At 32.8% G+C, this 57,671-nt stretch carries 45 protein-coding genes (1 of these 45 running past the window's edge); 14 read left to right on the top strand and 31 right to left on the bottom strand.

Annotated elements, in window-relative coordinates; translation table 11 throughout:
• Window positions 1-834: 834 nt before the first annotated feature.
• Entirely contained in the window at window positions 835-1,506 is a 672-nt protein-coding gene (locus DXU93_RS12860; RefSeq protein ID WP_116881708.1) for a response regulator transcription factor, read from the bottom strand.
• A gap of 237 nt (window positions 1,507-1,743) precedes the next feature.
• Here DXU93_RS12860 and DXU93_RS12865 point away from each other — a divergent pair, with 237 nt between their 5' ends.
• Window positions 1,744-3,666 carry a ComEC/Rec2 family competence protein gene (locus tag DXU93_RS12865; RefSeq protein ID WP_123776136.1) on the top strand — a complete coding sequence of 641 codons (1,923 nt, stop codon included), beginning with the start codon at window positions 1,744-1,746 and terminating at the stop codon, window positions 3,664-3,666.
• On the opposite strand, the gene DXU93_RS12870 is transcribed toward DXU93_RS12865, so the two are convergent.
• The 7 genes from DXU93_RS12870 to DXU93_RS12900 form a co-directional block, all read right to left on the bottom strand.
• Window positions 3,650-4,555, bottom strand: a complete 906-nt coding sequence (locus tag DXU93_RS12870; protein ID WP_116881710.1) for a hypothetical protein — start codon at window positions 4,553-4,555, stop codon at window positions 3,650-3,652. The genes DXU93_RS12865 and DXU93_RS12870 overlap by 17 nt on opposite strands.
• A 76-nt stretch (window positions 4,556-4,631) precedes the next feature.
• Complete coding sequence (gene dnaN, locus DXU93_RS12875) at window positions 4,632-5,756, bottom strand: DNA polymerase III subunit beta (protein ID WP_116881711.1); 1,125 nt, start codon at window positions 5,754-5,756, stop codon at window positions 4,632-4,634.
• Window positions 5,757-5,848: 92 nt separating this feature from the next.
• A complete protein-coding gene (locus tag DXU93_RS12880; protein ID WP_116881712.1) occupies window positions 5,849-6,853 on the bottom strand; it encodes a hypothetical protein in 1,005 nt (334 codons plus the stop codon).
• Window positions 6,854-6,858: 5 nt separating this feature from the next.
• On the bottom strand, window positions 6,859-8,634 hold the full coding sequence (locus DXU93_RS12885) for a GldG family protein (protein WP_116881713.1): 1,776 nt from the start codon (window positions 8,632-8,634) through the stop codon (window positions 6,859-6,861).
• Between the two features lie 2 nt (window positions 8,635-8,636).
• Window positions 8,637-9,368 carry an ABC transporter permease subunit gene (locus tag DXU93_RS12890; RefSeq protein WP_116881714.1) on the bottom strand — a complete coding sequence of 244 codons (732 nt, stop codon included), beginning with the start codon at window positions 9,366-9,368 and terminating at the stop codon, window positions 8,637-8,639.
• Window positions 9,369-9,468: 100 nt separating this feature from the next.
• Window positions 9,469-9,777, bottom strand: a complete 309-nt coding sequence (locus DXU93_RS12895) for a putative quinol monooxygenase (RefSeq protein WP_240623461.1) — start codon at window positions 9,775-9,777, stop codon at window positions 9,469-9,471.
• A gap of 9 nt (window positions 9,778-9,786) precedes the next feature.
• Window positions 9,787-10,647 (bottom strand): SAM hydrolase/SAM-dependent halogenase family protein, encoded by an 861-nt coding sequence (locus DXU93_RS12900; RefSeq protein WP_116881716.1) that lies wholly within the window; start codon window positions 10,645-10,647, stop codon window positions 9,787-9,789.
• A 381-nt stretch (window positions 10,648-11,028) separates the two neighbouring features.
• Here DXU93_RS12900 and DXU93_RS12905 point away from each other — a divergent pair, with 381 nt between their 5' ends.
• The 5 genes from DXU93_RS12905 to hemF all read left to right on the top strand — a co-directional run bounded on the left by DXU93_RS12905 (window position 11,029) and on the right by hemF (window position 17,419).
• Window positions 11,029-11,991 (top strand): PhoH family protein, encoded by a 963-nt coding sequence (locus DXU93_RS12905; protein ID WP_116881717.1) that lies wholly within the window; start codon window positions 11,029-11,031, stop codon window positions 11,989-11,991.
• Window positions 11,966-12,910: a phosphoribosylaminoimidazolesuccinocarboxamide synthase gene (locus DXU93_RS12910; RefSeq protein ID WP_116881718.1), complete on the top strand. Its 945-nt coding sequence runs from the start codon at window positions 11,966-11,968 to the stop codon at window positions 12,908-12,910. The genes DXU93_RS12905 and DXU93_RS12910 overlap by 26 nt, the downstream gene beginning before the upstream one ends.
• A gap of 168 nt (window positions 12,911-13,078) precedes the next feature.
• Complete coding sequence (gene guaA / locus DXU93_RS12915; RefSeq protein ID WP_116881719.1) at window positions 13,079-14,611, top strand: glutamine-hydrolyzing GMP synthase; 1,533 nt, start codon at window positions 13,079-13,081, stop codon at window positions 14,609-14,611.
• Entirely contained in the window at window positions 14,611-16,545 is a 1,935-nt protein-coding gene (locus tag DXU93_RS12920) for an amino acid ABC transporter substrate-binding protein (RefSeq protein ID WP_165851411.1), read from the top strand. The genes guaA and DXU93_RS12920 overlap by 1 nt, the downstream gene beginning before the upstream one ends.
• Window positions 16,520-17,419: an oxygen-dependent coproporphyrinogen oxidase gene (hemF, locus tag DXU93_RS12925; protein ID WP_116881721.1), complete on the top strand. Its 900-nt coding sequence runs from the start codon at window positions 16,520-16,522 to the stop codon at window positions 17,417-17,419. Before DXU93_RS12920 ends, hemF begins: the two co-directional genes overlap by 26 nt.
• Before the next feature lie 366 nt (window positions 17,420-17,785).
• Here hemF and DXU93_RS12930 read toward each other — a convergent pair whose 3' ends face one another.
• The 6 genes from DXU93_RS12930 to DXU93_RS12955 all read right to left on the bottom strand — a co-directional run bounded on the left by DXU93_RS12930 (window position 17,786) and on the right by DXU93_RS12955 (window position 26,003).
• Entirely contained in the window at window positions 17,786-18,463 is a 678-nt protein-coding gene (locus tag DXU93_RS12930) for a hypothetical protein (protein ID WP_116881722.1), read from the bottom strand.
• Window positions 18,464-18,666: 203 nt separating this feature from the next.
• Window positions 18,667-21,078, bottom strand: coding sequence for a GumC family protein (locus DXU93_RS12935; RefSeq protein WP_116881723.1), 2,412 nt, complete (start codon window positions 21,076-21,078; stop codon window positions 18,667-18,669).
• A 5-nt stretch (window positions 21,079-21,083) separates the two neighbouring features.
• Window positions 21,084-21,866, bottom strand: a complete 783-nt coding sequence (locus DXU93_RS12940; RefSeq protein ID WP_116881724.1) for a polysaccharide biosynthesis/export family protein — start codon at window positions 21,864-21,866, stop codon at window positions 21,084-21,086.
• A gap of 145 nt (window positions 21,867-22,011) precedes the next feature.
• Complete coding sequence (locus DXU93_RS12945) at window positions 22,012-22,638, bottom strand: LolA family protein (protein ID WP_116881725.1); 627 nt, start codon at window positions 22,636-22,638, stop codon at window positions 22,012-22,014.
• A gap of 54 nt (window positions 22,639-22,692) precedes the next feature.
• The gene (locus tag DXU93_RS12950) at window positions 22,693-25,290 is read right to left on the bottom strand and encodes an FtsK/SpoIIIE family DNA translocase (RefSeq protein ID WP_116881726.1); all 2,598 of its coding nucleotides are present in this window, start codon (window positions 25,288-25,290) and stop codon (window positions 22,693-22,695) included.
• Window positions 25,291-25,376: 86 nt separating this feature from the next.
• Window positions 25,377-26,003 (bottom strand): hypothetical protein, encoded by a 627-nt coding sequence (locus DXU93_RS12955; protein WP_116881727.1) that lies wholly within the window; start codon window positions 26,001-26,003, stop codon window positions 25,377-25,379.
• A 251-nt stretch (window positions 26,004-26,254) separates the two neighbouring features.
• Here DXU93_RS12955 and DXU93_RS12960 point away from each other — a divergent pair, with 251 nt between their 5' ends.
• The 4 genes from DXU93_RS12960 to lon all read left to right on the top strand — a co-directional run bounded on the left by DXU93_RS12960 (window position 26,255) and on the right by lon (window position 33,326).
• Window positions 26,255-27,214, top strand: coding sequence for an arginase (locus DXU93_RS12960; protein WP_116881728.1), 960 nt, complete (start codon window positions 26,255-26,257; stop codon window positions 27,212-27,214).
• Between the two features lie 72 nt (window positions 27,215-27,286).
• Window positions 27,287-29,191, top strand: a complete 1,905-nt coding sequence (gene argS / locus DXU93_RS12965) for an arginine--tRNA ligase (protein ID WP_165851412.1) — start codon at window positions 27,287-27,289, stop codon at window positions 29,189-29,191.
• Between the two features lie 12 nt (window positions 29,192-29,203).
• The gene (locus DXU93_RS12970; protein WP_116881730.1) at window positions 29,204-30,349 is read left to right on the top strand and encodes a putative sugar nucleotidyl transferase; all 1,146 of its coding nucleotides are present in this window, start codon (window positions 29,204-29,206) and stop codon (window positions 30,347-30,349) included.
• 529 nt (window positions 30,350-30,878) lie between these two features.
• Window positions 30,879-33,326, top strand: a complete 2,448-nt coding sequence (gene lon / locus DXU93_RS12975; RefSeq protein WP_116881865.1) for an endopeptidase La — start codon at window positions 30,879-30,881, stop codon at window positions 33,324-33,326.
• 83 nt (window positions 33,327-33,409) lie between these two features.
• Here lon and DXU93_RS12980 read toward each other — a convergent pair whose 3' ends face one another.
• Window positions 33,410-35,764: a TonB-dependent receptor gene (locus tag DXU93_RS12980; protein WP_165851413.1), complete on the bottom strand. Its 2,355-nt coding sequence runs from the start codon at window positions 35,762-35,764 to the stop codon at window positions 33,410-33,412.
• Window positions 35,765-35,916: 152 nt separating this feature from the next.
• A complete protein-coding gene (gene mazG, locus DXU93_RS12985; protein ID WP_205679272.1) occupies window positions 35,917-36,684 on the bottom strand; it encodes a nucleoside triphosphate pyrophosphohydrolase in 768 nt (255 codons plus the stop codon).
• 200 nt (window positions 36,685-36,884) lie between these two features.
• Here mazG and DXU93_RS12990 point away from each other — a divergent pair, with 200 nt between their 5' ends.
• From DXU93_RS12990 to DXU93_RS13000, 3 genes are read left to right on the top strand one after another with little or no spacing between them, the layout of a single operon-like run.
• Window positions 36,885-37,970, top strand: a complete 1,086-nt coding sequence (locus tag DXU93_RS12990) for an acyloxyacyl hydrolase (RefSeq protein ID WP_116881732.1) — start codon at window positions 36,885-36,887, stop codon at window positions 37,968-37,970.
• On the top strand, window positions 37,967-38,710 hold the full coding sequence (locus tag DXU93_RS12995) for a GIN domain-containing protein (protein WP_116881733.1): 744 nt from the start codon (window positions 37,967-37,969) through the stop codon (window positions 38,708-38,710). Before DXU93_RS12990 ends, DXU93_RS12995 begins: the two co-directional genes overlap by 4 nt.
• A 43-nt stretch (window positions 38,711-38,753) precedes the next feature.
• Entirely contained in the window at window positions 38,754-38,945 is a 192-nt protein-coding gene (locus DXU93_RS13000; RefSeq protein ID WP_116881734.1) for a membrane or secreted protein, read from the top strand.
• Window positions 38,946-39,021: 76 nt separating this feature from the next.
• Here DXU93_RS13000 and DXU93_RS13005 read toward each other — a convergent pair whose 3' ends face one another.
• The 11 genes from DXU93_RS13005 to DXU93_RS13055 all read right to left on the bottom strand — a co-directional run bounded on the left by DXU93_RS13005 (window position 39,022) and on the right by DXU93_RS13055 (window position 51,579).
• Window positions 39,022-40,545 carry a thioredoxin-like domain-containing protein gene (locus tag DXU93_RS13005; RefSeq protein WP_116881735.1) on the bottom strand — a complete coding sequence of 508 codons (1,524 nt, stop codon included), beginning with the start codon at window positions 40,543-40,545 and terminating at the stop codon, window positions 39,022-39,024.
• 100 nt (window positions 40,546-40,645) lie between these two features.
• A complete protein-coding gene (locus DXU93_RS13010; RefSeq protein ID WP_116881736.1) occupies window positions 40,646-41,821 on the bottom strand; it encodes an FtsX-like permease family protein in 1,176 nt (391 codons plus the stop codon).
• A 3-nt stretch (window positions 41,822-41,824) separates the two neighbouring features.
• On the bottom strand, window positions 41,825-42,466 hold the full coding sequence (locus tag DXU93_RS13015; RefSeq protein ID WP_116881737.1) for an ATP-binding cassette domain-containing protein: 642 nt from the start codon (window positions 42,464-42,466) through the stop codon (window positions 41,825-41,827).
• A 124-nt stretch (window positions 42,467-42,590) separates the two neighbouring features.
• Window positions 42,591-43,340, bottom strand: a complete 750-nt coding sequence (locus DXU93_RS13020) for a putative signal transducing protein (protein ID WP_116881738.1) — start codon at window positions 43,338-43,340, stop codon at window positions 42,591-42,593.
• Window positions 43,327-44,841, bottom strand: coding sequence for a hypothetical protein (locus tag DXU93_RS13025; protein WP_116881739.1), 1,515 nt, complete (start codon window positions 44,839-44,841; stop codon window positions 43,327-43,329). Before DXU93_RS13025 ends, DXU93_RS13020 begins: the two co-directional genes overlap by 14 nt.
• Window positions 44,842-44,916: 75 nt before the next feature.
• The gene (locus DXU93_RS13030; RefSeq protein WP_116881740.1) at window positions 44,917-46,086 is read right to left on the bottom strand and encodes a serine hydrolase domain-containing protein; all 1,170 of its coding nucleotides are present in this window, start codon (window positions 46,084-46,086) and stop codon (window positions 44,917-44,919) included.
• Window positions 46,087-46,220: 134 nt separating this feature from the next.
• Window positions 46,221-47,429, bottom strand: a complete 1,209-nt coding sequence (locus tag DXU93_RS13035) for a class I SAM-dependent rRNA methyltransferase (protein WP_116881741.1) — start codon at window positions 47,427-47,429, stop codon at window positions 46,221-46,223.
• Between the two features lie 372 nt (window positions 47,430-47,801).
• Window positions 47,802-48,272 (bottom strand): hypothetical protein, encoded by a 471-nt coding sequence (locus tag DXU93_RS13040; protein ID WP_116881742.1) that lies wholly within the window; start codon window positions 48,270-48,272, stop codon window positions 47,802-47,804.
• Between the two features lie 128 nt (window positions 48,273-48,400).
• Entirely contained in the window at window positions 48,401-49,999 is a 1,599-nt protein-coding gene (locus tag DXU93_RS13045; RefSeq protein WP_116881743.1) for a hypothetical protein, read from the bottom strand.
• A gap of 84 nt (window positions 50,000-50,083) precedes the next feature.
• Window positions 50,084-50,791, bottom strand: a complete 708-nt coding sequence (locus tag DXU93_RS13050) for a hypothetical protein (RefSeq protein WP_123776137.1) — start codon at window positions 50,789-50,791, stop codon at window positions 50,084-50,086.
• Between the two features lie 410 nt (window positions 50,792-51,201).
• On the bottom strand, window positions 51,202-51,579 hold the full coding sequence (locus tag DXU93_RS13055; protein WP_116881745.1) for a hypothetical protein: 378 nt from the start codon (window positions 51,577-51,579) through the stop codon (window positions 51,202-51,204).
• A 260-nt stretch (window positions 51,580-51,839) separates the two neighbouring features.
• Here DXU93_RS13055 and DXU93_RS13060 point away from each other — a divergent pair, with 260 nt between their 5' ends.
• On the top strand, window positions 51,840-52,631 hold the full coding sequence (locus DXU93_RS13060) for an alpha/beta fold hydrolase (protein ID WP_116881746.1): 792 nt from the start codon (window positions 51,840-51,842) through the stop codon (window positions 52,629-52,631).
• Window position 52,632: 1 nt separating this feature from the next.
• Here DXU93_RS13060 and DXU93_RS13065 read toward each other — a convergent pair whose 3' ends face one another.
• The 4 genes from DXU93_RS13065 to DXU93_RS13080 form a co-directional block, all read right to left on the bottom strand.
• Window positions 52,633-53,028, bottom strand: a complete 396-nt coding sequence (locus DXU93_RS13065) for a hypothetical protein (RefSeq protein WP_116881747.1) — start codon at window positions 53,026-53,028, stop codon at window positions 52,633-52,635.
• Window positions 53,029-53,438: 410 nt separating this feature from the next.
• Window positions 53,439-55,850, bottom strand: a complete 2,412-nt coding sequence (locus DXU93_RS13070; protein ID WP_116881748.1) for an alpha/beta hydrolase family protein — start codon at window positions 55,848-55,850, stop codon at window positions 53,439-53,441.
• 445 nt (window positions 55,851-56,295) lie between these two features.
• Window positions 56,296-56,964 (bottom strand): hypothetical protein, encoded by a 669-nt coding sequence (locus tag DXU93_RS13075; RefSeq protein ID WP_123776138.1) that lies wholly within the window; start codon window positions 56,962-56,964, stop codon window positions 56,296-56,298.
• Window positions 56,965-57,044: 80 nt separating this feature from the next.
• A protein-coding gene (locus tag DXU93_RS13080) for a GTPase (protein ID WP_116881750.1) crosses the window boundary here: on the bottom strand, window positions 57,045-57,671 show its 3' portion. Its footprint extends 471 nt past the window's final position; only the last 627 of its 1,098 coding nucleotides appear in the window; its start codon lies off the right edge, out of view — the gene reads right to left on this strand; its stop codon occupies window positions 57,045-57,047.

Raw genomic sequence — 57,671 nt, forward strand, 5'->3', positions numbered from 1 at the left:
AAGTTAAGACTGCTTGCGCTGATGGTACTGCCCTTTTAAGGGTGGGAGAGTAAGTCGACGCCACTTTTTAAAAACCTCATACATTCATTTGTGTGAGGTTTTTTGTTTTATATACTTTTTTTATTTGTGCTGATGATACTGTCCGTCAGCCGACGGATGGGCTTGTATTCCAATAGTGATCGGAACGACTTCACTTTTAACTCATACATTTATTTGTGTGAGGTTTTTGTTTTATATCACTTTTTTATTTGTGCTGATGGTACTTTATGTCAGCCGACGGATGGGGTGGGAACGCGATAGAAATCGGAACGACTTCACTTTTAACTCATACATTCATTTGTGTGAGGTTTCTCAGTTTTGTTTATATATACTTATTGCTATAATTATTTTCTATACCATAAACTTCTTATTTGTGCTTTATTGATACTAGAATTACAATGTTCTTAAAATTAACCCTGGGGTATTCCACCCTGGCGCAGACCTATAGCTTTATGCTGCTATTTTATAATTAGAATATGTGTTTGAGATAGCGACCTTGTGAAGCTCACTCAAGAAATAATTTCTATATAAAAGAGCAAGTAAACTAAAGGATGTAGACGGATTAGGTGGCCAAAAACTAATTGTATTTTTACACGTAAATGATAATAAAATCAATTTGTAAATGTAAAGTTTTAATATGATTAAATTGAGAGACAAATATTCATTCATCCATCTCTCAATCAATTTAGGTTATATAAGGTGTTTTTTTATCTACTTTATTTGCATGTCAAAAGTAGAGTAAATTCACATAACATTATATAGCCATTTTAGGGTATATTTTGATACGAAAATGAATTAGACTGAATATCGTTTAACAATTTCGATTAATTCAGAAACTTTATTTATCTCTAATTTCTTATATATATTTTTTATATGTGAGTTGACAGTATGTTGAGAAATGAATATTTCAGCACTAATTTCTTTCCTTGACAGTCCGTCAGAAAGTAGTTTAGCTATTTTCTTTTCTTGTTTGGTTAGGTGTTTATAGCTTTTTGTATCCGTCTTGTATATTTGATTTTCTAAACTATCTTTGGCTACTGTAATGGCATATTTATCCTTTCCCTTTTTATTTTTGAATAAAGTTCGAGTAGATCCATTAACGATACGCCATTCTTTGTTTTGAAAAGAAAGCTTGTAAGTTAAGTTTAAATATTTTTCCTTTTGATTTTTAAAAAAAGATACTGATTCTAATAATGTTGCATAAGTAGAGGTATGCATTGTTTTTAAATAATAGATATGATCGAGACTTGACAATTTATTGTTTTTAAATCCATAAAATTCCTTCATGAGATTGTTGATATAAATTGGTCGATATAATTGTACATCATGGATTGTAATATAGTATTTAGATGAATTAAGACAATCGAAGAAATTTTCTGTGTTAATATTATCAATGTTGAGTATTCCTTTTTGATCTAAATCACTTATTATTCGTTCTATTTCCTTTTGTAATTCTAAAAATATCATTTGCAAATATTGTAGTTACTTATAAAGATACTTAATAATATCTTTTTGTGTAATAATTGCATTTAAAATATATGGTTAATCGTTACTTCATTTTATTCAATAGAATTTTTATCGTTATTAACTTGTTGGTTAATAGCTGATAATTTATTATTTTTAGTTTGACTTAATTACTTAATAAACTATAATTTGATTAAAAGTTCAATATTTTCCTCCTTAATTTCTCTAATTTGTGGGATATTGGCGGCATCATATTTTGATGTTCATTGGATTTTTATTTTTACTAGTTGGGCAACAGCTTTAGTTGCTTTTATTTTTCTATCACAATTTGGTAGACAAGTTTATTTCTTTAGAAGATGGATTAATCTGAATATTGTAGTTTTACTTTTCTTGTCAGGATTTTTAGGTTATCAATTAAATTCACCTTTTACTTATAAATATAATTTTAACGATATTGCCATTGAAAATGATTATTTCATTGGTGAGATTACAGAGTACCAGGAAGGAAAAAAAGCTTTTGATAAAGTAATTATTAATGTTCAACAGATCGTCAAACCACATTCTAACTTATATGCCCAAGGTGAATTGCTATGTTACATCAACTCTGATTCTATTTCGATTTCAGAAGGACATGTGATATTATTTCAACCCGTTATAACACCAATTAAAAATAAAGGTAATCCTGGAGAGTTTGATGCTGAAAAATATTGGAATGTAAAAGGTATTAATTCAATGGCATTCTTAGATGGAACAACAATTCAGATTTTAGACTATAATTATACATTTTCAAATTTTTGGTCTGCCTCTCGTCAATATTTTGTGAATGTTATCCAAACATATGTTTCAAAGGAAAATCAAGGTTTGGTAATAGCGTTAACTCTAGGTGATAAATCTAAATTATCTATTGAAAAACGAAATCAGTTTGCCAATGCTGGAGCAATGCATGTTCTAGCTGTTTCCGGGATGCATGTTGGTATTTTATTGGCTTTTCTACAATGGATTTTTTTCTTGATTAAGCCTTTAAGAAAACGAAGTCTATATTTATATTTTGCTTTGATTTTTATTTGGGCTTTTGCCTTTTTGACCGGAATGTCAGCGTCAGTTTCAAGGGCTGTTACAATGTTTAGTATTCTAGCAATTGGACAATTGATGGGGTATAAGTTTTTTAATTTGCATGCTATTTTTGCTTCAGCATTTTTTCTTTTGATTTTTAACCCTCATTTTCTCTTTGATATTGGTTTTCAACTATCATATCTAGCGGTTTTAGGAATTGCCTTCTTTTATAAACCAATATATAAAGTATTCAACTTTCGATATAAGGTTTTCAATTATTTTTGGCAAGGTACTGTTATTGGAATAGCAGCACAAATAGGAACTTTACCACTTACACTTTATTATTTTAATCAATTTCCGAATTATTTTTTCTTAACCAATATAGGATTACTTGTATTGGCTTCAGTTTCTTTAATTAGTGTTGTTGTATTTCTTTTATTACATTGGGTTCCTGTTGTAGTAGATTGGTTAGCATTTGTAGTTGATTTTATTTTCGATGTATTGTCTGGATTTATCAAATTCATTAATACTTTACCTGGTGAAGTAAGTATTGGTTTTACTCCTCATTACTTTCATGTATTATTACTTTACTTATTTACGGTTTTAACTTTTTACTTCTGGAATAAATCAAAGGAATTATACTTTAGATTTAGTTTAATTGGATTATTTATCATCGCCCTATTCTTGATTTTTGATCGTGAAATGAATAAGTCAAAAAGGGAGTTAGTTGTTTTTAATCACTACAATAAATCTGTTGTAATTAAGGAGAATCGACAGATGTTTTTGCTCTACGATGCTACAAAGCCTCAAAGTGAAAGCTCAATCAATTTCTTGATTAGTGGTTATCAAAATTCAGTGGGTGTTAATTGTAAGAAGATTCCAATAAGAAAAGGAGACGTTTTTGATTTAGAAAACAATATTATGGTAGAAAGTCAAGCGGATGGTTGGAATATTAGGTATTATGATAAAAAAATATTTCTTACCAATACGGAGACTTTAAAGGATTCAACAGAACAACTTTTAATTGTAGATGGTCCGTGGAATTATGCTTTTAATTTTAAAAATGCAGATTATTCAGTAAATGACAAAGCCCTTAATTTAAATCCTTGACTTTAATAAGCTCTAAGTACGGACTAAATTCGAATGTTGTAGTTGTTTCTTTAGAATTTTCAAGGTCGTACCTCCAATTAATAGCCAATTCATAGCCAATCACCTTATCATTTCTTTCCAATGCAAGTAAATTAACGATGCTTTCAATGATGACTTCTTTATTAAGCTCCTTGTAATATTCTAAAACTATTTTTCGACTCACATTTCTAAAATCGACCGTTCCAGATTTTTTAACCAAACTCATTAAGTGGAAAGTATGATCCATAAAGGGTTGTAACTGGTCAGTTCCTATTAATTCTGCTTCACGGGCTTTGAAAAAGTTTAAGAATTCTAATTCCTCATCAGATAAGTAATAGTTTTTAGTGGTTTCAAAATGTTGATTAAACTGATAATCGTAAAAAAGTGATTTATATTTTTTAAGAACATTAAATTGATAGAAAGGAGAAATCATCGATATACTGTCTTTGTAATTAAAAACAAAGAAGTCATGATGAACGGTAATAGAATCTGTTTTTTCTAATTGGTAAATATGTTCAATCTCATATTTAACTTCATCAATTTCTTTCAATGCTTCTGCTCGATATCTAGGAATTAAATCTTCAACACCTGATTCATTCAAGCCTCTTAGATCATCATTCTCAAGATATTTTTGTTTTATTGTATAGAGAGAATCTAAGCTTAAAAATGCATCAGGTTTAAAAACCTTCATTTTACCAAAAGCCAAGGATTGGTATTTTTCCTCAGAATGTTTTTTCTTTAAAGAGTCTTCGATCGCCTCATGAAAACCTAAGGTTTGTTCCTGGATTGTGTTAACTGGTGTATTTACCAAACTTCCACAACTAGAAATTATGAACGTTATAATAAGTATTGTCGAGACATGTTTATACATGATCAAAAGTTGTTAAATGTTACATAAAGTTACTAAAACCTTTAATCAATTAAAAGAAAAACTGAAGATGCTACTTTTATGAGTTTACCATTACTGGCATCACTAACATTAATATGTCTTCATTTTCATTTTCTTGAGTAGCTGGTACGATTAATCCTGCTCTATTTGGTTGACTCATCATTAATTTGATTTCATCAGAAGAAATATTACTTAACATTTCAATAATAAAGCGTGAATTAAATCCGATTTCAATATCAGCACCATCATAGTTACATGTAAGTCTTTCTTTAGCTTCGTTTGAAAAATCGATGTCCTCAGCAGAAATAGCCAATTCAGAACCAGAAATTTTTAATTGAACTTGATGTGTCGTTTTATTTGCAAAAATCGAAACACGTTTAATAGATCTTAGTAAAGATTCACGATCTACTGTTAAAACATTAGGGTTTTCCTGAGGAATAACAGCTTCATAATTTGGGTATTTACCATCAATTAAACGACATGTTAATTCAATGTCTTTAAATGTAAATACAGCATTTGAATCATTGAATTCGATTTTAACCTCAGTGTCAGATTGACTACCCAGGTTGTTTTTAAGCATGTTTAATGCTTTTTTAGGAAGAATAAATGAAGAATTTCCCGAAGCTTTAGAATCAGTACGACTGTATCTAACTAATTTGTGGGCGTCTGTTGCAACAAAAGTCATGTCTTCAGTTGTAAATTGACAAAAGACACCACTCATTACTGGTCTTAAATCATCTGTTCCTGTCGCAAAGATTGTTTTGTTAATAGCATCAGCTAAAACTTCTCCATTAACAGTTGTACTGTCTGTGTTTTCAATTTCACGAACCTTTGGGAAGTCATCTCCGTTATATCCAACCATTTTCGACTTACCATTTGTATAGGTAATTTCGATTCCAAAATTGTCTTCATTGATAGTGAAAGTCAAAGGTTGGTCTGGTAAATTTTTAAGAACATCCAAAAGTAATTTTGCTGGAATACAAACTTTTCCTGACTCATTTGCATCAACTTCAAACGAAGTCTTCATTGTCGTTTCGATATCTGAAGCAGAAACCCTTAACGTTTTATCATTTATTTCGAATAAAAAGTTATCCAAAATAGGCAAAGTATTACTTGTTGTTAAAACGCCACTGATGGTTTGAAGGTGTTTTAATAAGCTAGAGCTTGAAACTACAAAATTCATTTTTTCTTTCTTAAAATTTATTTAGACAAATATAGTTTTTTCGACTTGATTTAAAAGTATAAAAATAGATAATTCTATTCCTTGTAATACTCTTATTCATTTGCGAAAATCATTTTTCCTCGAATTAGAGGTCCTACTGTATAATATTGCATTCTAACCAATTCTCCATCTGCTTTTACAGCCCACAGAAAATCTTCATCATAGGCCAAAGTATCTTGACCTTCATAACTTGGGTCAAACCTACGGTATAAATCTAATTTATAAGATGATTTTTTAGCGTCGATCAATAATTCATAGTCTGGTTTTGAAGTTTTGATACTATCAATTTCCTTTACAGATAATGTATAATTCGGTTGATTGAAGTTAATATTTTCAAAACCATTTAAATAAAATATCAAATTATCTTTATTGATATTGTGTACTGGTCTACCATTTGAAGTTACTTGAATGTTATCAGGGTTTTTAGCATTTACTTTAAAACTACTTTGAGGATTAACCCTGTCAATAAGTTCAACTGTATTGAGTTCCGACCTTTTATAAGAAAACAAATCTAGACATTGGAATCTTCTAGGGTCTGAAAAGAAGCGTGGCTCTAATATTCCGTAAAAACCTTTCATTCCCATAATGACAGGGTTGTCACTTTTTAAATCTGGAGTTTCCAATAACATGTGAGTTCCCATATGGTCTTGAGTAGAGTGACCTACATACCAAGTTTTAGCCCAATCTCCATCTTGAAATATACGCACAGTTTTATGGTTGGCCATTAAGACCTTTTTCATGTTTTTCATTGCAGATTTTGGTACATATCCCTTCAAAGTGATTTTATACATTGTTTCCAACATCATCTGGATAATATTCTGTTGAACACATTCACCATTTGGACCTTTCCAAACTCCATTTTCATCTCTTTCAACAACATATTCCTGGTCGGTGTAAGAGTCGTAAATTTCAATTTTATCAACGCTAGCTGTATCTTCTACCGCAAAAGCGATTAAGCTAGTGTCAGTAATTTTAGAACTTTTTTTAAAGTTCATGGCCATGTAAGACAATCCTGCAATTAAGCCTAATCCTATTAATATTATTATTAGTTTCTTCATCAATTTTATTTTTTAACGTACTTATATTTACGAATTACAAAGACTACAATTGCAAGTACGAAAATATACAACAGAGGGATGGCGATATTTATGAATTTATAAAATCCGCCTTCCTTTTCAATTTTTAATTTATCTGTAGGGTGTAAGTCAATCGTACGACTTCTAATTGCTAATAATGTACTTTCTCCTAACATATAATCAATACAGTTTTCAAAAAACTCAAAGTTACCAAAGGCTCTTCCTGCGAAAAGTTCATCAATTTCATTTCCTCTAGGAAGTCTTGGTATATAACGGTATCTGTTTTCTTCAGGTACGGCAACAGAATCATAATATGTATTCTTGAAAAATGTTCCGTTTCCGATGACCATTAACTTTCCAGGTTTAGTTGATTCATTTAAAATTTTAGCATCAGGGTTATCTGCGTATGTTGAAACAATTCTATTTTTAAATGCGGATTCAAATTCACCTTCCATAATTCCTCCTAGCATCAATCGATTTTGTTCATTATTTGGATCGTCTTGGAAAACTGGATTTTCTCCAAATTGATTTTCCATTGCAATAGACAATAGGGGAGCATTTCCAAAGGATTTAGAGTTTGATGAACTTGCCAAGATCACTGAAGGTCTAACTTTATTGTTGGTTTCAACAAACTGCATGCTTGAAGCATATGGCAGTTTTACAGGGTTGACCATGCTTGATATTGGATGATCTGTTCCACTTGCACGTACGTAGAAATACCAGTTTACGAAACCTTTCGGAATTCCAGGCATGGCAAAAGCATCGTAGTTTTCATCAACAACAAGGTCTTCATTCAGTTTTATTCCATAATCGAAAAGTAACTTATTTAATCCTGTTCTTTTTCTAACACTATGCGTTTTACCTGTTCTTCGAATTGTATCATTGTTGATTTCAAGTGGATTATTAAAAACCATTAAATTACCTCCTTGCATAAGGTATTGGTCTAATATAAACTTATCTTTTCCACTGAATTTTTCTTTTGGATCTGCGATTATAACTCCATCATATTCGTCTAAAGCATTTAAAGCACCGTTGATTTTAACATCTTCAATAATGTAGGAATCTTCAATGTTTCGTCTGGCACCTTGTGTAAAAGGAATACCTAATTCTCCATGTCCATGTAGAAAAGCCAATTTCTTTTTTTCTTGACGTGTTGCTTTGGCCAATACACGCATAAATTTGTACTCTAAATTATTGATGCCTTTTTGAACCAAACTATTCAATCGTTGATCTAATCTGTACTGACCTCCTTCAAGAAAACGAATGTGATCAACTGTGGTACCTCTATATTCCACAACAGCTCCTGGAAAAACTTCAACTATATTAGAAGAACCTTGACTCCTGTATGTGATATCCATTGGACGGATTCCTTGACCTTTATTAAACAGCTGTTCTTTTAATGCTTCCTGGTCAACAACAGAGCCTTTGTTTGGATTGATAAATTCATATTGAATTTTGTTTCCAGCATAATACTTAAATTCATCTAATTTATCTCTCACTGCTGTTTGTAATCTCTTAATTTCAGCTGGAAACTCACCTTCTAGGTATATTTTAAATAATATTTTATCGGTTAAGATAGTATCTGAACTTAAGAAATCAATGCTTGAGTCTGTTAGTGAATAACGTTGATCACTTGTGAAATCTGCACGGAAATCTACAAATGAAACGATGATATTAACTAAAATCAAAACAGCTAATGCAATAGCAGTAATGATTCCGTAATAGGCTTTGTTTGATGCTTTTTTTAATTTTATTTTAGCCATAATTATTTACGTATTGCAGTTAAAATATTGTGTGAAGCAAACAAAAAGAAAACGATGATACTAAAGAAATAAACTAAATCGCTTAAAATCAATACTCCTTTTTTAATAGAATCGTAATGGTAGTCTAAACTTGCATATCGAATAATACTGTCAAATCCAGCAAAGGTGGCATAAGATCCTAAAAGCGATAAGCCACTAAAAATAAACCAACACAAAAACATTGCGAAAATAAATGCAACAATTTGGTTACTGGTAATTGAACTAGCAAATATTCCTATAGAAACAAAGGATGCTCCGAGTAATATGAGTCCAATAAACGAGGTGATTGCTGCTCCATGGTCCATAACTCCCACAGGATCTCCCAAATAATGCATAGAAATATAGAAGGTTAAGGTTGGAATTAATGAAATAATCACCAAAGTAACGCCTGCCAAGTATTTCGCCATTAAAATTGAAAAGTCTGAAATTGGTCGTGTGTATAAAAGCTCTATGGTTCCTGTTTTTCTTTCGTCAGCAAAAGAACGCATTGTAATTGCGGGGATTAAAACAAGTAAAATTAATGGTGCTAAATTGTAAAAAGGAATTAAGTCGGCAACACCACCATTCAGTAAATTGTAATCATCATCAATAATCCATAAGAAAAGCCAGCAGCTAATAATGAAAATGAAGATAAAAACATAGCCGATAATCGAGCTCAAAAAACTTCGTATTTCTTTTAGGTAAAGTACTCTCATTTTATTGAAATTTTTTCAAAAATAACGCTTCTCTTGTTCGTTTTATTTTTGAACTGTTAAAGTTTATCAAAATTAAACTGTTAATTGAAGGCCTTTATGCTTAATCGTTCTTAAGCGAAAATCCGTCGAAGTAGGTTTCTGTCGACCAAGCTTCAGCTTTTTTATCGAACCACGATTTTACTGTAGGCCATATAGAAGCAAATAATTCAGATTTTCTATAATTTTCTAGATCATCATCAGTTTCCCATTCACTATAGGTAAATATAACACCAATGTTATTTTTGTCCTGTATTAATCGCATTCCTTTACAGCCTGGAAACGCATTGATTTTTTCTTTTACAGTGTCAAAATGTGCAATGAAATCATTTAAGTGCTCTGGCTTAAGTGTTAATTTTACTAATCTGGTCATAATATTTTTTTAGAAAAGTGAATCAATTGTTGAACGAGATCCTCTAGGTGTGAATTCAATACGAATTATATCTCCCAATCGCATTCCAAAAAGGGAGTTGGCACCACCACCATTTTCAGGTGTACCTTTGTTAATAGCAATTTCTAAATAACCACTATCATTAAAAATAGCCAGTTTTTCACCCGCTGGTACTTCGTTATACCCTAGAGAGATAGTATCAATGAAATATTCTTTTTGTCTAAAATAAATGGTAAATGGTATGTTTTTACCTATCCTTTCGAAATCAGTTTTAGATATATTCGTTATGATATTTCCGTAATGATCGATGTAATTAACAGCTCCTTTTAACGTATTTTCTTCAATAATAGGACTAAGAGGAATGGCTTTTTTAATACTTTCAATAGGACTACAAAAAGTTTCGAGAGGCAAACCATCGGCTATTTTGCATGCTGCAGGAACCAATATATTCTTGGTTGGGAAATTCATTAGTTCCGGACGAGATAAAACATCTTCCAATCTCCACATTCCTTCTGCCTTATTATTCCCTAAAAATAAACTGAAAAATCCGTTATCAGCACTTAAGATATATTGACCTTTGTATTTAATGATTGTAGGATATATGCTTTCTTCTGGTTGACGGAAATTAATTAAAGGTTCTGCGTCAACACCTACAATGTGAACAGTGTTTTCAGGGAAATCATTGATGGTGCTTTTTAATACATGTGCAGCTTGACTTATTTTAAATGGACTGATGTAATGCGAAATGTCAATGATTTGAGTTTTCGGTGACAGACTTAGTATCTTACCTTTGATTGAAGCTACATAATAGTCGCTCAATCCCATATCTGATGTAAGTGTAATTATGCCCATTTTAAAACCAACTGAATGTTTCTTAAAAATTGATTTGATGCAAATATTACATCAATTCCCTTCATTTTTTTTACGATTTAAAATCAAAATTAGTTTTAATTTTGAGAATAGGAATGAGTTTGACTTGTAAATTCAAAAGACTTCTATATTAATCAGTATTATTCTTCTTTTATGGGATTATTAAATTCCCTCCAAAAGTAGCTTGGTGAAGCAGTTTAGACCGATAAATGATCTTGTTTTTCAGTGGTTTGATCATGGTGTTGCTATTCTGTTTTAAGAAGGGATTAAGTTTGGATGTTTTTTTTATCGGTAAGGAGTGTTTTTGTTTTTAAACCTTAAAAATTCCATTAAATTTGGAGTCAGATTAAAAACCATAAGATATTGCAAGAACGTAAGATTGAAATTGAAGGTATTAATCCCTTGGAATTACTAGGAATTAATAATTCTAAACTTAAACTTATTCGAAACTACTTTCCCAAATTAAAGATTGTAGCGAGAGGAAACAGAATCACCGTTAATGGAGATGAGGCCATTGTAGATGCTTTTGAATCTAAATTGGATCAATTGATAACACATATTCAAAAATATGGAGGTTTGACGGAAAATAATATTGACAATGTCATGGTGGAAGATCCTGTTGAGATGTTGTCAGGTGATGGTTCCGAAATAATTATACATGGAGTTGGCGGAAATAAAATTAAAGCCAGAACATTTAATCAAAGAAAACTTGTAGAATCGATCAACCAAAAATCAATGGTTTTTGCAGTTGGACCTGCTGGGACAGGAAAAACATATACTGCTGTCGCTTGTGCTGTTCGAGCATTGAAAAATAAACAAGTCCGAAGAATTATCTTGACGAGACCAGCGGTGGAAGCAGGAGAAAATCTTGGGTTCTTACCTGGAGACTTGAAAGATAAACTGGATCCTTATATGATGCCGTTATATGATGCATTACGAGATATGATTCCACCTGAAAAATTACTTGATTTTATTGAGTTGGGAGTGATTGAAATTGCTCCGTTGGCTTTCATGAGAGGTAGAACTCTAGATAAAGCATTTGTAATTTTGGATGAAGCCCAAAATACTACGGTGAATCAGATGAAAATGTTTTTAACGAGAATGGGGGCAAATGCAAGTTACGTTATTGCTGGTGATGCCTCTCAAATTGATTTGCCGCCAAAACAAAAATCTGGTCTAATCTACGCGCTAGATTCATTAAGGAAAATAGATGATATAGATGTTGTTCGCTTGAATGGGAATGATGTTATTCGACATAAATTAGTAAAACAAATTATCGAAGCTTTCGAAGAAAAACAAAATGATGAAAAGTCTAACAAAAACTGATTTTAATTTCCCAGGACAAAAAGATGTTTACAAGGGAAAAGTAAGAGATGTCTACTTTATAGAAGACGATTATCTTTTAATGGTGGCGTCTGATAGAATTTCCGCGTTCGACCATATATTACCAGCAGGTATTCCATTTAAAGGTCAAGTACTAAACCAAGTGGCAACACACTTCTTGAAAGCGACTGAGGATATTGTTCCTAATTGGTTGTTGGAAGTTCCGGATCCAAATGTAGCCTATGGTTATAAATGTGATCCAATTCGTATAGAAATGGTGATTCGTGGATATTTAACAGGTCATGCTTGGCGTGAATATAAGTCAGGAAAAAGAACTTTGTGTGGTGTTGAAATGCCAGATGGAATGAATGAAAATGATCAATTCCCTGAGCCAATTATTACGCCATCAACTAAAGCTGTTGAAGGTCATGATGAAGATATTTCTCGTGAAGAGATATTAAAGCAAGGAATTGTTTCAGAAGAGATTTATGTTCAGCTTGAAAAGTATACTCGTCAATTATTTCAAAGAGGTACAGAGATGGCTGCTGATCAAGGACTGATTTTGGTAGATACCAAATATGAATTCGGAATGAAAGACGGAGAAATCATGTTGATGGATGAAATTCATACACCTGACTCATCGCGTTATTTTTATGCGGAAGGTTATGAGGAGAGACAAAAAGAAAAGAAACAACAACGTCAATTAAGTAAAGAGTTTGTTCGTCAATGGTTAATTGAAAATGACTTTCAAGGATTAGAAGGTCAAAAGATGCCAGAGATTCCAGAAGATTTTATTCAACTTGTTACTGAACGATATATTGAGTTATTTGAAAAAATTACAGGAACTCAATTTCAAAAAGCTGATATCGAAGATATAGAAAACCGTATTCAAAAGAACACTGAATCGATTTTTAGTAAGTAGTACTAATTTTTTTAGCGTTAATATTTAATCACCTTTCTAACAAATAGAAAGGTGATTTTTTTTGGAATTAATAATGTTTGATAAGGAGTGAATATCATTTTTTACTATTAGTCGTTAAAAAATAAAAATTACTTAGGTGTCGATTGATGGGATTGTTATCTTTGCAGCATGCAAGACACAATTTTAATTCTGGATTTCGGTTCTCAATATACGCAGCTTATTGCGAGAAGAGTGAGAGAACTAAACGTATACAGTGAGATTCATCCTTGGGATAAATGTCCTGAAATTACAAACAACATCAAAGGTGTAATTCTATCAGGAAGCCCTTTTTCTGTTAGAGATGAAAAGTCACCAAAGATTGATTTATCAAAAATTAAAGGAAAGGTACCGCTTTTAGGTGTATGTTTTGGAGCGCAATTTATGGCTCATAATTTTGGTGGAGAAGTGGCTGCTTCTAATACACGAGAATATGGTCGAGCAAATATTGTGTCATTCGACAAAGAGAGTGATTTGTTGAAAGGGATAAGTGAACAATCACAGGTTTGGATGTCGCACGGAGATTCAATTAAAACTTTGCCATCAGATTTTGATGTTATTGCAAGTACTAGTGATGTAAAGAATGCAGCATACGCTGTTCAAGGAGAAACAACTTATGGAATTCAATTCCATCCTGAGGTTTATCATTCAACTGATGGAGCAACCATGATTTTTAATTTCGTGGTAAATATCTCTGGTTGTGCTCAAGATTGGACACCAGATGCTTTTGTAGATTCTACAGTGGCAGAATTGAAAGAACAATTAGGAGATGATCGTGTTATTCTAGGATTGTCAGGAGGTGTTGATTCATCAGTTGCTGCGACTTTATTACATGAGGCAATTGGTTCAAACCTTCACTGTATTTTTGTGAATAATGGATTGTTACGTAAAAATGAATTCTCTGAGGTTTTAGAGAGTTACAAAGGAATGGGATTGAACGTTAAAGGTGTAGATGCATCAGAAAAGTTTTATTCAGCATTGAAAGGATTGACAGACCCAGAAGATAAAAGAAAAGCAATCGGTAAGGTTTTTGTTGATGTTTTTGACGAAGAATCGAAATTGGTTGAAAATGCAAAATGGTTGGGGCAAGGAACAATATATCCGGACGTTATAGAATCTGTTAGTGTGACAGGAGGTCCTTCTCAAACAATTAAGTCACACCATAATGTTGGTGGTCTTCCAGATTATATGAAATTAAAAGTTGTCGAACCTTTAAAGTCTTTATTTAAAGATGAAGTAAGACGTGTAGGTAAGTCATTGGGAATTTCTCCTACTATATTAGGAAGACATCCTTTCCCTGGACCTGGTTTAGGAATTAGAATATTAGGAGAGGTTACTCCAGATAAAGTCGAGATTCTTCAAGAAGTAGATGCTGTATTTATAGGTGAATTGAAAGCTGCCGGTTTATATGATGATGTTTGGCAAGCTGGAGCAATATTCTTACCAGTAAACACTGTTGGGGTTATGGGAGATGAAAGAACCTACGAAAATGCAGTTGCCTTAAGAGCGGTGACTTCAACAGATGGAATGACAGCTGATTGGTGTCATCTTCCATATGAAGTCTTAGGTAAGATATCGAATAAAATTATTAATCAGGTCAAAGGAATTAACCGTGTAACTTACGATATTAGTTCTAAACCACCTGCAACAATTGAATGGGAGTAATGAGGATTTTTATAGCTTTAATTATATTTTTAGGAAGTTTTGGTTCTGTTTTTTCGCAAGAACTAAAGAAAGAAACGAGAGACGGTAAACTTTTTGTCGTTCATGCTGTGGAAGCAGGTAATACCTTATATGGTTTACATGTAAAATACGCTGTAAGCATTGAGGATATAATTAAAGAAAATCCAACTGCAAAAGATGGTCTTCAAATAGGTCAAATTCTATATATTCCAACGAATGAGGATGCTGTGAAAAGTAATCCCGTGGATGAATTTGTAGTTCATGTAGTGAAAAGAAAGGAAACTTTATATGGTATTTCACGTGAATATGGTGTGACAGTTGCAGATATTATCGAATATAATCCTGATGCTGAACAAGGACTTGATATTAAGCAAGAATTAAAAATACCTGTTGTTTCGAATAAACAAGAAAATCAAAAACTTGTTGATCAATCAAATCAAGCAGAAACGAGTAAAGAGGAGATCTCTAAGGACGAAAATGAATTTAAAGCGCATAACCCTTTTAAAAATGATTCTGTAACGGTTGTTGATTACAAAGTTGATTTTAAGGATAGTATCGTTAATTACGAGGTTCAAAAAGGTGAAACACTTTATTCAATCTCACGTCGTTTTATGGTGCCTGTTGAAACACTTGTTGAACAGAATAATCTGGAGGGAAGTGCTATCAAGCCAGGACAAATGTTAAAAATTCGTCTTAAAAAGGAGAGAATAGAGGAGGTTGAAGTACGTGAACTAGCTGAGTCCAATATTTCTAAACGCTCAAATGATAAACTTGTAAAAGTCAAAGATAAATACAAGGTCTTGGTTGTTTTACCTATGAAAATAAATGAAAACTCAGAAGTTCTTTCGGGTGTTTATACTGAAAAGACGACTTTAAGTAGTTTGACAAAATTATCTGTTGACTTTTTAATGGGAGCACAAATGGCTTTGGATTCACTTGAGAAGTTAGGCTTAAATGCTGATGTTGAGTTTTATGATTCAGAAGGACGATTAAATAAACTTAAGGAGAAGTTAGACTCCAAAAATGGCAATAACATTGATTTAGTTATCGGTCCTTTGTATCCAAATCTTTTTGAATACGCAGCAGATTGGGGGAAAACTAACCAGGTTCCTGTAATTGCTGTAACAAAAATACCAACACAAATATTAGAGCAAAATCCATATGTCTTTTCTATGGTACCTTCGGACCTTACTTTGATGAGTGGAATGGCAAGATATTTAGCAAAACACCATTCGAGTGATAATATAGTACTGATTAAAGGTGAGAATGCTCAAGTTAACGAGCGTGTTAGTTATTTTGTTGATGTTTATAATCGAAATATAGTAGGAGATAGTGCTAGATCAATTCGTTTAACGGATCTTGGAACAGCTTCAGGAAGAAGTTTAATGAATGCAATTCAACCCGATGAACGCAATTTTATTATTTGTTTATCTGAAGAGGTACAACAGGTGATGAAGTTCGTAAATACATTAAACGAAGCGAAAAACTATAGTCCGACTTATGGTAAAGCTGATGTAACTATGGTTGGTTTACAATCTTGGTTAGATATTTCAGCCTTAAATAGTTATTACAAAAATCGTTTTGAGTTTCACTATGCTGGAACCAACCATCTAGATTATGAAGACATTAATGTCAAGAATTTCATTATAGATTTCCGTGCTGAATACGGTTCAGACCCATCAAAGTATGCTTTTCATGGCTTTGATGTTGTTCTTTCTCAATGTGCTTCACTGTTGTTGGGATATGATAGAGATAATGGACTAATGGATTACTTTAGTGTCTCTCCTTTAGGTATGAATCACGGAAGGGAAAATTCGAGTGTTTTTATTTCAAAACAAAAGGATTTTGAGATATTAATGTTAGGTATAATTTCAAACCATAATCAATTTAATGTTCAGCAAAGAGGAGGTAATTAAAAGATTTAAATCTGTTCAGGACTATATCTGTGAGCAATTAGAGTCACTCGATGGTAAGTCTAATTTCCATGAGGATATTTGGAATAGAGAAGAAGGAGGTGGCGGTAGAACCCGTGTTCTAACAGATGGAAATATTATAGAGAAAGGTGGTGTTAATTTTTCTGCAGTTCATGGACCTGTTTCTGAAGTAATGAAAAAGCAACTTGGTCTAGATGGAAATCAATTCTTAGCGACAGGTGTATCAATTGTAATTCATCCAAAGAATCCATTTCATCCAATAATGCACATGAATGTTAGGTATTTTGAAATGGATACAGGAGCATATTGGTTTGGAGGTGGAATTGATATGACACCACATTATATAGATTTGGAGAAAGCCAAAATGTTTCATCAAGACTTAAAATTAGTCTGTGATAAATATAATGTTGATTTTTATCCAAGATTTAAAAAATGGGCTGACGATTATTTCTTCATTCCTCACCGTAATGAAACACGCGGAGTAGGAGGAATCTTCTATGATCATTTAACAGAAAAGGATGGACTAAGTAAAGAAGAACTTCTTGATTACGCTATAAGCCTAGGAGAGTTGTTCCCTAAAGTGTATTCTGATCAAATTAACGCAGATCGTGAGCCAAGTTATAATCAAGCTAACGAAGAATGGAGAAATCTACGTAGAGGTCGTTATGTAGAGTTTAATCTGGTTAATGATCGCGGTACAAAATTCGGATTAAAAACTGGTGGTAGAATAGAATCTATATTAATGAGTTTGCCAAAGAATGCCTCTTGGTTTTATGACTTTAAGCCAGAAGAGGCCTCCAATGAGGAATTAACTTTAAAGTACTTAAAAAAAGATATAGACTGGCTAAAAGTTTAGTATTACAATCTTATTTTATTATGAAGGACCTAAGTGGTCCTTTTTTTTATGGTTTAAAATACGTTGAATTATTTAGCTTTGATTAAGAGGTATGCATTATTTGAAGTTTATTAAGAGACAGTTTTTTATAATAGTGTAGTAAATGAAATTCTAATTAAACTGATTTATTAGGATTCAATGATTGAAATTAATAAAAGTAATCATTTGTTTTCTTGATTTGTGTCCTAAGAGGCTATTAAGACAGTAGAGGTCTTATATGGTCTTGATGAAATGGCTAGTGTATATAAAAAAGCCGATATATATTTGAAGTTTACCTTCTCCTATATATCGGCTTAATAATATTATTAAAGTTCGTTGAGAACTATTTTATGGTCTAAAAGTTAATCCAATAGAACCACTCAAGAATCCAGTTGGATTGTCAGCTCTTACAGCCTCATGAGTGTCAAAAGTTCTAAATTGTTTAAAATGTGTAATAGAGCTAACATCTAGATTAATTGACCATCTAGAATTGAAGTGGTATTGTGGTGTTATACCAAATATCACGTGTCCAATATTGTCAGCATTATTTAAAAGTTTTCCGTCCAATTCACCTCCATTATTTTCAACTTGTTTTCTAAATGAAGGGTTAATCAATGCAGATAAACCTGATCCAGCATGAACGTTTAAAGCAAAGTTACGCGCTCTTTTATGGTGAATTAACTGTAATAATCTAACCATAACCTCACCAGATACTCCAACTGTTAATGATTGGTCAATATTACCGTTAGAATATTGAGCTCTAAATTGATTTGCATCAACTCTACCTTTAAGGGCAATCTTATCATTAAAGAAATATCCTATTCCAGCGTTAACAGAACCTCCTAATTTCATATCTGTGTTTGCCGAAGTAGTACCAAGAATCCTTGCACCTCCATTAGCATCCAAGAACCATCCTGTTTTATACCATCTGATTTTTAATTTACCTATTGAGCTACCAGATCTATATTGAGCACTAGCAGTCACAGTTATTAAGGTAATTAATATAAGTGTAAAGATTTTCTTCATGGTCTTTTCGATTTTGTAATTTAAATGTAATTAATTATTATGTAAAAGTATATATTAATATCCGTATTCCAAACGAATTAGGTTAAATATGTCTATATTATTATCAACATAATTTAGACTTTGGTGAATAACTATTGCAAATATAGAGTTTTTTATAACTAACTCAAAATGGGATTGTTAAAAAAACAATATATGAACATCATTTAATTCTGCTTTTTCCAAAATTGGAACCATTTCTTAGTTTCTTTTGATTCACCATAAGTATCGCCATAACCAAATCCATATCCGTATTTACCATATCCGTAACCACCTTTTTTACGATTACTTCCATTCAAAATAAACGCAATCTTATGTGTCTTCCTTTCCTTTTGTATTTTCTTCGGAATGTCAATAGATTTTTTATGTGCAAAATTAGCTTTAACAATGTAAAGTAATAAATCGGCATGTTCTAATATCGATATCGTATCAACTACTAGTGCCATCGGTGAAGTATCTACTATAATATAATCATATTTATTTTTAAGATCTTCAAAAAAATCTTTCATTCTTGGTCTCGACAATAATTCACTAGGATTGGGAGGGATATCACCTGAGAAAATATAGTCAAAGTTTATTTCATCATTCGAAGAGTAAATAATAGAATCTAAAGTAATATCTGGATTAGCAAGATAATTGGATGCTCCTAATAAACTTTCTTCATGATTCAAATATTCTGAAAGTTTAGGGGCTCTTAAATCCAATCCAACTAAACACACTTTTTTGTCTGTTAGTGCTAGTGAGTTTGCTAAATTTATTGAGGTAAACGATTTTCCTTCTCCTGGTAATGTTGAACTTAAGAAAATCACTTGTCCTTCATCTTCTTTTTTCTCAAGTAAAAATTTCATATTTGTTCTTAGCATTCTATATGCCTCAGAAATCATAGATCTTTCTCCCTTTCTTGTAACTAAGCTATCCTTAGATTTATCTAAAGGAATATCTCCAACAACTGTTATATCTGTTTCCTCTAATTCTTCTACACTTCTAATTTTATTGTCCAATAAATCTTTGATATAGATGAAGGCAATAGGAATTGCTATTCCTAAAATAAAGGCCGCAAGAAATATGATGTTCCTTTTTGGTCCTACCGGAGAATCTAAAGCATACGCAGCATCAATAATTTTGACATTACCAATCGTAGACGCCATTGCAATTTCGTTCTCCTCTCGTTTTTGTAAAAGGTACAAATAAAGTGTTTCTTTAATTTGCTGTTGACGTTGAATTTCTCTGTACCTTCTTTCATATTTTGGGATGCTTTCAATCCTCTTCTGATATTTAGAAGATTCTTTATTCAGCTCCTTTAATCGCATCGATAAACTCTCTTTAGCATTATTCAAACTTTTTGTAATGCTTCGTTTAAGCTCCTCTAATTGTCCTTCAATTTCAACTGCTAAAGGATTGTTTTCATTTGAACTTTGAATAAGTCTATTTCTTTCTATAACTGCTTCGTTATATTTTTGAGTCATCATATTTATACTTTGATCCTGAAAACCTAAATTAGCAGGGAGCAAAGTGTTAACATCATCATACCTTTTAAGATAGTCAACCATATATTGTGCAAGACTAACTTGAATGTTTGTTTCAATTATAGTTGATTCAATTTCACCTTCTTGTTCTAAAAATAACTCTGCATTTTTTTCAACATCAACTAATTTATTGTCCTTCTTAAATTGTTCATTAGTTTCTTCGACATCAGAAAGTTCATCCTCAATTACATCCATTCTTTCAGCAATAAAAGCACTGGTGTTCTTAGTGATTTCATTTTTGTCTGAAATAGCATTTTCTTCATGTTTTATGATCAATTGATTAATGAAGTCATTATTTGCCTTTTTCAATAATCCAGTTGCTGATAAGGTTAAAACAGATGCATCTTTATTGACTGTATTTACTTCGAATTTGGATTTCCATTTACTTGTAGCATTTTCTAAACTTGAAAAAGTATAAATGAATTTTTCATTAATATGTGATTGATTGAAGTTGTCTGTTTTGGTGATTTTGAGTGGTCCTCCTTCCGTTTGAAATATTTGACCATATTTGACTGATTCAATTTCCTTTTGTTTTTCATTCCCATCCTTGGTGTATTTTTCAGTTATAGAGAATTTCGAATTAGAAACATTTGTAATTTCAAGGTTAAAACTCGATTGATAATGTTCCTCTGAAGTATCCATGAAAATGAAATCAAGAGGAGAATTGTTATGGTAAAAATGAATGTCGGGACCTAGTGTATTATTCTTTTGAGTGAGGCGAGTGTTTAATTTCAATGATTTAACCACCTTCATTATTAAATCCCTTGATTTAAATACTTCAATTTCGTTGTGAAGATTAGAATTACCTTTTGATAATCCTAAATCAGCAAAAACGTCCAAATCACTTCCTAAACTACCGTTCTTGTCATCTTTAACCAAAACAGTGGAAGTACTCTTGTAGACAGATGGTTGCCCTTTTAGGTAGATGTATGCAACACCACAAAACAATAAGGTGAAAAGAACAATCCACTTCCAATGTTGAAGATATTTTCCTATGATTTCCTGAATATTAACATTGTCTTCAGGTTGTTGATCAAATAACTGCTGTTGCATTTTATTTATTTAGCGATTAATGTAATTGTTGCAATAACAAGTGAAGTTAACGATATAAATATACCACCTGTTGATCTCCAAAATGTTCCTTGTGATCGTTTTGCTAAGTTCGGTTCTACATATACAACATCATTCTGCTGAAGGTAGTATACAGGTGAAGTGAGTACTTCGTTTGTTGTTAAGTCAATTCTATATTGTTTTTTTTCACCCTCGAGCTCTCTAATAACTAGTACATTGTTTCTTTCACCTGTTATTGAAAGGTCTCCTGCAATTCCGATAGCTTCTAGAAGTGTAATCCTTTCATTTGGAATGTTAAATGTACCTGGTCTTGAAACATCTCCAAGTACGGTAACTTTAAAATTCTGTATTTGAATGTTGACTACAGGATTTTTTAAATAATTACTGAGTTGCTTTTCAAGTAAATCTGTTGCTTCAGTTCTGCTTAGACCACCTAATTTAATTTTTCCCAAAACTGGAAGGTTTACAAACCCATTTGGATCAATTAAATAACCCGTTTTTGCGGAATTTCCATTGGTGTATCCTTGGTTGATTGAGGTGTTACTACCTGTTAATGGAAAGTTGAATGGGATAGCACTTTGAGGGTCGTTTGCCGTGACAATGACTGATAAAAAATCATCAGGTTTTAATGTTGGCCTAAATTCAGGAATGTCAATATCTGTAGAATCTTGTTCGTCATTTTGAAAGTAAACCATTTTGGAATGTGAACCACAAGAACTTAAAGCCAAGATGATTGAGAAAAGTGATAAGTGTATGATTGTTTTAAACATAAAAGTCAATTAAGGAGGGCAAATATAAACATTAATATTATAAACAAATTGATTTGACTTGTTTTAAGTACGCTATTTTACTGAAAATGATTCAAATATAATAGCGTTTTGTGAATATAAGTGAATAATTTGCCTAATTTAAGTGTTAGTCTCTAATCAGTTGGAAGCCAGGATGATTTTTCGGGTTGTATACAAACTTACTTTCAGGAACTTCCTTGTTTTTTTCAAACTTTGTTATTGTATACTTCATTGTGCTACCATCTTTTGTTTTCATTATTGCTTGGTGTAATTCATTATTTGAAGTTTTAACAAAAAGTGTGATGGTATGGTAGTTTACTTCGCTTGGATTAACCGGATATAATGCGATTTCGTGAATTTTTGTACTTCCTTTTACATATTTGCTTTTGAAACCATCTTCCCAAATTGTCATTAGTTTTTTAGGATTCATAGCTTCATCACTTTCGAGATCGACATCACTTTGGTAAGTTACCTTTTCTTCTTTTACGATGGTCCAGTTTTTAATTCCGTTTGAAACCAATGTGTTTTGTCCTAATGAAGCGAAGTATTTATTTCCCTTTACATATCCTAAACCATCTTGTCTAGAATTCTCACCTGTAGCTGGGTTATCAACATTCATTGTAAATTCAATATAAAAAGAATTTAAGCTCTTAATCTCAGCAGACATCTCATCTAAGATTTTTTCTGATTTCTGATCCGATTGAGAATATACTATGTTAGCAAAAAATAAAACTGTAATTAATAAATATTTCATGTTTCTTTAATTTTAGGCAAAGTTAATCATAAACTGTGCCATTCTCAAATTTTATTATTTTAATCCTTTAGCACTTAGGTGTTCATTGAGTGCTTCGTCTGTAGGAATCAAAACGTCTCTTGCTTTACTGCCTTGGAATGGTCCGATAACTCCATGTGCTTCGAGTTGGTCAACTATTCGACCAGCTCTATTGTATCCAAGCTTTAATTTTCTTTGTAATAAACTAGCTGAACCCTGTTGATGCGTAACAATTACTTGTGCAGCTTCCAAAAACTTGTCATCTAGCTCGTCATCTACGTCAACACCTCCGCCTTCTGAACCTTCGCCAACATATTCTGGTAACATCATTGCGTCAGGGTATCCACGTTGTTCTCCGATATAATCACAAATGTCTTCGACTTCGGGAGTGTCAACAAAACCACATTGTAATCTGATTACATCATTTCCAGTAGAAATAAGCATATCTCCTTTTCCTATTAATTGGTCAGCTCCTGATGTGTCAAGAATTGTTCTGGAGTCAATTTTTGATAATACACGGAAGGCAATTCTCGCAGGGAAGTTAGCTTTAATCATACCTGTAATTACATTCACCGAAGGACGCTGTGTGGCAACGATTAGGTGAATACCTATTGCTCTGGCAAGCTGAGCTAATCGTGCAATTGGATGTTCTACTTCTTTACCCGCGGTCATGATAAGGTCGGCAAACTCATCAATTAATACAACAATATATGGCATGTAACGATGTCCTTTTTCAGGATTTAATTTACGTTGCACAAATTTGTTATTGTATTCTTTAATGTTTCTTGTTTGAGCGGCTTTTAAAAGGTCGTATCGCTCATCCATCTCTATACATAAAGAGTTTAGAGTGTTGACAACATTCGAAGTGTCAGTAATAATTGCTTCTTCTTCATCGGGTAGTTTGGCCAAGAAGTGGCGTTCAATTTTATTGAATAAAGTTAATTCTACTTTCTTTGGATCGATTAAAACAAACTTAACTTGAGACGGATGTTTCTTGTATAGAATCGAAACTAAAATAGCGTTTAATCCAACTGATTTACCTTGACCTGTTGCTCCTGCAACTAAAAGGTGTGGCATTTTTACGAGGTCAAATGCATATGTTTCATTAGTAATTGTTTTACCAAGTACAATTGGAAGTTCGAATTTTGAGTTCTGAAATTTCTCGGATGCAATTAATGAACGCATACTCACTATCTCGGGTGAGCTATTAGGAACTTCAATACCTATTGTTCCTTTTCCTGGAATTGGAGCGATAATACGAATACCAAGTGCAGCTAAACTTAAGGCGATGTCATCCTCTAAGTTTTTGATTTTTGAAATTCTTACCCCTGGTGCAGGGATGATTTCATAAAGTGTTACGGTTGGTCCAATTGTCGCTTTGATTTTAGAAATATCAATTTTGTAGTTGGCTAACGTGTTGACAATGTTGTCTTTGTTTTGCTCTAGTTCTTCTTTGGATACACCACTTTGATTGCTTTCAAACTTTTTTAATAAATCAATCGTTGGAAGTTTGTAACTGGCTAAGTCTAGTTTTGGGTCGTAAGGTCCAAAATCTTCAGCTTTCTTATTTAAGTCTTTATCTGAAAGTTCTTTTTCGCTTTGAGCGACTTCAACTGAAAACTCATCGTCAGAGGTGTCTTCAGAAGTTGAAGTTGGTTTGATGATTTCAGGTTCTTGTTCTTTTGGAGAAACTACTTCAAAATCATTATCACTTGTTGCCTCTTCTGTGCTTGTGTTTTCTATTTCAATGTCTGAAATGGTGCTTTCTTTTTCATTGTCTTGACTATCGTCTCTAAATGTTACCTCAAATTCTTCATCTTCCTCATTTTCTTCAAAAACTTCCTCGTCACTGTTTGCAGATGTAGGTGTGGTGTCAGCGATTTCAGGCTCATTCATTTCTGCTCTATACTCATCATTATCTAGGTTGGAGGTGCTAGAAAAAGCATTTTCAGAATCTTCATTGAAAGTCTGAGATTGCAAGTTTTTTTTAGGGAAATAATTTTGGAATATCGCTTTAAAATCAGGGTTGAATAAGGCCACAACGGCTACAAAAAGCAATACCAAAATCAATAGAATCGCTCCAAATAATCCAAGTACGGAACTAAGCCATTCTTTAGTTGCGAAGCCAAAAGAACCGCCAAGATAATTGACTCTCGAAGTCATTAGCCCAAAGAATGCCGAAAACCATATTACTCCAATAAATGTGATTAAATATGTTCTTCTTAAAGGAAGCATACGGATGTTCAGTAGTAAGCGAACCCCTGTTATTAAAAGTAAGAAGCTGAAAGCAAAGGAAGCGAGTCCAAACCATTTAAACATGAATAAATGAGCAGTCCAAGCTCCAAATTTCCCAAGCCAATTTGTTACCTCAACATCTGGACTTTCAAAAATGAAGTTGAAAAATGTTTTTGAGGTGATTAGATCTTGATCTTCAGTCCAACTAAATAGATAAGATGTGAAAGCAATAAATAAGTAAATCGAGAGTAAAAGTAAAATTGCTCCGCTAATAGATTTTGCTTTGCGGCGATCTACCTTGGCATAAAGTGAAGAAAGTGATTTGCTTTTACCAGAAATGGCAGACGCTTTTTTCTTCTTTTTCTTATCCTTCTGTTTTAAAATATTTCCTTTTGCCATTCTTCTGTGCGGGTTTAATCTGCGAATATAAACATTGCTACCCTTAAAAATGTGTAATTTGTAAAAAGGGTATTCACAATTGGCTGTTAGTTTTGAATGATTTCAATAAATTCATCTAAGGTGATGATTCTATGGTCTGAAGGGATGCCAAAAAGATCAATATTCAATTCTTTTTCTTCAATAGTATTTAATGAGTATTTCAGCCATAAACCATTTGAATATAAACTATAGTTAACTGGGAGTCCAGGCATTCCTTCAATTGCTGTAGAATACTTAGCTGGAATTTCAGGAAGGTAGTTCATAATGATGGTTGTATCATAGGCAGTGTCTGTTACTTCTATGCGTTTAGCCTTTCTTCCAGCAAATTTATCTTTTCCTATTTTTTTCTCAAAAAGATATCTGTCAGAATTACTTGTTGTATCTTGTATTGTTTGAATCGCTACTTTTTCGGTTCCTAAATCCATTAAAATATATGCTTTGTTTTTTGGAATGTGCTTGATGTATATTTGCTTTCCAATTGGTGTGTAGCTGTCTATTCTTAGCATCGAATCCTTTGCGTATACTATTTGATGATTAATGCTATCATTCTCGTTTGGGTTATTCATCTTCGATGAGATTGAATAGATTAACTTTCCTTCAAAGTTTGAGGGTTGATGTTTTTGAGTTGAACATGCAAATAAAAAAAGTGTAAGAAATATGAAGATTAATTTCATGTAATTCGTTTGGGTTATAAATTTTGATACAAAATTAAAACAATTTTTTTCCATTTGGTTACAAGTTTTAGTCAAGTTTGTAGGTGTAGATTTCGTAAGTTGTGCAATCCATAAACTCTTTTGAATTTTCCATGGAAACCTGTGTTTTAGTTGTTTAAAAATAAAGCATCGATTAGGCGGAATTGTTATGCCTTATATAAGTTTGATTTTTTTAACTTTGCATCAAATAAACCCTAAAGAAAAGTAGTGTTATGGCAAATTCAATAGCGTATATTATCAATGATTCAGAAATTTCTGCAGGAACTAGGGGCGCAAGTCTTGGTCCGGGAGCTTTAAGAGTAGTTGATGATAATTCTAAAAATTTCTTATTTTCAAGGTATCCGATTCATTATGTTAAAACCATGAATCATTTATTGGATAAACCAACCGAGTTTCAGTGGGGGAAAAGGGCAGATGGATTAGCTACAGTATATAAAAATGTTGCTGAAGTTGTGTCGAAGCAAAGGAAACAAAATGACTTTACTTTAGTTATCGCAGGAGACCATGGGTCTGCTGGAGGTACTATTGCAGGATTGAAAATGGCAAACCCAGAAAATCGTATTGGTGTACTTTGGGTTGATGCACATGGTGATTTACATACACCTTATACAACCCCAACGGGTAATATGCACGGTATGCCTTTAGCAACTGCGTTAAATGAAGATAATTTAGAATCTAAAATAAATGATCCTCTTCCGGACACAATTAAGTTCTGGAATGAAATGAAAAATACTGGGCAGATTGCTCCAAAAATTCAAGCAGAAGATCTAGGTTTTATTGGATTAAGAGACCTAGAAACTCCAGAGGTTGAGCTTATGGAGCGTAAAGGGATTAAGAATATTTCAGTTAATGAATTGCGAAGTGAAGGAGTTCGAAATATTTTGAGTCGTTTAGATGAAAAGTATGCTGAATGTGATGAAATTTACCTTTCTTTTGATGTAGATTCAATGGATCCTGATTTAACTTCTCATGGAACAGGAACTCCAGTTGATCATGGAATTTCTATTGAGGAGGCAGGAATTATTTTAAGACATTTTGCTGGACATCCAAAAGTGAAATGTATTGAATTTGTTGAAATCAACCCTTGCCTTGATGAAAAAACTAACCGTATGGCTGAAGTGGCCTATGGATTAATTAAAGAAGTGATTGACGTTGTAGAACGTAAAGCTTAAAGAGTAAATTATGTTTAGGAAGCGCGTTAAAGAAGTCAATTAAGCTTCCTTTTTATAGGTTTAAAGATTAAAATGGAAAATAAAATAAAAGCATTATTGCTTGATAATAGTCTGTCAGTTTTTGGAGTTAAAATTGATGAGAAATTAATTCAGTTTCAAAAGACTAGAAAAGATGTTGAAGGAGATATGACCTTGGTTGTTTTTCCATTTGTTAAAATTTTAAAGTCTTCTCCAGCTGTGGTAGGTCAGGATATTGGTCGTTTTTTAACAGAAGAGTTGGAGGAAGTTGAAAGCTATAACGTCGTAAGTGGATTCCTAAATATTAATTTGACAAGTAAATATTGGGAAAATAAGCTTATAGATATGGCCAAAGATGAAAGCTTTGGTTGTGCTTCTTCTCTGTCTGGAAAAACATTTATGGTGGAATATTCTTCACCGAATACCAATAAGCCGTTGCATTTAGGACATATGCGTAATATTTTCTTAGGATACAGTGTGTCTGAGATTTTAAAAGCAAACGGACATGAGGTGATCAAAACGCAAATCATCAATGATAGAGGAATCCATATTTGTAAAAGTATGGTGGCCTGGGAACAATTTGCAAGTAGAGATGAAAATGGTGAGAGAGAAACCCCTATTTCTACGAAAATGAAAGGAGATCATTTTGTTGGAAAATATTACATCGAATTCGATAAGCAAGTTTCAGCACAAGGATTTGAAATGGCATCTGAATGGAAGAATGCTGGTTATACTTCAGATATTATTCCCGAAGAGGCAAAAGAAAAATTACCTGGTTTGTTCCTAGCTTATGAAAAAGCAGAAGACGATAAAAAGAAAAATAGCATTCGTAGAAAAATAGCTGGATTTGCAACTCCATTTACTAATTTAACACGCGATGCGAAGGAAATGTTAGTGAAATGGGAGGCCAATGACCCAGAAGCAAATGAACTTTGGACCAAAATGAATGGCTGGGTTTATTCAGGTTTTGAGAAGACCTACAACCGAATGGGAGTTGACTTTGATAAAATTTATTACGAATCCAATACTTTCTTAATCGGTAAAGACTTGGTTACTGATGGTCTTGATAAAGGGGTTTTCTTTAAAAAAGAAGACGGTTCTGTTTGGGTAGACTTAACAGAAGAAGGACTTGACGAAAAACTGGTTTTACGTGCAGACGGAACAGCCGTTTACATGACTCAGGATATCGGAACAGCAATTGATCGTTTTAAAGATTACCCAAATTTAAACGGTGTAATTTATACTGTAGGGAATGAGCAAGATTATCATTTCCAAGTATTGTTTTTGATTTTGAAAAAGCTTGGATTTGACTGGGCTGAAAACTGTTATCATTTATCTTATGGAATGGTTGATTTGCCTGATGGTAAAATGAAATCAAGAGAAGGAAAGGTTGTTGATGCAGATGACCTAATGGAAGAAGTCGTGTCGATGGCCAAAGAAAGCACAAAAGAGCGAGGTCACATTGAAGGAATGACAGAAGAGGAAAGAAATAGCTTGTATGAAATGATTGGTATGGGTGGTTTGAAATATTACTTGTTAAAAGTTGATCCTCAAAAACGCATGAAATTTAACCCAGATGAATCGATTGAATTGAATGGAAATACAGGACCTTTTATTCAATATGCATATGCACGAATTAATTCTTTAATGACGAAAGTACAATTGGAAAATGTTCATGAAGAAATGTCATTGCTTCAACCAGAAAAAGAAATAGTAAAGCAACTGAATGAATTTCCTGAAATAATTAAAGAAGCCGGATTAAATTATAGTCCAGCATTAATTGCTAATTATACGTTTGACTTAGTAAAGAACTACAATTCATTCTATCAAGCACACAGTGTGATGAAAGAAGAGAATGTAGCCCTTAGAAATGCTAGAATTTTGATTAGTCAAAATACTGGAAAAGTGATTGAAACGGCAATGAGATTATTAGGAATCGACGTACCAAATAGAATGTAAAACACCTATCTTATGAATATTATTCTTCACGATTTATCCAATCATTTAAAATTTGCTCCACTTAGTTTAACACGCCCAATAGGGAACTTAAGAGCAGGATTATGGACCAATGACGAACGTTGGCAATTTTACTTTCCAGAAGCAAATATTTCCTTTCAAACCGAGGAACACATTTCTGAAAAGTTTCCTTTGGTTAAGGAAGAAGATAATGTATTTGTAAATGCCACAGTTGTTCCATCGCCGAAATTGATTGAGAAAATTAAATCACTCAGGAGTGGAGATTCTTTATGGGTAAACAATGTTTTTGTTGCTTATAGAGGTGCCGAATACGAAGAGAAAGAAAGCGCTTCAATTGAACTAGATGAATTGATTGTTCTAGAAAACCGTTGGGATTTATATCAAAAGAATGATCAAATCTTACGTACTGATTTTGCCGCTTACACTTCTGGTAAAACAAGTGCTGCACTTTCAAATTCAAACACTTTAATCGGAGATACACAGCAGTTATTCATTGAAGAAGGAGCAACTGTAGAATGTGCAATTTTAAATGTGAAGAGTGGACCAATTTATATTGGGAAGAACGCTGAAATCATGGAAGGGTCTGTTGTTCGTGGTGGATTAGCAATGGCAGAAAGTAGTGTCTTAAAGCTTTCTACAAAAGTTTATGGAGCCACTTCTTTAGGTCCTCATTGTAAAGTTGGAGGAGAAGTGAATAATGTTATATTTCAAGCATATTCAAATAAAGGTCATGATGGTTTTTTAGGAAACTCTTTGATTGGAGAATGGTGTAATTTAGGAGCTGATACTAATAGTTCAAATTTGAAGAATAATTATGGTAACGTTAAAACCTATAGTTATTTGACCAGAAAAATGGAGTTGACAGAGTTGATGTTTATGGGAGTAACCATGGGAGATCATTCAAAAACGAGTATCAACACCATGTTGAACACAGCAACAGTGATCGGTGTTTGTGCCAATCTTTTTTCTGCAGGATTTCCTCCAAAATTTGTCCCAGACTTCTCTTGGGGAGGTGAGCCAAATCCTCCCGTTTACGATTTTGATCGCGCAGTTGATGCTGCCAATCAAATGATGATTAGAAGAGGTAAGGCAATTACAGATGGAGATTTGAAAATTTTAAAACATTTGTTTCCAAAATAGAATTCTATTTTATTGATAGAATAGAACATTCAAACAGCAGTTTAGGCAAGAGTTTAAACTGCTGTTTTTTTATTAATGGCGTATGACTTTACGTTCATAAAAGTAAGTAGTTGAAACCACTTGTAAACAACACCTTTTGGAATAAGTAAGCTGATTTATTCCATATTTTAATTTTACGATGTACTTCTTATGATTTCTTAAACAAAATTTCAACTCAAAATATATGTTAGGATAATATTTAATTAACTGATTAAAAGCAAGTCTATATAATTAGTGAGCAGCACTAATTTTAAGTTTTAAAAATAGAGGCTTTGAATAGAAAAACGCATCAGTTAAACGCGAAGCTATAATAACCTCTTTACTCAAAACTCACACTCTCCCTGTAAAAAACTGTCATCCATGACAGTTTTTTATTATGGCATAGCAATTGAACAAATAGAAACCCCAAATAGTTATAGAGATAGAATTTATTTTCTTAACTTAAATAGAAGTATTAACTGACAGATTGACGCAAAAGCGCACACAAGATATGAATGACATTTTTGATAAAGGCATTTTAGGAGTAGGATCACCAGATGATTCTGATGCCGAATTTATTCCATTAATTACACAGGAAGAGGAAGATGATATGCAAAATGCAAAGTTCCCTGAAGATATTCCAATTTTACCTTTGAGAAATAACGTTTTATTTCCAGGTGTTGTAATTCCAATTACTGTAGGACGAGATAAATCTATTGATTTAATTAAACATGCCAATAATAGTGATAAAGTTGTAGGTGTTGTTTCTCAAAAAAACGCAGAAGTTGAGAATCCCTTAAAGGATGATTTACATGAGATTGGTACAGTGGCAACAATTTTAAGATTGTTGAAAATGCCTGATGGATCCTCTACAGTAATAATCCAAGGAAAAAGAAGGTTTAAATTAGAGGAGATTTCTCAAGAAAAACCTTTCTTAAGAGGAAAGATAGAACTTTTGGAGGAGTCGAAAACACCTAAGGAAAATAAGGAATTTACGGCTATTATTCAGTCGATGAAAGAATTGTCTTTAAAGATTATTAAAGAATCACCTAATATTCCGTCTGAGGCACAGTTTGCAATTAAAAATATTGATAGTCCTAGTTTTCTTACCAACTTTATTTCAGCGAATATGAATGCTGATGTTGCTACAAAGCAAAAGATGTTGGAAGAAATGAATCTGAAGAAGCGTGCAATGTCTGTTCTTGAGCATTTAACCTTAGAGGCTCAGCAATTAGAGATGCGTAATGAAATTCAAACACGCGTTAAGGTTGATTTAGATAAACAGCAACGTGAATATTTTTTAAATCAACAAATCAAAACGATTCAAGAAGAATTAGGTGGGAATCCACAGGAGCAAGATGTGGAGAAAATGCGTGAACGTGCCAAGAAAAAGCAATGGACCACAAAAGTTGATGAAATATTCCATAAAGAGTTGAATAGACTTCAAAGAATGAATCCGCAAGGTGCTGAATATACTGTTCAGCTGAACTATTTGGATTTGTTACTTGATTTACCTTGGGATGACTATACAAAAGATAATTTAGATTTAAATAGAGCTAAGAAGATTTTAGAACGTGACCATTATGGATTGGAGAAAGTAAAGAAAAGAATCCTTGAATACTTGGCCGTTTTAAAACTGAAGAAAGACATGAAGTCTCCAATTCTTTGTTTTTATGGACCTCCTGGTGTTGGTAAAACTTCATTAGGTAAGTCAATTGCTGAGGCTTTAGGAAGAAAGTATGTGAGAATGTCGTTAGGAGGAATTCATGATGAAAGTGAAATACGTGGACACAGAAAAACTTACATCGGAGCGATGCCAGGACGTGTCATGCAAAACCTAAAGAAGGCTGGAAAATCTAATCCTGTTTTTGTACTTGACGAAATTGATAAAATTTCTCGTTCAAATCATGGAGATCCATCAAGTGCTATGCTTGAAGTTTTAGATCCTGAACAAAATGATGAGTTTTATGATAATTATATTGAAACGGAATATGACTTATCTAAAGTTTTGTTTATTGCAACAGCTAATGACTTATCTACAATCCAAGGTCCTTTACGTGACCGTATGGAGTTAATTGAAGTTTCTGGTTATACCGTTGAGGAGAAAATTGAAATTGCTAAAAGGCATTTAGTTCCAAATCAGATTGCTGAACATGGTATTAAAAAGTCAGATATTTCAATTGGAAAAGCGACATTAGAAAAGCTAATTGAAGAGTATACACATGAGTCTGGAGTTCGTGGATTAGACAAAGCAGTTGCAAAACTGGTTAGAAATCGTGCGAGACAAATTGCAATGGAGGAGGAGTTTAAGAAATCCATCGCCGCTAAAGATTTAGTGGATATTATGGGGCCTGGTAGACCTAAAACAAAATATGCAAACAACAATGTTGCTGGTGTTGTAACAGGTCTAGCTTGGACATCAATGGGAGGCGATATTCTTTTCATTGAATCATCTATGGCAAAAGGAAAAGGTAAATTGACTTTAACAGGAAATCTTGGAGATGTGATGAAAGAATCGGCAACAATTGCCTTACAGTTCTTAAAAGCACACCATGATTGGCTCGATTTAGATGCAAATGTTTTCAATAAGTATGATGTTCATATGCACGTTCCTGAAGGAGCAACTCCTAAAGATGGACCTTCTGCTGGTATTACAATGTTGACTTCATTGGCTTCTCTATTTACACAGCGTAAAGTAAAGAAAAACATCGCCATGACTGGAGAGATTACTTTAAGAGGTGATGTCTTGCCTGTTGGAGGGATTAAAGAGAAGATTTTAGCTGCAAAGAGAGCAGATATTAAAGAATTGATCTTATGTGAGAAGAACAAACAAGATATTGATGAAATTAATGAAGAGTATCTTAAAGGCCTAAGTTTCCATTTTGTGAGTAATATGAGAGAGGTGCTTGATATCGCATTATCCAATCAAAAAGTGAAAGATGCTTTGACTGTTCAGTAAGACAATCAAATAAATTATAACAAAAAAGAGGCAATCATCAATGATTGCCTCTTTTTTGTTACGTATAATTTTAAACAAATGAGTTAGAAATCGTAACTCAAACCAATACTTGGTAAGAATGGTAGTTGGTAGATTTTATCGTTTGTAACACGATTTACGTAGAAAATATTGTCTCTATCATAAATATTAGTTACACCACCTTTAAGCTCCATAACTGTCTTGTTTTTAAAGGCAAATTTCTTTTTAATTGTAATATCAAATCTATGGTATGTTGGAAGACGTGCAGCATTCATGTCTCCAAGTAATAAACTTAATTCAGATGGATTTGAAGTGGTGTAATCTGTAGTTACACCTTCAACGAAGTCTTCTCCTTGATAATATCCAGAAGTTGGTGTAAATGGCAGTCCAGATCCAAAGTTCCATCTTAAACTTACTTCTAAACTTTTATCTTTTAAGAAAGCATAAGTTGCAACCAAATTGATGTTATGTCTACGGTCAAAAGATGGAGTATAATAATCAAAACCATCCCAACGTTCAGATTTACCTAAAGAATATACACCCCATAAGAATAATCTTTTCTTACTGTATTCTAACAATACATCAACACCATAAGCAACACCAGATTCAATTAAGAAATCTTTCTTATATATATCGGCTATGTCACTGAATTCTTGGGTGTCATCGTATAATTTGTTTACATTGATATTACTCAATTTTGGATAGTATTTATAATATCCTTCCACATTTAAACTGAAGTTTTTAGTAAAGTCATATTCTGTACCGATAATCCCATGCCATGAAGTTTGTAAACCATTATCTGGTTCAGTTTCTTCTCCATTTGCTTTAGTAAAAGTAGATTGAACATCAGTTGGTGCAGCAACAAAACCGTAAAACAATGTTACGATATCTTTGTCTGAAGCAACTGAGGTAAAGTTCTGAGAGTAATAACCTCCAGACATTTTGAATCTTAAATTCTCAGTTGCGTTAACTTTGATTCCCAAACGAGGCTCAGGAATAACAGCAGGAATAGAAGGGTAGGCTTGAACTCTAAATCCAGGATTGAATACCCAACGTCCTTTAACTAAACGATAGTTGATATAACCACTTAATTCAGTGTTGTAATTATCTAAATTGATTTCTCTATTTACTTCATTAAAAGTAGTGAAAGAAGTTGCGAATCCTCCAATGTTGAAACCGTAAGTAATTTGTGATTGGTTTTTTAAGAAGTATAAAAAGTCAAATCCAACATCAAAACCAGTGATTCCACTTGTTCTTGGTTTAGACCCACTTTCTTCTTGGAAGAAAATATCGTAGTTTGAAGCATTCAAATGCCCCTTAATAATTACAGGGTTGGAACTAGGTACTAAAGTAAAATTGATTCCACCTCCGTATGATTTCCAATTTAAGTTTGCAATGTTATCATATCTTACTGCATCATTATTGCTGAATCCAAATGCTGAAAATTTACTTCCTTCCGGGCTTTTAATAGTAAATTTACCATAAATATCAGTAAATGTATAAGGCATTCCTTGACCTTCATTAACGAATGGATAAACAGACTCTGAAGTATAATCAAGTAATGAGTGTTTTGCCGAGAAAATATAAGATCCTCCACTTCCTTTAGCATCTTTGTTTTTGAAAACAGGTCCTTCCAGAACAGCCTTTCCTAAAAAAGGAGATACAGAAACTAATCCTCCATGTTTATTCAAGTCACCATCTCTATAGGTAATGTCCATCACTGAAGAAATTCGTCCTCCATATTCAGAGGAGAATCCACCTGTATAAATATCCGCACTTTTAATTAATTCTGTTTCGAAAACAGAGAAGAACCCGATAGAGTGAAATGGATTATATATGGTCATTCCGTCCAGTGTAATTTTATTTTGGATTGGTGTACCTCCACGTACATAGAGTTGTCCACCTTGATCACCTGTGCTTACAACACCTGGAGTTACAGAGAATGCAGCTATAATATCATTTTCAGCTCCAAAACTAGGTAAACGCTCTAAACCTTCCTGGTCAAGTTTGTTTACAGACATTTCTACATTGTTTCTTTTTGATTGATCTTGTCCAAAAATAGCAACCTCTTCCATTTCTTTAACTTCATCGCTTTTTGTAAGCTCATACCTCAAGGTTGTAATGTTTTTGTCACCAATTTGAATTGTATCATAAATTCTTTGATGTTCAGTACTTCTCACTTCAATTGCATAACTTCCTCTTTTTAAAGAAGAAAACTGGAAATATCCATCGATATCTGTTGTTGCTCCTAAGAGTTTGTCACTTGAATTTTCATCAATTTGTTTAGCGATAACCTTTACAAAACCAGCGGCTTCACCATTGTCTGCATTATAAACAAATCCCCTTACTGTAAATTCAGTTTGTGCAAAAACGGCACTTGCTGAAAGAAGAAATGAAAACATAAAAAGTAGATTCTTCAAAATATTTGTTTTTTGAGTTTGATATTTATGCATAGATAAGAATTTTTTTAAGCTTATTTAACTCAATTATTTTAAAAAGTAGTGACTATTTATTTTAATGTAATTTTAATCACTCGTTATTTTTTGATTAAAATGGATTTGGAAAAAGAGGTTTAACCCACTGATTTTTTAGCTTTTTCCCAATAGACATCCATTTCCTCTAGGTTCATGTCTTCAAATTTTTTGTCCTTTTCATTGATCTCTTTTTCCATAAATTGAAATCTTTTTATGAACTTTTTATTGGTTCGTTCAAGAGCTGTTTCTGGATTTACCCCAATAAAACGCGCATAATTGATCATTGAAAAAAGTACATCACCAAATTCTTGTTCAATTTGATCTGTATCATTTTCTACTTCTTTTTCTAATTCTCCTAGCTCTTCATGAACCTTAGCTAATACTTGTTTTGAATCATCCCAATCAAAGCCTATTCCCTTTACTTTTTCTTGTATTCTTGCGGCTTTTACTAATGATGGTAATGACCTTGGTACACCTTGTAAAACTGATTTTTTTCCTTCCTTAAGTTTGAGCTTTTCCCAATTTGCTTTCACAGTGGCTTCATCTTCAGCAACAACATCTCCGTATATGTGCGGGTGTCTGTGTACTAATTTATCACAAATTGCATTTAAGACATCGGTAATGTCAAAAGCTTTTTGCTCACTCGCAATCTTACTATAAAATACCATGTGAAGCATAATATCACCGATTTCCCCTTTCAATTCATCAAGGTCATTATCCATGATTGCATCTGCAAGTTCATAGGTTTCCTCTATGGTAAGGTGTCTTAAAGATTCAAGGGTTTGTTTTCTATCCCAAGGACATTTTTCCCTCAAATCGTCCATTATATTTAGTAAGCGTTCAAATGCAACTAGTCTTTTGTCCATTTTTATCGTTTTTAGCAAAATTAAAAGGTTTTCTCAATCCTCCATTAAATTGAAATGTTCATTTCTAGATCTGTTTTATTAAATCAGCTTTTTTTTACAATTAGCTTATGTTTGGGTTTATTTTCTCTATTTTTGAATTTGCCTTAATAGTATTTTTATTGTTTTTAATTTAAGCAGATTAACGAATCCATTCCCAATTAATGAAGTTTAAAGTATTGCAATTATTAGTTTGTATTCTAGGACTTTTTCAAGTTCCTTCGCTTGCGCAGTACAAGAATTTTGGATTAACCGGCACAGGACAAATAGGATATTTAATGCCACATCGTTCAACAATGGCTCATCTCAATACTGGACATTCTTACGGAGGGCGTTTGGGGGTCGTTTTTCAATCTGATGGTTCAAAAGTATGGCAACAAAACTTTAATTTCCCTAAAGCCGAAATTAATGTGTTTTTTCTTGATTTAGGAAATAAGGAAGTATTAGGAAATAGTTTTGGTGTATCAACAAATGTGTTTTTACCTTTTCATAAAAGTACAAATTGGAGGGTTGGAAGTGCGTTGGGTTTTGGCTTGGGTTGGGTTTCAAAAACTTATGATGTTGTTACGAATAAGAAAAACAATGTGATAGGTTCACACCTTAATTGCTTAGTTAATTTAGGATTACGTTTAGAAAAACAGTTTCAACAAAACGCTTTAGGATTTGAGTTGAGTATGACTCATTTATCTAATGGAGCTTTTAAACTCCCCAATCTTGGCCTGAATATGCCATATTTGAGTTTTAATTACAGTCATTTTCTTCAGCCAGTCAATTTTGAAAGTAAGGCGAAGATTGAAGATGAGATTATTTTCCCTTTGAAAACTTGGGCCTTTTACACTCAATTTACGGGTTCTTTGAAAGAGATTTATCCAACAGGTGGGAAAAGGTATGGAGTTGCTGCCTTTACAAATTTTTTACAGTATAGATTCAATACAAAAGCAATTGTTGAAGCTGCCTTCGAAACAATTTACAACTCCTCAATTGTACCTTATAGTAAGTTAGATTATGGGTCGAAATATAATTTTCAATTGGGGCTTTATGGTGGTTACGTCTTACCAATTCATGATTTTAAAATGTTGATTGCAATGGGGAGCTATGTATTAAATCCTATAGATCCAGCAGGAATTTGGTTTCATAAACTTGGTATACGATATCAGATATCAGATCATTTTTTAGCACATTTTGCCATCAAATCTCATTGGGCAAAGGCTGATTATTTTGAATATGGAGTAATTTATAAGTGGAAATGAAAATTGTCATATATATTCTTTTTTTGTGTTTTCTCTTTTCCTGTAAAAAAGCGGAAGATAGGTCATGTTTTAAATTTGCAGGAGAGGAAAGTGAACTCACACATTATGTTTCAAATGATATAGACACTTTGTATCTCCAAGATGATATTTCCTACACTTTGATAGGAAGTAATGAAAATAAGATAGTTTTAACCGGTGGTGAAAATCTCTTGAATTTTGTAAATGTGGAATTTGGCAATGGAAAATTAACCATTTCGAATGAAAATAAGTGTAAATTTTTAAGGTCTTATGATCAACAAATTTCAGCTAAAGTTTATATCGACACGATTACTTATATCCATTATCAGGGGAGTAAAGAGGTCGTAAGTCAAGACACTTTGCGATCTTCGGAATTGCGAATTGACATTTTTGAAGGCGCAGGCAGCATGGATTTAACTTTGGTTAATGGATATACAAGTGTAACAGCAACACAAAGTCATGCAGATTTTACGATAAAAGGAAGAACAATTTATGGACATTTCCATTGTAAAGGGAATAGCTATTGCGATACAAGAGATTTTTCAGTGAGTTCAGAACTCTATATAAAATCCTATACCGTAGGAAAAATGTTAATCAATGCTGACCAAACAAAGCTATATACAACAATAGAAAACAGTGGAAATGTTGAGTATGTTGGAAATCCAGTTTCAATAACTTTAAATGGGGATGGATCAGGAGAGTTGATTAATTTGAATAATTGATACAATTGTTGTAATTTTGCATTGAATTTTAGAACACAGAATAATGGATTTAATTATTATAGCAATCGTATTATTGGCATTGGCTTTTGGAGGAATAGCCATTAAAATTTGGGCCAAAAAAGATGGTGAATTTGCGGGTACATGCGCAAGTAACAATCCTGTTTTACAAGAAGAAGGTGCTGCATGTGGAATGTGTGGAGCCACTCCAGAAGAGCAATGTAAAAATAACAAGTAAGGATTTAAAAAATCAAAAAAAAATAGAGACGCACTTTTGTGTGTCTCTATTTTTTTGTGCTTTACTTTTAAGAAAACTATTTGATAGTCTCAGTGTTTTCATCTAGTTTAAAGAGTTTCTCTTCATCTTTAAAACCTTGTAAATCATCCAACATCATTTCAATTTGAGGAATAGTCAAAGACTTACCAATGATTTCTTTATTCTTATTTAAAATCCATACACGTGGCGTAGAATAGATGTCATATGTTTCTTGATAATTCAATGATTTTAAGGTTGTCTTAGAAGGAATTAAAGATCTAGGATTGGCTTGAGCTTGTTCATATATAGCTTTAGTAACACCAACATTAATGAAGGTTAAGTTCTTCTCTCTGATAAACTTCTTCCAGTCTTCAAAATCATCACCAGTAGCTTTTCCAACTGAAAATATTTCAATATTTCTGTCTTTGAATTTCTTTTCATACAAGGTTTGAAGCTTTGGTGTTACCTTTTTACAATGTCCACAACCTGGGTCCCAAAAGTACAGTATGATGTAATCAGCTTCTATTTCGTGTAGATTATACCACTTGTTGTTTGTTGAATCAGGTAAAATTAAATTTGGAGGTACCTCTCCATGCACAAGATGCATTTTAATTGCGGTGTTTTCACATAACTCCTCAAGTTTTGATTCATCCATCCAATGAGCCTTCGGTTTCCCTTCATCGTCTGGCGCACAATAATATCTGTGAATCATTCGTGTTTTAACCTTATCCATTCCCATGAATTTAGATTTTTCAAAATGAGTTGTTACATTACTCACAAAAAATCTATACATCATAGATTTATCATCAAGTTGATCTATAATTGGAAATACATATTTAATGATGGAATCAGGATGTTGTGTTAGCATTTTATTTGAGTAAAAATACTCTAATTTGTTTTGGATAACAGGAGTGTTGACTAAACGATCATCTTGCAAATCTATGTTGTCAAAATAGTGATCTCTAAAATATTTATAAGCAAATGATTTGTCAATTGGATTCCCTTCTTCGTCTTTTGGTGCCTCTGGAATTTGAACATCAGTTGACATCTTAATGATTTTTGCGACTAAAGTATTGGGATGATCTGATACAAATTTTCTTTGCTCCTCAATGACCTTTTCATTAATTTCAGTAAGTTCCTTTTTTAACTTCTCTTTTTTGTCTTGATCATCTTCAATCGCGTTTAGTTTATCTTGAATCTTTTTTGCCTCACCTCGGTTATCTTTCATGAAATTCATGTAATCAAGGAATATTTCATTCTCTTTCGACTTCTTCACCACCATATTTTCGATATAATTTGGTGATTTTGTCTCTAAGTGAACTTTTTCATTGTTGTAGACAAATTCAAAATATCGTTGTCCAGGCATTAACAATGCTAAAATTCCAGGTTCTTGTTTACTTCCATCGAAAGTTACTTTGCTATTCACCAAACGAGCAGTATCTGCATAATATAACTTACTTCCTACATATTTTACAAGGTGAACAGTGGTATCTTGAACCCCTGTAACCTTAAATGTTAAGTCTTGAGCAAAGCTATTGATTCCTAGAAATGCAATGAGCAGTATTGAGCTGAGTATTTTCATATTATTGTTGGTTTTATGCTAAATATAATTTGTATTTGTTAGAATAGACGCGTTAGATTTTATTTGGTGTTTCCTTTTAACAGTATTTTAACGAAAGAACTTATAATGTCTTTAAAACTCCCCGTTTCGCATTGAAATAGTTTACTATTGTATAGACTCCAAAAGCGATAAATACAGCTAAAAAGCTTAACAATGTATACTCAGAATCGATTTGAATTCCACCTGTCATAAGCATTTGGTCAATAAGTAATTTGATTAATGAAAAGGTTAATAAACTTGCTGCCGAAATGAGAGCAAATACTTTAATAAAGTAGAATAAAATGCTACGTATTATTCTTCTTGGAGAATAGCCTAAATGCAATAATGTTTTTATTTCATATTCGTTTTTAGAAATGAGTAGTTGGGCATATTGAAGCAAAACAAGACCTGCCAGAAAAACAGTAATGACACTGATTGCAATTAGAATGGAGAATAATGTACCTGCAACACTTTTGAGTTTTCCAACAACCATTGAATTTGCTTTTGACTCAATAGAATGTCGTTTAATATAGTTTTCATATTCGCCAAACAATCCTTCTTTGACGGTTATCATGAGTTGTGTGATTTCTGCAGCTTTGTTTTTCGCATAATTTGTATTTCCATATTCCATAAATGATGAAGGAACTAATATCGCAGAAACTTCATTTGTAAATCCAACAATTCTTACATCAACTTTTTCTTTCTTACCCTTAGCACTTAATGTGAATTTGAAATTTACAGATTTGGCTAAATCATCTGAAACCGGTGGAATTCCTTTCGCAGTAGCAAAGGTATTTAGCATCACTAAAAATTCTCTTGGCAAAATAATAGGTACAAACTGATCTCCTGGCTTCCATTTCCATTTATCAGAATCTATTTTTGTAAATTCACCTTTTATTGATTGAACAAAAACATCTGTTCGCATATAAGGCACCAGTTCACTGTCTGTTTGTAAAGTAACATCAAAATTATTACTGATGATAGGATCTAAACTTTTAGTAAATTCTTGTTTTTTTAGATGATCAATATCTTTTGCTGAAAAATCTAATGAGGCGAGTTTTAATGTGTTGAGGTTCGTTACCTTTTTTTGAATAATCATGGTGTTACTCCCTAATATCTCTTCTCCTTCACCGAATTCATTAACGCGAATAAGATAGTGAATGGAAGTCACTAAAAAAGTAAAACCAAGAAATGCACCTATCATCGCAATGATGAGTTGTGACTTATTTTGAGCATTGAAAAGTATTTTTTTGAGCATTTTTTAAAGATTTAATACTTTGTCAAAAGTAAATTGGTGATCATCTCCTAAGCTTGTAAGAATAAATCCAGCACCTTGTTCAGCTGTGCGTTTGTGGATTAATGAGAGGGCCAATTGTGTGTTGTTTTCATCAAGGTGACTAAATGGTTCGTCCATTAAAAGCCATTCATAAGGTTGTGATAAGGCACGAATTATAGCAACTCTTTGTTGCTGTCCCATAGATAATAATCCACATTGGTTTGACCATTTATCTTCAATTTCTAATTTCTCCAACATTTGTTTCAACTCATCTTCTGTAAAGCTTTTTGTCAAGTCATTTTTGATTTGTAAGTTCTCTTGAACGGTTAAATTTGGGAACAATTGCAGGTCCTGAAATACAAAACTGAGTTTGTTTTTTCTTAATTCGGCCCAATCTTCAGCTGAAAAATCTTGGAGGTCTTGTTCATCAAATAATATCTTCCCACTATAATCTTTTCGAAGCCCAGAAAGAGTGTGGGTGAAAGTAGTTTTCCCTTTTCCACTTGTAGCATTTAACATTACTTTCTGACCTTTTTGAAGTGAAAAAGAGTTGTTCCAAATACTTTGCTCATGATGAGTGATATTACGAAGTGGGTTTGGAATTACGTTTTTAAAATGTATGTTCATGTCTACTTTTATTTATCCTGAAATTGAACTTTTTCAAATATTCTTATGGGTTAAGATAAAAATTCATAAAGCAATTTTTGTTCCATTTTAATATGAACCTCCCCTCCAAGTGATATTCTTAATTTTAAAAATAAGGGTTTCGTTCTTTTCTACAATAAATTGTTGTGGTTTCAGCGTATAAAGTTAAATAATTGCCGTCAAGTTCATATTCATAATATCCATCATACACATATTCGAATTTGTTGGTAGATAGGATTTCAATTGAATCACCAAAAATGTAGTATTCACCTTTTGCGGCAGTAGTATTAAAGCCTGGTAGAAAAATATAGTTTGAGGAATTAAACTCAATGATTTCATCACATTTTCCTTCATATACATATTTAATAATAGAATTGTCTATCGTTTTTGGAGTAAAATCTTTTGCATCGTAAACTAGCTTTTCGACACACCATTTTGCATTGATAAGTCTTTCTGATATAGAAGGTTTGGTGGTGAAATGAACTAAAGTAGCGAGTAAGCCAACAACTATCGCAATGATGATCATGATGCGCAATTCAAACCTTAAATGTCCAATAAAAGGAATAGCGGTCGTTTTTTCATTTATTTTGAGGAGAAAATTTGATGGTGGTGTGCCTTCTTCAATATCAGGAAGTTCTTCTGACATGTTTAAAATTTTCCTAGCGTTTTCTAAATCACTTTCAAAGACTTGTAACTTAACTCCACCGATTGCACCAGAGTATAAAGGATTTGCTTGAACGGTGTGCTCGTCTTTTAAATACACTTCAATTCCTTCAGATTCTAATCTGCTTTTAGCAAATATCGCATCATGAGGGTAATCGAAAGTAAGAATTGTAATGCGTTTATGTGATTGCATTTTGTTGTGTTTTAAGTTTTTGTTTGATAAACGTATTTAGCAGCATAAGGAGATATCCGAAACTAACTAAAACTAATGGAAGGATAGGTAATGAATATCGCTCTTCAATGCCTCTTTGTACAAAGATTAAAAACAAAACATAGAGTAAAGGAGCAAAGGAAAAAATAGATTTTAAAACCCATTCTTTTTTATAAAATGGACTAATGAAAAGGACGATAAAAGCAAAAACATGTATACTAAATGTAAATATTCTTAAGGCCTCCATAAAGAAGTTTCCTCGGAAAGTTTTCTGAAAAATATAGAGTGATAAATTTGAATGGAAAGCCAGTTCCTTGAAAACCTTTAGTGGACTAGAAATATAATATTGAAACCAAAACTCGTGTTTGAATTCTTCTGTTAGAGCTTCAATTTGATGAATGGTTTGTTGTTCTATTGCTGGAATTTCTTTTGGCATGGCTAACTTTCTTTCTTTAAACTCTTTTTGATAAAGTATAGATTGCTGATAGCTTTTGAACATTTTTTCAAATTTATCTCTACCTAGGGCTTGGACAACTTCTAAAGGAATGTGCTGAATTATTTTTTCAATTTCCTCTTTGTCGGTTTTCCCATTGATGGCTGAACTCCAAAAAGGTCCAACATAAGAATGGAAGTTTGCACCAATCTCACCCCATCCTTTGCATAAATCCCATAGAGCTTCGTGAGTTGGTCTAAAACTAGATTGATTATTCTCTGGATAATAAATTGGATTTAATCCTACAATTGTGTTGGAGATGTTATAATTTCTCACTTGCCAAAGGATCATACCACTTGAAGCAACTATTCCGATTAGAAAAAGGTGTAATATGAATTGTTGACGAACTTTCCAGAAATCAGCAAAAATAAAAAATGGAAAAGCTAAACCTAAGATTCCTAATACAGGCCGCGTGATAAATAGAAAACAAAATATTAAAGCACTTGTGTAATAATTAATCAATTTCTTTTTTTGCTGCTTCTCCGATTTGGCTTGAATCAAAAAGTAGACAAAGAAAATTACCAGGGCGGGTGTAACAGCTTCTGTTAACGTGTAGAAAATAAAGTTGAAGGCTATTCCAGAAATACCATAGATAGAGGTAATAAGAATTGATATATTTTTAGCTTTTATAAATCCAAAGGCAATAAAAAATAAGCAATACACAGAAAGACCAAATAAAATTAATTGTACATATTTTAAAGTCATTAAGGTTTGTTGATGACCGAGGAAACTACCTAAGCAAATGTAAAATGTAGAGTAACCTGGTGGACGTAAAAAGTAAGCTCCATTGCCTATCATATTATTTCTCAATTCACCAGTTTCTAGATAGTTTTGGGCAGGTCTTAGGTAACTAACATCATCAGCTGTAATCACAGTTTGGTTCGCTCTCAGTGGAACACCGTCTTTTTTTAAATAAGAGATATTGACTTCATTGAAGAAAAAAGCACTCAAAAGCGAGAGTAGTGCAATGATTAAAGCCGTTTTGTGCATAATATTGATTTGTAAATGGAAATATACAAATCTTTCCAGTGAACAAATCGCCACTTTTCATAAAAGTCGTTGGAATTAAAGTTTAAGGGCTAATTCAAAACCTTCATCAAGAATTTCCGATAAATCAACATCGCTTTGATTTGCATAAACAATAACTCCTATATCTGAAAAAGGAGAAATCCCTACTATTGCCGATGCACCTTCAATTCCTTTGTCGTCACCCCAAATATAGTTTGTAGCGTCTAATAGGTAAACATGATATCCCATTTGATTATTCAAATTTGGAATCTGATTATCAAACATCAATTCTGTAGTTGTTTCATGCAAAAGGTTTGTGTTGTTGAAGTTACCATCATTTGCCAATGGAGCGTAAAACTTCATCATATCTTGAACCGTTGTGCGTAAACCTCCACTCGGATAATGTGTAAAAGTATATTGATCAATTTCATTGTGTTGACTTCCTTGATCATTGTAAGGTGTGACAATTGGATTGGAGGAGTTTTTGGCTTGATTGTACTTCCAATACGTTTGGGTCATTCCCATAGGCGAGAAAATTTTGTCTTGACAATAAGCTGGAAAATCTTGACTCGAAATTTCTTCCACCAATAAGGCCATCAGCGTAGTTCCTACATTTGTGTATTCATACTGAGTTCCTGGTTCGAAATTCGTAAAGTTCTCAGTTTCATTATAGAAGCTTCCACCTGGAAGAAGATATTCTTCAATAAAATACTTTATAGGTAATGGACTATCATATCCATCATAATAATGGTCATCTAAAATACTTCCGTCTGCAATTCCTGAGGTATGTGTGAGTAACATTTCAAAGGTTATTGGGGTTGTAGAATTTGGATGTTCAATATTAAATGGAAGAAAATCGCTGATGTTGTCATCTAAAGCAAAATGTCCATACTCAAAAAGTTGGAGAAGGGCAGTGGCAGTTACAATTTTTGAAGATGATGCAGCAGAAAATAAATGATTTGCCGTTAAATTCTCATCATTTTGAATATTTGCTTTTCCCAATTGTTTTTGGTGTAAAACCTGGTCCTTTTTAAATACAAGCACAGATAATCCTACTAGGTTTTTCTGTGTGAATTCGGTATCAAGAAAACTATTGAATGCAACAATATCTTCGTTCACTTCCTCTGGTGTTGAAGGAGCTTCAGGTTCTGGAATCTTATCTTTCTTACAGCTTTGTACCGTAAAAATAAATGAACAAATTAAGAATAGGAATATTAACTTTTTCATCGGTGTTTATTTTGGTTTGGTAGTCTTATTTTTGGAGTAAAATTAGCTATATTTTTATTGATAAAACAACTAAAGGCTTGTAAATTACCTATTTGTTAATTAAAATGCATTCTTATTAATTTTCTCAAGCCGATTTATGCATCAACTTGTTTCTGATAAAAAATAGTTTTAAGGTAATTACTTTGAGCAAATTCAATTGGATGGTCATCATCATGTAAGGTATAATGTAAATATTTCCAATTGTCTTTTGATGTAATTCCAGCATCATGATGTATTTCTTCGAACATTTGAAGTGAAATTCGACTCGAGCATGAACCTAATATTAAAACTCCTTTATCGTCCGTAAGTGACCTTCCGAGTCTTGCCAATCGTTCATACTGGTGAGCGGCACTCTCTACTTCTTTCCCTTGTTTTGCAAAAGAAGGAGGATCGATGATGACAATATCAAATTGCTGCTCTTTTTCAATAAGCTCTTCCAAGGCAATAAAGGCGTCTGCAGTAATTGGATTCCATTTAGATTGATCAAAATTGTTGAGCTGTATATTCTCTTCAGCGACATTCATAGCATGCTGACTAATATCAACAGAAGTTAAAGATTCAGCACCACCTTTTAGGGCGTGAATACCAAAACCTCCTACATAACTGAAAACATCAAGTACCCTTTTTCCTTTGGCATTTTTTTGCACCCAATGTCTGTTTGGACGTTGATCAAGGAAAAAACCTGTTTTATGTCCGGATTGTGTATAAGCATAGTATTTTACGCCATATTCTTCGAATACAATTTTTTCATTAGATAGTGACTCTCCAATAAAATCTCCTTCTTCATAAGGGAAGGTGTTTTTCATTTGAATTTTTCTACTGAATCGAATTACAATTGTTTTCAGACCATAAACTTCTTTGATTTTTTCTGATAAAATATCGAGGTGAGGCTTCCAAGCATTGGAGTAGATTTTCAAAACACCAACTTGCTGATATACATCAAGAATTAATCCCGGGAAATGATCATTTTCTCCATGAATTCCCCTATAACCTGTTATACCTTTTTTGATGAGGTTTTGTCTTTTCGAATGCGCCTTTCTTAATTGAGAGCTCCAGAAATCGCCGTTGAGTTGTAATCTGTTCCCCAATAGAATCAACTTTATTCTAATAATTTCTTCAGGGTCCCACAATCCGAAAGCAATGGGTTTATTATAGCGTTGATCGAAAATTACGCACAAACTACCAGCTATAGCAGTATCTTTTGGCCCTTTTTCAATGCTGTTTTCAAATATCCAAGGATGTCCTTGTTTTACAGCTCTTTCTCCAGCCTTGTTGAGCTTAATTGCTAGTGTGGGGATTTTCATTTGTATAAATTGAATTGCGAAATTACGAATAAATACAAAGGCTGATTGATTTTAGATTTCTTATTTAGTGTTGACTGATATTCATTTTTAAAAAATGAATTCTTTTACTTTTTCCGCTTAGTGAAAAAACGCATTGCGGAGAAATAAAGAAAGCCACCAATCAACCAAATTGGAGTTCCACGTAAAAGATTAGTTCGAGTGCTTTCTTCATCTTGTGAAATTGGAAAAAGGATGACGATAAAAAGATACATAAGAAGAGTTCATATTATACTTGCAATGATTTGTCCCTTCAAAGTCATGTTTATCGGATTAGCTTGTTTTCAATTTAATATCCAAATTAATAAAAATTCAACCAAATTTATCGCCTCCAACCTAAAAGTTAAACAATCCGTAATCCTCAAGAAGGAAAACAAGCGTAATAAAAGAAATGTAAAGAAAACGTAATTTCAGTGTCGGGTTTAAAAGTTGTTTATCGATGGTTTTGTCTTTATCTATAGATATTATTCCAAGAAGTATAACAAGGCTCAACCCACCAACAATCAGCATTGGTTTATAACTTGGAAAAGCTAAAATATTAAACAAAACACCAATAATAGCAACTCCAGATGCGATTCCTCCCAGTTTAAAATAGAAGGAACTCATTCCTTTAGGTTCTTTAAATGTTTTTTGAGCGGCCAATACATAAGCAATTGAAACAAATGAAAGAAGAAAAACGGTTATGTAGTTCGCATATTGAAGGTTCAATGGTTTTGCAGAAATAGCCAATGTAGTGAGTAGAATAAGTAAGTATTCTCTTTTTAATACAAATGCACTAATCTTATTAATCATGTTGTACTGTTCCATTTTCTTTTTTTATAAAAGTATATGAAAAAGTGAAATTGAAGCCTAATAAAACAACACTTGTATGAATATACTCAACAGAAATCTTCTGGAAACATTCGGAAATAAAATTGCTGAGTTTTCCAACAGGATCAATTTTCAGAAATTAACGATTTCAAATACGCATAATTGTTTTTGTCCTTAGGTACTGTTTTCAGTTTAAAAGTAAATTCGGATGTTTCTTTTGATAATTTTAAATCTCGAAATTGTTCAAAAGTTAAATAAGCAATTTTTTTGTCGTAAACAGCAAAAATAAAACACGCTTTTTGCTCTGGAATTCTTAGTATATTTCTATTGTTACTTAGGACACCATTAAATCCTTTTATAATAATTGAACTATTTGATAAATCCATTTGATTTCCTTCTTCATCAACGAATTGAGCAATAACATTAAAAGTTTCAAAAGTAAAAGGTTCATCGCAATTCCAGATTCCAAACCCATCAATAGAAAAACTTCGAATGAGCTGACTGTTTGCATCCAAATCTTTTGCTTTAGCTTCTTCTCTTGCAAGAACTTTTTCATATTGGGCGTTTAGTTCCTTGTTAATTGAATTTTGTTTTTCAATTGCATTTCGTTTTTCTTGATATTCTTTTTGTCTCTTCTTATTATCGGCAATAATGGCTTGATTTATTTTCTCATTTTTCTCTCTTTGTTGCTTATTGCGAATTCTTTGTTTTTCGTTTCTCTTTTTGATAAGCGTATTAACGCGCTCTTGCTCTTTAATTGCTGCTTTTATTTTTGCCTCGTTTTGATGACGCTCATTTTGTTTTTGCTTAAATGTTTTAATTTTTTTGTCATAAACTTGAAGTGCTTTGTCATAATCTTCCCCTTCTAAAACAGGCTTTGCTAAATAGGAAACTTTACGTTGATTGTTGCTAAAGTTGACTTTATACTTTCCTTTATCTTTACTTCTTTTTAGTTCAACCTTCTTCCATATTTCATTGGCATCTTCAGGTTTAAAGCTGTTTTCCGTTTGGTCAAGTTGAAATTTTAAGTTGTCATAAACCATTAGTTCTTCAAATGACCTGGGATCGATTGAGATATTTATAATCGGATTTTTATCATCAGCTTTTTCTGGTTTACTCGGAGGAACAGTTGTCGACTTTTCAATTTCTAAAGTTGCATTCACATCAGTTACATTGCTTTTTTCACGATAAATCCAATTCTTTTGAACAGTGTCCAAATAGTATATGTTATGGGAACTTGAGGAGTTTCCACTAACCATATTAATTTCAGGTTTACGCTCGGGATTCACAAAAACAGGATTTTCATTTTTAAAAGCGAGTACTTCACACATTCCAGATGATTCAAAATCGTAGCTTACTCCTAATGAGTCATATTCGAGTGGGATACCTGCTAGGAAGAAATCAACAGGATTTGTAAACTCTCTATATTGAACTTTTATCTCTCCAGTAATTTTAGCTCCTTGTTTATCCAAGAAAGCGTGTTTAGGGAAAATTAGAATACTACCAGATTCAGCATAAAGTGTATCACCTTGCTCTGCTTTAAGAGTAAAATTTTCAAAACGAATATCCATTTCCTTTAGCGGAGCTTGAATAAAATAAGATTTGCTTTGCTTACTTTTTAATTCAGTATCGTTACTTGATTTTGTTGTTTGATGTTCAATTTCTTGATTACAACTTAAAAGAAATGTGCCTAAAAGTAAAATGAGAAAGAGCGTTGACTTCATAATTAATAGTTTAGCATTTGTAAACTCATAACTATTTGAAGAGGTAATGGTTACATAATCGTTTAGATTACAACCTACTTTTTATCAATGATTCTTTCTTTTCGAAATCACTTTTCCTGTATTATCATTTCCTTGGTATGTGGTTCTTTGTAACCACTTCATGCTTCCTTTTTCATATTCTATTTCAGTAAGATTAAGCATTTTTATGAACTCAAAATAATCGCGTGTTGAAGATTTATTGTGAATTTTTCCATTGATAATTGCCGTTTCAACAGCATTGAGATCATAGTTTTTAACTGTACCAACAATTTCACCATTTTCGAAATTACATTCTGCGAGTTTTAGGTTGTTATACATTCCAAATCCACTAATTTCTGCAGCAAGAATCCCTCGGCCTTGCATCAAACCGGCTACGCAGTCCCCTCTAAAAATGACTTTTATTTCTACCGATTCATAATAGGGTTTTCCATTTAAATATCCTTTAATCTTATCAGGTGTAAATCTCACCGTAAACGTATCTTCTACACGACCTGTGTATTTTTGTCCATCAACATATTTGTAAGCATTGAGTTGGTTGGTATTTTTTTTGTCAAATGAGATTCCTTCAACATAAGGGTTGGTGTAAATCTCTTTATTAAATCCACCATTGACACTGTCTTTCCTCCATCCGTTGGCAAGATGATATCCCGCAATATTTTCTCCCACGTATTGGTTGTAGGTTAAGCCATCACCTTTTGGGTAATTGGTTCTAACATGAAGTGGAGGAGCAAATATTTTTTTTCGTCGGGACAACAGTGGCAACCCACTTGACAACATAGATGACCATGGGCACAGTCGGACAAAATGATTGGTTGATCAATTTTTATTTCTCTTTTAATGAGCGTGTCATTTTGTGCATTGATGTTTGAAATCGACCAACACATCAAGAGGCTTAAAAGGAGTGTAATTACGTTTTTCATGATGATTTTATTCTGTTTTTTTGAATAGTACATTTTAAAACAGAATGGGTTCAATAAAAGTCACATTGGTCTGATACCTTCCCTTTCAACTTCACATACATTGCCATAAGTTTTTCCATCACAGCATTTATATCATTAAATGCATATCAGGAACTTTACTATTGTTCTAAAGCTGTTTTTTTAATTGGAAAAAGATTTCTCCGACAAAGTCATCTCGAAATCATAACGATGAGAGAACTATTTTCAATTGACAATCTTAACAGTTCTTCGACCACAATAGAAATGGAAGTACTTTTTCTTTTCATCCTCTTTCGCTTGGTCAACATTTTTCATTGACTTAGGTGTTTGATAGTTAAAATTACATTCGACAAAACAAGATTTACTTTTCTTGGCCATTTTTTTCAGCATTTTAATTTCCTTTGCTGTTAAATCCTGGTAAGAATTGACTCCTTCTCTTTTTGGAATTTTAGTGTAGTCTCTTGGGAAATATTTAAAATCTACCACGTTATAAAACTGGATTTCTTTTGAGTCACATTTAACTTCACGGTGTGTAGCTTCTTGACAAAAACTTAGTGAACTTCCTAAAATAATTAGAACAAAAATCAATATTGCATTTTTCATAAGAGTATTTTTTTTAATAACGTTGAAAATTAAAATTCGTTACAGTTCATGTGTTTTGATCATTGAGATTTAGAAAAACATTTCGTACTAATTGAAGGATAGTTCTTACTTGCATCTAAATTATTATGTATGCATTGAAAACACTACAAAACTCTGTTTTTCAATTGTAAGTATTTGAGAGTTGGAATCGAATTTTATTGTATTATTGTAGAACTTTTAAGGACCATTTTTGTTTTTATTTTAACTCCATTGCAAATTCTATGTTAAGTTATACTATTTATCCTAATGAAAACACCACAAAATGGGTGACTTTTGTGCATGGAGCAGGAGGGAGTAGTTCTATTTGGTATCGGCAAGTTCGAACTTTTCAAAATGATTTTAATGTTTTATTGATCGACTTGCGTGGACACGGAAATAGTCAAATGCCAATAAAGCAACAGGTAAAACAAAAATATACTTTCGAGGTGGTCTCAAATGATATTTTGGAAGTATTGGATCATTTAAAAATTGAAAAATCACATTTTATTGGAATTTCTTTAGGAACGATTTTGATTCGTGATATGGCGGAAAGAAATCCTGAGCGAATTCAAAGTATGGTGATGGGAGGCGCAATTCTAAAGATGAATGTCCGTTCAAAATTCTTGATTGGCTTTGGTAACGCTTTTAAATCTGTAGTGCCATATATTTTCCTGTACAAATTATTCGCTTTTGTGATTATGCCCCGAAAAAATCACAAAGAGTCTCGTTCATTATTTGTAAACGAAGCCAAAAAACTTTACCAAAAGGAATTCAAACGTTGGTTTAAATTGACCACAGAGCTAACACCTTTGTTGAAGTTGTTTAGAATGAAAGATGTGAAAATTCCAACGCTTTACATTATGGGAGAACAAGATCATTTGTTCTTGCCTGCAATCCGAGAGGTGATTTCAAAGCATTTAAGTGCACAATTACACGTTATCAAGAACTGTGGACATGTTGTGAATGTTGAACAACCCCGAGAATTTAATGATAAAGTGCTTTCGTTTTTGAAGTTGCATGGTGAACAAGCTTAAGTCACTTCGAAACTTTAAAGTGTTTAACGTTAATCGGTTCTCCCATCTCTTTTATTTCAAGAGTAAGCGTGTCAGGATGGATTAGTTCAAATCGAATTGAATCTCTAATCTCCGGTCCCTCTATATAAGATCCAATAATTTTGTCTTGATAAATATGGTAGGACTTTTTGTGAGGTGAATTTCCATTTACATGAAAAGTATAGCTTTGTTCATCAAATTCAATGATGTATTTACTCTTAATAGGAGCAGACTCAATTGGTTTCCATTTTCCATATAAAGCGACGTGCTTACTTTCTTCTTTATTCAATTGATGTTTTTTCGTTAAACTACAGCTTTGGAGAAAAATAAATAAACAACTATAAAGGATGAAATCTTGAGGTTTAACGCTATTTATCATTTGATCTTTATTTTAAAGTTCAGTAAATACTCAAAAATAGAGTAAAAGAAAGATAGTTCATCTACTTTGAAGATTAAATTCCTTTAATCAAATGATTGATACGAATAAACCTTTCATCAAACTTGACTTTTACCTGTTTTATAGTTAATTATGTGTTAGATTAGTTAACAAAGTAAACAATGTATATAGGTTTTAGAGTTGTAAAGCGCAATATCAAAGGTGATCGAGGATAAAATTTTGAATTCCGTTTTTAAGCTGTTCTAAACAAGACAAATTAGAAGGAGCTTTGAAAAAGCATAATAAGGAAGAAAGAGAACACTTCCAGATATAATATTAACTACGACTACAAACCAAAAAAACTCCAACTAATACGGTTGGAGTTTTTTTAATTCTTTGCCTAAAGGCTAAAGCTATTTATTCTTCACATATTTTTCTAACCACTGGTCTTGTTCCCAAAGTAAATGCAAAACACTTTCTTTGGCTTTGTATCCGTGACTTTCTTTGGGTAAAATAACCAAACGAACTGTTGCACCTAAACCTTTTAAGGCATTGAAATATCGCTCACTTTGCATTGGATAGGTACCTGAATTATTGTCTGCTTCACCATGAATTAACAACAATGGCTGATTCATCTTATCTGCATTCATAAATGGTGACATTGTATTGTAAACCTCAGGTGCTTCCCAATAGTTTCTTTCTTCACTTTGGAATCCAAATGGCGTAAGCGTTCTGTTGTATGCTCCACTTCTTGCAATTCCTGCTGCAAATAAATCTGAATGTGTCAAGAGGTTGGCTACCATAAATGCACCGTAAGAATGTCCACCAACAGCTACTCTGTTTCTGTCAATATATCCCATTGCATCTACTGCGTCAATTGCAGCTTTTCCGTTAGCCACCAATTGTTTTACATACGTGTCATTAGGTTGTTCATCACCTTCTCCAACAATTGGGAAAGAAGCGTTATCCAATACAGCATAGCCTTTGGTAACCCAATAAATCATTGAACCATAATGAGGATAAGTGAATTTATTTGGATTTTGTGTGTTTTGACTTGCACTTGCTTGATTCTTATATTCTCTCGGATAAGCCCAAATAATCAACGGCACTTTTTCTTTTTTCTCTTTGTCATATCCTACAGGTAAATACAAAGTTCCTGAAAGATCTAATCCGTCATCACGTTTGTAATTAATCACTTCTTTGTGTACATCTTGAATGCTTTTAAATGGATTTTCGAAGAAGGTAATTTGATTTAACTTTTTACCTTTTGTATTTCTAAAAAAGTAATTTGGGTATTCTGTAGAAGATTCAATTCTCACCAATAACTGATTGTTTCTTGGGTCAAAATCTCTTAAACTTTCAATTTTATCAGTATATTTTGATTGATAAATTCTATTTTTCTTCAGTGATTCTAGGTCTAATTCATCTAAAAATGGAAACTGTCCTTCTTTAGAATGTCCTTCTCCAAGTAGAAAAGCTTTATTGTCTTTCAAGGCCAAAACACTTTCTCCCATTTCGTTTCTTTTCATCACAAAACTTCCTGGATTACTGTAGGCATCTTGATAATTTCTATCCTCAATTATTTTTGCTTCAACCGAATTGTCTGAAGGATTAAAAAGGTAAGATTTAGTATTACGTGTATTCCACCAATAATCACTTGCAATAGCAATATCGTCAGTAGCCCATTGAATTCCACCCATTCGGTTAATTGTTTTGATTAGACTTCTTCCTTCTCCATGAAATGGTGCTTCTACTTCAAATGTCTCATCTCTAAATGGAACTTCGTTTGCTGGATCGCCGCCATCAAGTGCTGTGGTATAAATCAATGTTGATGGCTTGTCATTTCTCCATGAAAAGTTTCTTTTTCCTGTTCTAACAGCCATAAATCCTTGAGGTAGGTCCTCAATTAAAGGAACTTCTAAAACAACGTTAGTTAATTGAGCGTCTTTTGTGTAAATCGTAGTTTTTGAAGGGAATCTGTAATAAGGAACTAAGTAAGAAAATGGTCTTTCTATTGTTTTAATCATTACATAATTTCCATCTGGAGAAAAGCTAATTGAAGAGTAAATATCGTCTTTCAACCAAAGTGAAGCATTTCCGTCAAGTGATACCTTATAAATTTCTGAACGTGCCAATTGTTCGAAATTGTGCTCATCACTTTTGTTACTCAATAAATCTTGGTAGGTTCTGTTTTGGGCTTTTTTTCCATCGTTTACAGAGATGGTTGGTCCATTAGGAACTGCAGTTTTTGTGTTGATTAAATCTTCCTTTTTTGAAGAAACCATTTTCACAAGAATTGATTTTCCATCAGCAAACCAGTTGATCGCATCACCAATATTTGCGTTTACATTTGCTTCGGTTAGTTTTGTCGCTTTTGCAGCGGCCACATCAAGAACCCATAATTCTACACCTTTTGAAGTGGTATGAGTAAAGGCTAATTTATCTTGTTCTGGCGACCAGCTAAAGTTTGTCAATTTTGGATTTTCTGGTAGTCCAGTCACTTGAACACGTTTTGCGTTTTTAGATTTTAGGCTTTTTACTTCAATATTGTTGAAGTAATTTACACGACTTCCGATATTTGTTTTGGGGTCGATACGTAGACCTCCCAAACGTAATTCTTCTTGAGATAACTCTTCGATAGAACCGTAAGCATTTCGTGAAACCAAAATCATTTGACTTTTGTCCTCATTCATAAATACGCTTGGTGCTCGACTAATATCGACCAAATCTAAGATTTCTTGGGAAGGTTTTTGATACGTCAATCCTTCTTGGGCACTGACACCTATTATCGAAAGGAATGTAAATAGAAATGAAAATATTCTCATAAATTGTTGAATTGATAATTTTATTGTAGTTCGAAAATAGTAATTTTTTGATAGAATACTTTTAAGAAAAATAGTTTTGAAAATATTAGCCTTCCAATAGTTGTTGGTTTAGTATCCAAGACTGTTCAGAGTAAACGCATTTAAATTTACATCTCCTTTTTTGCTTGGTATATAAAGCTAAAGATACTTTTGCTACTGTTTTCAACCCGTGGTTAAAGAATAATGTGGAAGATCTTTTTTTGGCGCGACTTTTTGTTTAAAAAATCGTGACAAAATACAATGTTTTAGAGGATTAGATTTTAAATACGTTTGCTTTGTGTGACTATTTGGTTGGATTGATTTGACAAAATTAGAAAGTACAGTTATAAATGGAGTAGAGCAGGAGTGTTGATTTTGTCATAAGAATTAAATAACGTAAAAATGGAGGTTAGTTACAAGTGAAATTTCATTTACAATTCCCATCCATAGACATAACTTCTCCTAAAATACGCGAACGATAATCAAATGCTAATGCCTTTTCGTTTAAGTAGTTAATTTTAGGTATGAACTGAATACGATTCATGTCAATACCAAATTCTATTAATTTTCTCTCAAAGTTTTTCATTCGTTTTCTGGCTATTGATTTACTTTCTTTTGGATTAATCCATTGATAAAAATTTATACATAAATTAGGGTATTCCATCTGTATAGATTTAAACCAGTCCAACTCAAAATTGGAGAAATCCTGAACTTCATTAAGTTCGTAATACGCTGAATTATCAAACTTGTCTTCTATGATATTCATACATACTAATTCATAGAAATACTGTATGTTTTTACTGGTATCCGTTTTTTCTCGAAATATTTCTTTTGAATTTTGGAATTCACTGCAAATTACTGAAATGCTGTACTCAGTATTTATCTCAAAGTCCTTGTAGTAATTGAAAATTCCTAACGAATCTGTTTTTCCCGTAATAAAGATTGAATCATTTTTATATAACTGAATCTCGATGTTTGCAACCGGGGTTTTCATATCGTTCATTACTTTGACTTCTAAAGTAGCTTCTTTTTCTTGTCCGTAAGCATTAAAAAACACCAATAATGGGAGTATTATCTTGAGTAAGTATAGTTTCATAATTTATAAATTCTTGTTGTGGTTTTTCTAACATTTCGATGAAATACAAATCAGAGCAAGCTTATTTTATAGTTAATACTTTAAGGTAATTCCCCACTACTCACTTTCAAGGCCTCAAAAGTTTCTTTGGCAATTTCCTCGGCATCGTTGATCATGTCTTTTCCAATCCAAGAAGTCATTTTAAAACCAATTCCCGCAGCAATGGCTTGTCCAACAAAAGGAACCCATTTGGAAGCTGTTTTAGTAGCAATGGAAGAACCTACTCTTTTTAATAAAATCATTAGGGCTTCTTTTCCGCCGTACCGTGAGGTGTATTGAAGTATTTTTGTAGCAATGAATTTCGCACTTTTCTTATCTAAATATTGAATGTTGAAGGCTTGTTGTTCTTGGTTTAATCCGTAAATCAATTGTATTTCCTTCGACATTTTAACCATTAATGCAATGTCCAAACTGATGTCTACTCCAGGTACGGGATTTAATCCGTTTGCTGCGGCAAGGGCAGAATGGCGCATGACGATTTTCTCAGCAATTTTCCTTTTTTCATCTAAAATCCGTTGACTCGTAATATTGATGTCGGCAATAAATCGTTCTCTTTTAAAGTCGTTTAGAGAAAAAAAAATATCTTCCAAAAGCTTACTTAAATCATACTCCTTTGGATAATCAGCAGAAGTTAAATAAATTCCATTGACCTTATTTCCGTTTAAGTT

The sequence above is a fragment of the Brumimicrobium aurantiacum genome, assembly GCF_003402975.1.
GTDB lineage: Bacteria > Bacteroidota > Bacteroidia > Flavobacteriales_D > Crocinitomicaceae > Brumimicrobium > Brumimicrobium aurantiacum.

Excerpts from the sequence above, each read along its gene's own strand:
- DXU93_RS12935 (WP_116881723.1), bottom strand. The coding sequence starts at position 21,078 with ATGCAACAGCAGTTATTTGATCAACAACCTGAAGACAATGTTAATATT.
- DXU93_RS13045 (WP_116881743.1), bottom strand. The coding sequence starts at position 49,999 with ATGAAGTCAACGCTCTTTCTCATTTTACTTTTAGGCACATTTCTTTTA.
- DXU93_RS13020 (WP_116881738.1), bottom strand. The coding sequence starts at position 43,340 with ATGCAATCACATAAACGCATTACAATTCTTACTTTCGATTACCCTCAT.
- DXU93_RS12910 (WP_116881718.1), top strand. The coding sequence starts at position 11,966 with ATGATGAAAAGTCTAACAAAAACTGATTTTAATTTCCCAGGACAAAAA.
- DXU93_RS12960 (WP_116881728.1), top strand. The coding sequence starts at position 26,255 with ATGGCAAATTCAATAGCGTATATTATCAATGATTCAGAAATTTCTGCA.
- DXU93_RS12895 (WP_240623461.1), bottom strand. The coding sequence starts at position 9,777 with ATGACCAGATTAGTAAAATTAACACTTAAGCCAGAGCACTTAAATGAT.
- DXU93_RS12885 (WP_116881713.1), bottom strand. The coding sequence starts at position 8,634 with ATGGCTAAAATAAAATTAAAAAAAGCATCAAACAAAGCCTATTACGGA.
- DXU93_RS13070 (WP_116881748.1), bottom strand. The coding sequence starts at position 55,850 with ATGAGAATATTTTCATTTCTATTTACATTCCTTTCGATAATAGGTGTC.
- mazG (WP_205679272.1), bottom strand. The coding sequence starts at position 36,684 with ATGGACAAAAGACTAGTTGCATTTGAACGCTTACTAAATATAATGGAC.
- DXU93_RS13010 (WP_116881736.1), bottom strand. The coding sequence starts at position 41,821 with ATGCTCAAAAAAATACTTTTCAATGCTCAAAATAAGTCACAACTCATC.
- argS (WP_165851412.1), top strand. The coding sequence starts at position 27,287 with ATGGAAAATAAAATAAAAGCATTATTGCTTGATAATAGTCTGTCAGTT.
- DXU93_RS12995 (WP_116881733.1), top strand. The coding sequence starts at position 37,967 with ATGAAAATTGTCATATATATTCTTTTTTTGTGTTTTCTCTTTTCCTGT.
- DXU93_RS12890 (WP_116881714.1), bottom strand. The coding sequence starts at position 9,368 with ATGAGAGTACTTTACCTAAAAGAAATACGAAGTTTTTTGAGCTCGATT.
- DXU93_RS12900 (WP_116881716.1), bottom strand. The coding sequence starts at position 10,647 with ATGGGCATAATTACACTTACATCAGATATGGGATTGAGCGACTATTAT.
- DXU93_RS13075 (WP_123776138.1), bottom strand. The coding sequence starts at position 56,964 with ATGAAACTATACTTACTCAAGATAATACTCCCATTATTGGTGTTTTTT.
- DXU93_RS12970 (WP_116881730.1), top strand. The coding sequence starts at position 29,204 with ATGAATATTATTCTTCACGATTTATCCAATCATTTAAAATTTGCTCCA.
- DXU93_RS12950 (WP_116881726.1), bottom strand. The coding sequence starts at position 25,290 with ATGGCAAAAGGAAATATTTTAAAACAGAAGGATAAGAAAAAGAAGAAA.
- DXU93_RS13055 (WP_116881745.1), bottom strand. The coding sequence starts at position 51,579 with ATGAAAAATGCAATATTGATTTTTGTTCTAATTATTTTAGGAAGTTCA.
- hemF (WP_116881721.1), top strand. The coding sequence starts at position 16,520 with ATGTTCAGCAAAGAGGAGGTAATTAAAAGATTTAAATCTGTTCAGGAC.
- DXU93_RS13015 (WP_116881737.1), bottom strand. The coding sequence starts at position 42,466 with ATGAACATACATTTTAAAAACGTAATTCCAAACCCACTTCGTAATATC.
- DXU93_RS13035 (WP_116881741.1), bottom strand. The coding sequence starts at position 47,429 with ATGAAAATCCCCACACTAGCAATTAAGCTCAACAAGGCTGGAGAAAGA.
- DXU93_RS12955 (WP_116881727.1), bottom strand. The coding sequence starts at position 26,003 with ATGAAATTAATCTTCATATTTCTTACACTTTTTTTATTTGCATGTTCA.
- DXU93_RS13030 (WP_116881740.1), bottom strand. The coding sequence starts at position 46,086 with ATGAAAAAGTTAATATTCCTATTCTTAATTTGTTCATTTATTTTTACG.
- DXU93_RS13005 (WP_116881735.1), bottom strand. The coding sequence starts at position 40,545 with ATGAAAATACTCAGCTCAATACTGCTCATTGCATTTCTAGGAATCAAT.
- DXU93_RS13060 (WP_116881746.1), top strand. The coding sequence starts at position 51,840 with ATGTTAAGTTATACTATTTATCCTAATGAAAACACCACAAAATGGGTG.
- DXU93_RS13000 (WP_116881734.1), top strand. The coding sequence starts at position 38,754 with ATGGATTTAATTATTATAGCAATCGTATTATTGGCATTGGCTTTTGGA.
- DXU93_RS12880 (WP_116881712.1), bottom strand. The coding sequence starts at position 6,853 with ATGAAGAAACTAATAATAATATTAATAGGATTAGGCTTAATTGCAGGA.
- DXU93_RS12870 (WP_116881710.1), bottom strand. The coding sequence starts at position 4,555 with ATGTATAAACATGTCTCGACAATACTTATTATAACGTTCATAATTTCT.
- DXU93_RS13065 (WP_116881747.1), bottom strand. The coding sequence starts at position 53,028 with ATGATAAATAGCGTTAAACCTCAAGATTTCATCCTTTATAGTTGTTTA.
- DXU93_RS12930 (WP_116881722.1), bottom strand. The coding sequence starts at position 18,463 with ATGAAGAAAATCTTTACACTTATATTAATTACCTTAATAACTGTGACT.
- guaA (WP_116881719.1), top strand. The coding sequence starts at position 13,079 with ATGCAAGACACAATTTTAATTCTGGATTTCGGTTCTCAATATACGCAG.
- DXU93_RS12860 (WP_116881708.1), bottom strand. The coding sequence starts at position 1,506 with ATGATATTTTTAGAATTACAAAAGGAAATAGAACGAATAATAAGTGAT.
- DXU93_RS13025 (WP_116881739.1), bottom strand. The coding sequence starts at position 44,841 with ATGCACAAAACGGCTTTAATCATTGCACTACTCTCGCTTTTGAGTGCT.
- DXU93_RS12920 (WP_165851411.1), top strand. The coding sequence starts at position 14,611 with ATGAGGATTTTTATAGCTTTAATTATATTTTTAGGAAGTTTTGGTTCT.
- DXU93_RS12940 (WP_116881724.1), bottom strand. The coding sequence starts at position 21,866 with ATGTTTAAAACAATCATACACTTATCACTTTTCTCAATCATCTTGGCT.
- DXU93_RS12945 (WP_116881725.1), bottom strand. The coding sequence starts at position 22,638 with ATGAAATATTTATTAATTACAGTTTTATTTTTTGCTAACATAGTATAT.
- DXU93_RS12990 (WP_116881732.1), top strand. The coding sequence starts at position 36,885 with ATGAAGTTTAAAGTATTGCAATTATTAGTTTGTATTCTAGGACTTTTT.
- lon (WP_116881865.1), top strand. The coding sequence starts at position 30,879 with ATGAATGACATTTTTGATAAAGGCATTTTAGGAGTAGGATCACCAGAT.
- DXU93_RS13040 (WP_116881742.1), bottom strand. The coding sequence starts at position 48,272 with ATGGAACAGTACAACATGATTAATAAGATTAGTGCATTTGTATTAAAA.
- dnaN (WP_116881711.1), bottom strand. The coding sequence starts at position 5,756 with ATGAATTTTGTAGTTTCAAGCTCTAGCTTATTAAAACACCTTCAAACC.